52 protein-coding genes, 1 tRNA gene, 1 other RNA gene and 7 pseudogenes (1 of these 61 only partly in view) are annotated in these 57,671 nt (G+C 38.2%); 29 read left to right on the forward strand and 32 right to left on the reverse strand.

Annotated features, from left to right (window positions below):
* The 8 genes from odhB to rnpB all read left to right on the forward strand — a co-directional run.
* Window positions 1–565 carry the 3' portion of a 2-oxoglutarate dehydrogenase complex dihydrolipoyllysine-residue succinyltransferase gene (gene odhB, locus CICURV3402_RS00570; RefSeq protein WP_158379439.1) on the forward strand. The gene continues 722 nt to the left of window position 1, outside the view, so the window shows 565 of its 1,287 coding nt (coding positions 723–1,287); the start codon falls outside the window, past its left edge; its stop codon occupies window positions 563–565.
* Between the two features lie 121 nt (window positions 566–686).
* Window positions 687–1,856 (forward strand): ADP-forming succinate--CoA ligase subunit beta, encoded by a 1,170-nt coding sequence (sucC, locus tag CICURV3402_RS00575; protein ID WP_158379440.1) that lies wholly within the window; start codon window positions 687–689, stop codon window positions 1,854–1,856.
* Window positions 1,856–2,728 carry a succinate--CoA ligase subunit alpha gene (sucD, locus tag CICURV3402_RS00580; protein ID WP_158379441.1) on the forward strand — a complete coding sequence of 291 codons (873 nt, stop codon included), beginning with the start codon at window positions 1,856–1,858 and terminating at the stop codon, window positions 2,726–2,728. The genes sucC and sucD overlap by 1 nt, the downstream gene beginning before the upstream one ends.
* Before the next feature lie 527 nt (window positions 2,729–3,255).
* Window positions 3,256–3,414, forward strand: a complete 159-nt coding sequence (locus CICURV3402_RS00585) for a hypothetical protein (RefSeq protein ID WP_187306875.1) — start codon at window positions 3,256–3,258, stop codon at window positions 3,412–3,414.
* A gap of 887 nt (window positions 3,415–4,301) precedes the next feature.
* Window positions 4,302–4,496: a hypothetical protein gene (locus tag CICURV3402_RS00590; protein WP_158379442.1), complete on the forward strand. Its 195-nt coding sequence runs from the start codon at window positions 4,302–4,304 to the stop codon at window positions 4,494–4,496.
* 875 nt (window positions 4,497–5,371) lie between these two features.
* Window positions 5,372–5,602 carry an autotransporter domain-containing protein gene (locus CICURV3402_RS00595; RefSeq protein WP_158379443.1) on the forward strand — a complete coding sequence of 77 codons (231 nt, stop codon included), beginning with the start codon at window positions 5,372–5,374 and terminating at the stop codon, window positions 5,600–5,602.
* An 85-nt stretch (window positions 5,603–5,687) separates the two neighbouring features.
* Complete coding sequence (locus CICURV3402_RS00600; RefSeq protein ID WP_158379444.1) at window positions 5,688–5,927, forward strand: hypothetical protein; 240 nt, start codon at window positions 5,688–5,690, stop codon at window positions 5,925–5,927.
* Window positions 5,928–6,272: 345 nt separating this feature from the next.
* An RNA gene (gene rnpB / locus CICURV3402_RS00605) (RNase P RNA component class A) lies at window positions 6,273–6,652 on the forward strand.
* Between the two features lie 71 nt (window positions 6,653–6,723).
* Here the strand turns inward: rnpB and pfkA are convergent.
* Window positions 6,724–7,707: a 6-phosphofructokinase gene (pfkA, locus tag CICURV3402_RS00610; protein ID WP_158379445.1), complete on the reverse strand. Its 984-nt coding sequence runs from the start codon at window positions 7,705–7,707 to the stop codon at window positions 6,724–6,726.
* 83 nt (window positions 7,708–7,790) lie between these two features.
* Window positions 7,791–8,357: an elongation factor P gene (gene efp / locus CICURV3402_RS00615; protein ID WP_158379446.1), complete on the reverse strand. Its 567-nt coding sequence runs from the start codon at window positions 8,355–8,357 to the stop codon at window positions 7,791–7,793.
* Between the two features lie 37 nt (window positions 8,358–8,394).
* On the opposite strand from efp, the gene epmB reads away from it, so the two are divergent.
* The gene (gene epmB / locus CICURV3402_RS00620) at window positions 8,395–9,408 is read left to right on the forward strand and encodes an EF-P beta-lysylation protein EpmB (protein ID WP_158379786.1); all 1,014 of its coding nucleotides are present in this window, start codon (window positions 8,395–8,397) and stop codon (window positions 9,406–9,408) included.
* Between the two features lie 77 nt (window positions 9,409–9,485).
* On the opposite strand, the gene folD is transcribed toward epmB, so the two are convergent.
* The 4 genes from folD to thrA are packed head-to-tail and all read right to left on the reverse strand — an operon-like array spanning window position 9,486 to window position 15,080.
* Window positions 9,486–10,337, reverse strand: a complete 852-nt coding sequence (gene folD, locus CICURV3402_RS00625; protein ID WP_158379447.1) for a bifunctional methylenetetrahydrofolate dehydrogenase/methenyltetrahydrofolate cyclohydrolase FolD — start codon at window positions 10,335–10,337, stop codon at window positions 9,486–9,488.
* 41 nt (window positions 10,338–10,378) lie between these two features.
* Window positions 10,379–11,677: a threonine synthase gene (gene thrC / locus CICURV3402_RS00630; protein ID WP_158379448.1), complete on the reverse strand. Its 1,299-nt coding sequence runs from the start codon at window positions 11,675–11,677 to the stop codon at window positions 10,379–10,381.
* A 7-nt stretch (window positions 11,678–11,684) separates the two neighbouring features.
* Entirely contained in the window at window positions 11,685–12,614 is a 930-nt protein-coding gene (gene thrB / locus CICURV3402_RS00635; protein WP_187306876.1) for a homoserine kinase, read from the reverse strand.
* Between the two features lie 3 nt (window positions 12,615–12,617).
* On the reverse strand, window positions 12,618–15,080 hold the full coding sequence (thrA, locus tag CICURV3402_RS00640; protein WP_187306877.1) for a bifunctional aspartate kinase/homoserine dehydrogenase I: 2,463 nt from the start codon (window positions 15,078–15,080) through the stop codon (window positions 12,618–12,620).
* Between the two features lie 550 nt (window positions 15,081–15,630).
* Here thrA and CICURV3402_RS00645 point away from each other — a divergent pair.
* The 3 genes and pseudogenes from CICURV3402_RS00645 to CICURV3402_RS00655 all read left to right on the forward strand — a co-directional run bounded on the left by CICURV3402_RS00645 (window position 15,631) and on the right by CICURV3402_RS00655 (window position 18,386).
* Window positions 15,631–16,341: pseudogene (locus CICURV3402_RS00645) on the forward strand (response regulator).
* 84 nt (window positions 16,342–16,425) lie between these two features.
* On the forward strand, window positions 16,426–17,109 hold the full coding sequence (mutH, locus tag CICURV3402_RS00650) for a DNA mismatch repair endonuclease MutH (RefSeq protein WP_158379449.1): 684 nt from the start codon (window positions 16,426–16,428) through the stop codon (window positions 17,107–17,109).
* 914 nt (window positions 17,110–18,023) lie between these two features.
* On the forward strand, window positions 18,024–18,386 hold the full coding sequence (locus tag CICURV3402_RS00655; protein ID WP_158379450.1) for a hypothetical protein: 363 nt from the start codon (window positions 18,024–18,026) through the stop codon (window positions 18,384–18,386).
* Window positions 18,387–18,489: 103 nt separating this feature from the next.
* Here the strand turns inward: CICURV3402_RS00655 and CICURV3402_RS06280 are convergent.
* The 4 genes and pseudogenes from CICURV3402_RS06280 to CICURV3402_RS00675 form a co-directional block, all read right to left on the reverse strand.
* Window positions 18,490–19,316, reverse strand: a pseudogene (locus tag CICURV3402_RS06280) (EamA family transporter).
* 96 nt (window positions 19,317–19,412) lie between these two features.
* On the reverse strand, window positions 19,413–20,786 hold the full coding sequence (gene gorA / locus CICURV3402_RS00665) for a glutathione-disulfide reductase (protein WP_158379451.1): 1,374 nt from the start codon (window positions 20,784–20,786) through the stop codon (window positions 19,413–19,415).
* Between the two features lie 217 nt (window positions 20,787–21,003).
* On the reverse strand, window positions 21,004–21,711 hold the full coding sequence (hda, locus tag CICURV3402_RS00670) for a DnaA inactivator Hda (RefSeq protein ID WP_158379452.1): 708 nt from the start codon (window positions 21,709–21,711) through the stop codon (window positions 21,004–21,006).
* Window positions 21,712–22,314: 603 nt separating this feature from the next.
* Entirely contained in the window at window positions 22,315–22,608 is a 294-nt protein-coding gene (locus CICURV3402_RS00675) for a hypothetical protein (protein ID WP_158379453.1), read from the reverse strand.
* Window positions 22,609–23,717: 1,109 nt separating this feature from the next.
* Here CICURV3402_RS00675 and radC point away from each other — a divergent pair.
* From radC to CICURV3402_RS00710, 7 genes and pseudogenes are all read left to right on the forward strand, one after another.
* Window positions 23,718–24,371 (forward strand): annotated as a pseudogene (gene radC / locus CICURV3402_RS00680) (RadC family protein).
* A 151-nt stretch (window positions 24,372–24,522) separates the two neighbouring features.
* Complete coding sequence (gene rpmB / locus CICURV3402_RS00685; RefSeq protein ID WP_158366516.1) at window positions 24,523–24,759, forward strand: 50S ribosomal protein L28; 237 nt, start codon at window positions 24,523–24,525, stop codon at window positions 24,757–24,759.
* 11 nt (window positions 24,760–24,770) lie between these two features.
* Window positions 24,771–24,938, forward strand: a complete 168-nt coding sequence (rpmG, locus tag CICURV3402_RS00690; RefSeq protein ID WP_158366518.1) for a 50S ribosomal protein L33 — start codon at window positions 24,771–24,773, stop codon at window positions 24,936–24,938.
* A 249-nt stretch (window positions 24,939–25,187) separates the two neighbouring features.
* Window positions 25,188–26,039: a prolipoprotein diacylglyceryl transferase gene (lgt, locus tag CICURV3402_RS00695; protein ID WP_158379454.1), complete on the forward strand. Its 852-nt coding sequence runs from the start codon at window positions 25,188–25,190 to the stop codon at window positions 26,037–26,039.
* 29 nt (window positions 26,040–26,068) lie between these two features.
* Window positions 26,069–26,863, forward strand: a complete 795-nt coding sequence (thyA, locus tag CICURV3402_RS00700; protein WP_158379455.1) for a thymidylate synthase — start codon at window positions 26,069–26,071, stop codon at window positions 26,861–26,863.
* A gap of 2 nt (window positions 26,864–26,865) precedes the next feature.
* Entirely contained in the window at window positions 26,866–27,210 is a 345-nt protein-coding gene (locus tag CICURV3402_RS00705) for a TusE/DsrC/DsvC family sulfur relay protein (RefSeq protein ID WP_158379456.1), read from the forward strand.
* A 90-nt stretch (window positions 27,211–27,300) separates the two neighbouring features.
* Window positions 27,301–27,375 (forward strand) — tRNA-Arg (locus CICURV3402_RS00710).
* Here the strand turns inward: CICURV3402_RS00710 and sbcB are convergent.
* The 4 genes from sbcB to CICURV3402_RS00730 form a co-directional block, all read right to left on the reverse strand.
* The gene (gene sbcB, locus CICURV3402_RS00715) at window positions 27,335–28,807 is read right to left on the reverse strand and encodes an exodeoxyribonuclease I (protein WP_158379787.1); all 1,473 of its coding nucleotides are present in this window, start codon (window positions 28,805–28,807) and stop codon (window positions 27,335–27,337) included. The genes CICURV3402_RS00710 and sbcB overlap by 41 nt on opposite strands.
* Before the next feature lie 83 nt (window positions 28,808–28,890).
* A complete protein-coding gene (gene hemW / locus CICURV3402_RS00720; RefSeq protein ID WP_158379457.1) occupies window positions 28,891–30,021 on the reverse strand; it encodes a radical SAM family heme chaperone HemW in 1,131 nt (376 codons plus the stop codon).
* Window positions 30,014–30,577, reverse strand: a complete 564-nt coding sequence (gene rdgB, locus CICURV3402_RS00725; protein ID WP_158379458.1) for an RdgB/HAM1 family non-canonical purine NTP pyrophosphatase — start codon at window positions 30,575–30,577, stop codon at window positions 30,014–30,016. The genes hemW and rdgB overlap by 8 nt, the downstream gene beginning before the upstream one ends.
* 24 nt (window positions 30,578–30,601) lie before the next feature.
* Window positions 30,602–31,156: a YggT family protein gene (locus CICURV3402_RS00730; RefSeq protein ID WP_158379459.1), complete on the reverse strand. Its 555-nt coding sequence runs from the start codon at window positions 31,154–31,156 to the stop codon at window positions 30,602–30,604.
* Between the two features lie 254 nt (window positions 31,157–31,410).
* On the opposite strand from CICURV3402_RS00730, the gene guaB reads away from it, so the two are divergent.
* Together guaB and guaA are read left to right on the forward strand one after the other, a co-directional pair.
* Window positions 31,411–32,853: an IMP dehydrogenase gene (guaB, locus tag CICURV3402_RS00735; protein WP_158379460.1), complete on the forward strand. Its 1,443-nt coding sequence runs from the start codon at window positions 31,411–31,413 to the stop codon at window positions 32,851–32,853.
* A gap of 134 nt (window positions 32,854–32,987) precedes the next feature.
* Window positions 32,988–34,565, forward strand: coding sequence for a glutamine-hydrolyzing GMP synthase (guaA, locus tag CICURV3402_RS00740; RefSeq protein ID WP_158379461.1), 1,578 nt, complete (start codon window positions 32,988–32,990; stop codon window positions 34,563–34,565).
* 808 nt (window positions 34,566–35,373) lie between these two features.
* On the opposite strand, the gene CICURV3402_RS00745 is transcribed toward guaA, so the two are convergent.
* The 18 genes from CICURV3402_RS00745 to kdsD all read right to left on the reverse strand — a co-directional run bounded on the left by CICURV3402_RS00745 (window position 35,374) and on the right by kdsD (window position 51,198).
* A complete protein-coding gene (locus CICURV3402_RS00745) occupies window positions 35,374–35,832 on the reverse strand; it encodes a phosphatidylglycerophosphatase A family protein (RefSeq protein ID WP_187306911.1) in 459 nt (152 codons plus the stop codon).
* A gap of 463 nt (window positions 35,833–36,295) precedes the next feature.
* Window positions 36,296–36,508, reverse strand: a complete 213-nt coding sequence (locus CICURV3402_RS06285) for a hypothetical protein (RefSeq protein ID WP_235667568.1) — start codon at window positions 36,506–36,508, stop codon at window positions 36,296–36,298.
* 426 nt (window positions 36,509–36,934) lie between these two features.
* Window positions 36,935–37,381: a transcription antitermination factor NusB gene (gene nusB / locus CICURV3402_RS00755; RefSeq protein ID WP_158379463.1), complete on the reverse strand. Its 447-nt coding sequence runs from the start codon at window positions 37,379–37,381 to the stop codon at window positions 36,935–36,937.
* A gap of 30 nt (window positions 37,382–37,411) precedes the next feature.
* A complete protein-coding gene (gene ribH / locus CICURV3402_RS00760; protein WP_158379788.1) occupies window positions 37,412–37,882 on the reverse strand; it encodes a 6,7-dimethyl-8-ribityllumazine synthase in 471 nt (156 codons plus the stop codon).
* Window positions 37,883–38,413: 531 nt separating this feature from the next.
* Window positions 38,414–38,782, reverse strand: coding sequence for a hypothetical protein (locus CICURV3402_RS00765; RefSeq protein WP_187306879.1), 369 nt, complete (start codon window positions 38,780–38,782; stop codon window positions 38,414–38,416).
* A 265-nt stretch (window positions 38,783–39,047) separates the two neighbouring features.
* On the reverse strand, window positions 39,048–39,575 hold the full coding sequence (locus CICURV3402_RS00770) for a hypothetical protein (protein WP_187306880.1): 528 nt from the start codon (window positions 39,573–39,575) through the stop codon (window positions 39,048–39,050).
* Window positions 39,576–40,116: 541 nt separating this feature from the next.
* Window positions 40,117–40,278 (reverse strand): hypothetical protein, encoded by a 162-nt coding sequence (locus CICURV3402_RS00775; RefSeq protein WP_187306881.1) that lies wholly within the window; start codon window positions 40,276–40,278, stop codon window positions 40,117–40,119.
* A 2,451-nt stretch (window positions 40,279–42,729) separates the two neighbouring features.
* A complete protein-coding gene (locus tag CICURV3402_RS00780) occupies window positions 42,730–43,011 on the reverse strand; it encodes a C80 family cysteine peptidase (protein ID WP_187306883.1) in 282 nt (93 codons plus the stop codon).
* A gap of 575 nt (window positions 43,012–43,586) precedes the next feature.
* The gene (gene ruvB, locus CICURV3402_RS00785; RefSeq protein ID WP_158379464.1) at window positions 43,587–44,621 is read right to left on the reverse strand and encodes a Holliday junction branch migration DNA helicase RuvB; all 1,035 of its coding nucleotides are present in this window, start codon (window positions 44,619–44,621) and stop codon (window positions 43,587–43,589) included.
* A gap of 33 nt (window positions 44,622–44,654) precedes the next feature.
* Window positions 44,655–45,269 (reverse strand): Holliday junction branch migration protein RuvA, encoded by a 615-nt coding sequence (gene ruvA, locus CICURV3402_RS00790; RefSeq protein WP_158379465.1) that lies wholly within the window; start codon window positions 45,267–45,269, stop codon window positions 44,655–44,657.
* Between the two features lie 41 nt (window positions 45,270–45,310).
* Window positions 45,311–46,225: an aspartate carbamoyltransferase gene (gene pyrB, locus CICURV3402_RS00795; protein WP_158379466.1), complete on the reverse strand. Its 915-nt coding sequence runs from the start codon at window positions 46,223–46,225 to the stop codon at window positions 45,311–45,313.
* A 66-nt stretch (window positions 46,226–46,291) separates the two neighbouring features.
* Window positions 46,292–47,146 carry an RNase adapter RapZ gene (rapZ, locus tag CICURV3402_RS00800; RefSeq protein ID WP_158379467.1) on the reverse strand — a complete coding sequence of 285 codons (855 nt, stop codon included), beginning with the start codon at window positions 47,144–47,146 and terminating at the stop codon, window positions 46,292–46,294.
* A gap of 97 nt (window positions 47,147–47,243) precedes the next feature.
* Window positions 47,244–47,714, reverse strand: a complete 471-nt coding sequence (gene ptsN, locus CICURV3402_RS00805) for a PTS IIA-like nitrogen regulatory protein PtsN (RefSeq protein WP_158379468.1) — start codon at window positions 47,712–47,714, stop codon at window positions 47,244–47,246.
* Window positions 47,715–47,794: 80 nt separating this feature from the next.
* Window positions 47,795–48,520 (reverse strand): LPS export ABC transporter ATP-binding protein, encoded by a 726-nt coding sequence (gene lptB, locus CICURV3402_RS00810; protein WP_158379469.1) that lies wholly within the window; start codon window positions 48,518–48,520, stop codon window positions 47,795–47,797.
* Between the two features lie 35 nt (window positions 48,521–48,555).
* Window positions 48,556–49,065 (reverse strand): lipopolysaccharide transport periplasmic protein LptA, encoded by a 510-nt coding sequence (lptA, locus tag CICURV3402_RS00815; RefSeq protein WP_158379470.1) that lies wholly within the window; start codon window positions 49,063–49,065, stop codon window positions 48,556–48,558.
* Window positions 49,040–49,651, reverse strand: a complete 612-nt coding sequence (gene lptC, locus CICURV3402_RS00820) for an LPS export ABC transporter periplasmic protein LptC (RefSeq protein ID WP_158379471.1) — start codon at window positions 49,649–49,651, stop codon at window positions 49,040–49,042. The genes lptA and lptC overlap by 26 nt, the downstream gene beginning before the upstream one ends.
* Window positions 49,648–50,205: a 3-deoxy-manno-octulosonate-8-phosphatase KdsC gene (kdsC, locus tag CICURV3402_RS00825; RefSeq protein ID WP_158379472.1), complete on the reverse strand. Its 558-nt coding sequence runs from the start codon at window positions 50,203–50,205 to the stop codon at window positions 49,648–49,650. The genes lptC and kdsC overlap by 4 nt, the downstream gene beginning before the upstream one ends.
* Window positions 50,206–50,220: 15 nt before the next feature.
* On the reverse strand, window positions 50,221–51,198 hold the full coding sequence (gene kdsD / locus CICURV3402_RS00830) for an arabinose-5-phosphate isomerase KdsD (RefSeq protein ID WP_158379473.1): 978 nt from the start codon (window positions 51,196–51,198) through the stop codon (window positions 50,221–50,223).
* Between the two features lie 282 nt (window positions 51,199–51,480).
* Between kdsD and CICURV3402_RS00835 the strand changes: the two are divergent.
* The 8 genes and pseudogenes from CICURV3402_RS00835 to CICURV3402_RS00870 all read left to right on the forward strand — a co-directional run bounded on the left by CICURV3402_RS00835 (window position 51,481) and on the right by CICURV3402_RS00870 (window position 57,421).
* Window positions 51,481–52,207, forward strand: a pseudogene (locus CICURV3402_RS00835) (ATP-binding cassette domain-containing protein).
* A 27-nt stretch (window positions 52,208–52,234) separates the two neighbouring features.
* Window positions 52,235–52,966 (forward strand): annotated as a pseudogene (locus tag CICURV3402_RS00840) (MlaE family lipid ABC transporter permease subunit).
* Window positions 52,967–53,066: 100 nt separating this feature from the next.
* A pseudogene (locus CICURV3402_RS07430) lies at window positions 53,067–53,427 on the forward strand (MlaD family protein); the annotation flags it as partial.
* A 121-nt stretch (window positions 53,428–53,548) separates the two neighbouring features.
* Window positions 53,549–54,147 (forward strand): annotated as a pseudogene (gene mlaC, locus CICURV3402_RS00850) (phospholipid-binding protein MlaC).
* A 33-nt stretch (window positions 54,148–54,180) separates the two neighbouring features.
* Window positions 54,181–54,429, forward strand: coding sequence for a BolA family protein (locus CICURV3402_RS00855; protein WP_158379474.1), 249 nt, complete (start codon window positions 54,181–54,183; stop codon window positions 54,427–54,429).
* A gap of 34 nt (window positions 54,430–54,463) precedes the next feature.
* The gene (gene murA, locus CICURV3402_RS00860; protein ID WP_158379475.1) at window positions 54,464–55,720 is read left to right on the forward strand and encodes a UDP-N-acetylglucosamine 1-carboxyvinyltransferase; all 1,257 of its coding nucleotides are present in this window, start codon (window positions 54,464–54,466) and stop codon (window positions 55,718–55,720) included.
* 86 nt (window positions 55,721–55,806) lie between these two features.
* Complete coding sequence (can, locus tag CICURV3402_RS00865; RefSeq protein WP_158379476.1) at window positions 55,807–56,487, forward strand: carbonate dehydratase; 681 nt, start codon at window positions 55,807–55,809, stop codon at window positions 56,485–56,487.
* Between the two features lie 607 nt (window positions 56,488–57,094).
* Window positions 57,095–57,421 carry a hypothetical protein gene (locus tag CICURV3402_RS00870; protein ID WP_158379477.1) on the forward strand — a complete coding sequence of 109 codons (327 nt, stop codon included), beginning with the start codon at window positions 57,095–57,097 and terminating at the stop codon, window positions 57,419–57,421.
* Window positions 57,422–57,671 lie beyond the last annotated feature (250 nt).

Consider the following 57,671-nt stretch of genomic DNA (forward strand, 5'->3'; position numbering starts at 1 on the left):
AAAATATGGTGAGGCTTTTGAAAAAAGCCATGGCGTGCGTTTAGGCTTGATGTCTTTTTATGTGAAAGCAGTGACAGAAGCCCTAAAACGATATCCTGAAATTAATGCCTCTATTGATGACGCTGATATTGTGTATCACCATTATTTTGATATAAGTATTGCGGTTTCTACACCACGTGGTCTTGTCACACCTGTTCTGCGTGATGCGGATACCTTAAGCATGGCGGATATTGAAAAACAGGTTAAGTCTTTGGCCCTGAAAGGGCGTGACGGTAAGCTCAAGGTTGAAGAATTAACTGGGGGGAATTTTACTATTACTAATGGAGGGGTTTTTGGTTCACTCATGTCCACCCCCATCATTAATCCTCCTCAAAGTGCCATTTTGGGCATGCATACCATTCAGGAGCGCCCAATGGCGGTTAAAGGTCAGGTTGTGATCCTACCAATGATGTATTTAGCGCTCTCGTATGACCATCGTTTAGTGGATGGTCGCGAATCTATAGGTTATTTAGTAACCATCAAATACATGCTTGAGGATCCCGTACGTTTATTGCTTGATCTATAAAACATAGGGCTGAAACAGCCCCGTTTAGCCTTACTCAATATTTCCTTTAGAATTAAAATCTGAGGAATGGCTATACCTTTAGCACGCCTCATTAATACTGTACTCTACATGAGATAACATAATGAATTTACATGAATATCAAGCAAAAGAATTATTTGCTCGACGTGGCTTACCTGTTCCAAAAGGGTATGTCTGCCGCTCAGCGGATGAAGCAGAAAAAGCGACCATAAAGCTTGGCGGAAATCTTTGGGTCGCAAAATGTCAAGTGCATGCAGGAGGCAGAGGGAAATCTGGGGGGGTCAAATTATGTAACAACCCGCGAGATGTCAGCGATTTTGCCGAGCAGTGGTTAGGTAAAAATCTGGTGACCTACCAAACCAATCTGCAAGGTCAACCTGTTCATCACGTTTTGGTAGAGGCTGCAACAGATATTGGTCAAGAATTATATCTTGGCGCTGTGATAGATCGGAGTTCAAGCCGTGTCGTTTTTATCGCCTCTGCCGAAGGAGGTGTTAAGATTGAAAAAGTCGCAGAAAAAACCCCGCATCTCATTCACAAAGTGACGATTGATCCTTTAACGGGACCACAGCCTTTCCAAGGGCGTGAACTGGCGTTTAAATTGGGATTAACTGGTAAAAAAATCAGCCAATTCAGTCAAATTTTCATGAATTTAGCAAAATTGTTTTTAGAATGTGATTTAGCACTACTAGAAATTAACCCTTTGGTCATCACAAAAACGGCAGAACTTATTTGCTTAGATGCAAAATTGACTGTAGATGGTAACGCCCTATATCGGCAACCTGAATTACGTCAGATGCATGATGTCACGCAAGAAGATGCCCGTGAAGCGCACGCAGCGCAATTTGAATTAAATTATGTGGCGTTAGAGGGCAATATCGGGTGCATGGTTAATGGCGCTGGCCTTGCTATGGGTACAATGGATATGGTGAAACTGTATGGTGGTGCTGAACCTGCTAATTTTTTGGATGTTGGCGGAAGAGCCACCAAGGAACGTATCACAGAGGCTTTTAAAATTATTTTGTCTGACGAAAAAATAAAAGCGATTTTAGTTAATATTTTTGGGGGGATTGTACGCTGCGATTTAATTGCAGATGGCATTATTGCTGCCGTTGCAGAAGTGGGTATGCAAATCCCTGTCGTCGTCCGTCTTGAAGGTAACAATGCTACACTAGGGGCTAAAAAATTGTCTGACAGTGACCTTAATATTATTACCGAAAACAGTTTAATCGATGCAGCAAAGCAAATTGCTGCAGCAGTAAAGGAAAAATAATGTCTATTTTAGTGGATAAAAACACCAAAGTTATTTGCCAAGGTTTTACCGGCAGCCAAGGCACTTTCCATTCAGAACACGCCATCTCTTATGGAACTCAAATGGTTGGGGGCGTCACTCCAGGTAAAGGGGGAACCACCCATTTAGGCTTACCTGTATTTAATACAGTTAAAGAAGCAGTTTTGAAAACTGGGGCGACGGCTTCTGTTATTTATGTGCCAGCGCCTTTTTGCAAAGATTCTATTCTGGAAGCCATCGATGCGGGCATAACTCTAATTGTTTGCATTACGGAAGGCATTCCGACGTTAGACATGCTAATCGTCAAAGAGAAACTCAAGCAAAGCCATGTAAGAATGATAGGCCCGAATTGCCCTGGGATTATTACACCTGGCACCTGTAAAATTGGCATTATGCCTGGTCATATTCATCTTCCAGGCAAGGTTGGCATTGTATCACGCTCAGGCACATTAACTTATGAAGCTGTCAAACAAACCACCGATGTTGGTTTAGGTCAATCGACCTGTGTGGGTATTGGAGGAGACCCTATTTCAGGGTCTCATTTCATTGATATTTTCACGTTGTTTGAACAAGATCCTCAAACAGAAGCAGTTGTCATGATAGGTGAAATTGGTGGAAACGCAGAAGAAGAAACCGCAGATTACATTAAAAATACGTCATTTAAAAAACCGGTTGTGGCTTATATCGCAGGAGTGACAGCGCCAAAAGGAAAGCGTATGGGACACGCGGGTGCAATCATTTCAGGAGGACGAGGGAATGCGGAAGAAAAATTTTTAGCTCTAGAAGCAGCGGGAGTAAAAACGGTCCACAGCCTGACCGATATTGGCAAAGCGGTGATCAACATTTTATCATAATTGATTAAGAAAATACTAATATAACGCGTGAGCAACGCGTTAATTGATCGATTAAAAATGAAATCAATATTAGCCTGAATTCATCCCCGCCTCTTTCTATCAAAAATTTTTTTCGACTCAACCTTATTATAAAAATTCTTTTTTATTTTTAATATAATTTTTTATCAGAGATAAATTAAAAATAAACCGTTTTAACTAAAGCTGCTTATTAATTTTATTTAAAATATTTATAGATTAGAGAGAATCACGCCTCATCCCCAAAAGACATAATTCCCCCTTCAGAACCATTTTATCTTCTGTCTGCTTAAAAATTACATTTCTTTTTCTTCATGTTTTTACTCTTAACGCAACACAACCTCACACTTTAATCAGGTAATGATATTGATTCATCACAATCAGCTACATCACAAACAACTTATAAAAAATAACATGGTGAAAAATTTAACTTTTTGGTATTACCTTCTTTTGTAAAAAGATTGGAAAACTGTCTCTTTTAACTACATTAATCTTCTGTGGAGGAGGTGGAGATGGGTAAGGATGGGATATATGCTCATCCTATTGGCACAAAATCAACATTAAGTGCTCAAATTAATCCTGATACACAACCTGAGATCTGGGAACAAATTTTTGTTGAGGATTACTTAAACCAAACTGAAATCAAAAAAAATGCATCAACAGAGACATAAAGATTAAGGTGTTAATATACTGGTCATCGACGGTGGAGATATATCTGATGTTCTAGAGATGGGCAAAAAAAATCAATGAAATCAATCCATCGACCACTGTAGAAAATCAGAAGTTTAGGCATGGCGCAGCACTAGTGTTGATGACTGTAGGCAATAAAACAGGTGATTTTGCTGGAGAAGTAGCATCTGAAAGTCAGGTTTTTATGTAAATCATAGATCTAAGAATGTAAATAAAAAACAGCATAAATTTTGGGGCGCTGCTGTTAAATAACAACATAAAAATCATTAATCACAGTTATCATGTTAAGAATTCTGAATATGGGAAGCGAATAGTTAAAGACAAAAATAAAGTTTTTTGAAGATCTAAAAATTAGTCACGCCCGCCACATTTTATACATTTGATCCTCTAGAAATAATGACTCTATTAGTCGTCATCCCTACATAGTTAAACTACCTTATTTGTATACAGAGATTAAAAGAGGTTAGATCACGGTAAAGCTGGAGTGGATCTCTTTGGAAACATAGACGTCGGTTCTGTAAAATATAATGACGTAAAATTTTTTGTATTGTGGCTCATATGAAGCTTTTGACGAGAGGTGACATTTATTCCGATACGAGACTTGGCACGCCTACTGTTTCAGGGATAGCCGGATTAGTTTCGGGAAAATACGCTTGGATGACTGTCAATAATCTGCGTCAAACAATCTTAACTAGCAGGCTCTAATTTTGATATAAAACTCAGTAAAGATACAGGTTTGAGAGTACTAAATGCAGCCAAAGCTAGTACTAAATGCAGCCAAAGCTATTCATGGCCAAACTCGATTTGATAAAAGATTAACCGACCTCAATGGAGCATCTGAAGCCGCAAAAACGCTTTTGTGGCAAATATGAACGAAAAACTTAATGGTTGTAATGATAGCAGCGTTTATAAACAATATGATTTACATTCAAACTATACTTTCAGTAATAGCATGCAAGGTGATGCAGGTGTAATACAACCAGGTTCTGGACCATTGTTTTTAACAAGGTCAAATACCTATACAGGAAACACTGATATAAAAAAACGAATTATTTCTTTATGACTTCGCAAGCCTAAATTTACAAGTGACTCGTCATCTAATAACTGTTTAGATCAGCCAAACAGGAAAAATCAATGCTGATATTAATAATACAGGAGACACCTGAGTTGCTTTGAAAAACAAAATGATTCACAACAATATCTATTACAAGTCGCGCACTATAGAAGGTAATGTCGCTTTTAATGATAGTTTTACTTTAATCAATAACATTGGGAGCAGATTACATGTGGTTGACAAGGTATCATTAGACAACACTAAAATTAAGGTGCTGCTTGTTAAAGATGATAAGAAAAACTACATTTGATGAAAATATGATGCATTATATGCGGTGCATGGTATCGATGGAGCATTTTCTTCATCGGTGGACGACATTGATGAAAAAGGCTAAGAACTTAAGTGGTATGAGTTTAAAATTGATAAAGATTATACGATAGATAAATTCATTTATATCACAGTAAAAGCTAAAAACTCAGAAAATACTCTTAAAAGATCAAGACAATCCCTCATAGGTTAAGATAAAACTTACAATAACGTTACACAATCTATAGAAAAGGCATGGGAGATCAATCTACAAATAGGCTAGTGATGGTAAAGCAATCTCTCGAATTACAAAAAATCTAACCATATCAAATACCGAAAAACTCGAGCCATGCTCGATAGCCGTTCATGGTCAGCTCTATTCCTCAGATTTAGCGTTGAGTTTTCAGCAATTAACGATGATTAACCAGGTTTTAGGCAATAGTTTAAATAAAATCACGCAAAATTCATCCGGCTCTATCATGTGGTTTGACTTTTACGGATAAAAATAGAACTACAACAAACGGGCTTTAAGACCGGAAACCCCATTTTTAGGCCGGTCAATGGGGCACACCGCATCAATGATAATTGGGATAGAGGGGTGTACCGTGTTGGCTGAGAATGAGCAAGCCAGTTTTGGTCGTTGGGGTGGGCAGTCTACATCACGTAATATCGGCGTGTCTGTCTATAGTCGATATGGTCAAAGCCAAGCTTGGTATACCGCATGGCGTTTATGTTGGGCCTCTATCAAAAATAAAATTGAACGTAAAATTTCAAACAATGATGAAAAAAATGATCGATGCAAAACATAAAGATAACCTATGGTAGTGTATCTAGAAACGGGCGATGTTATGCATCGAAAGCAAGCTCGCATCATCCCCTTCGTTAGTTTAGCCTATGACCGGACCTCGAGGCGCTTTTACAGAAAAAGGCGTCGAGGCTGCCTTTACTCTAAAAATCAATGCAGCAAGTTACGAACAAAATTCTGGCTTACTAGTTATCCGCTTTGCTTACTTTTTTGACCGAACCGCGGGGCAAGCTGAATCCAGGCCTTACGGGCTTTATCAACAGAACTTAAAAACAGACGATGTAAATTATAAAGAGACATTTATCGGTTTCCCTTCTGTACATCATTGAGTCAAATGGATCGACTTACCCAAACACTCTGGCTGGATAGGGATTAGCTTAAATACTTAATCCACCCCTGTTTCAGCTAGAAAGTAGATTACAACGTACAGATGATGGGAGGTTATGAAAAAATCAATCATCTATTGAATTAAGGTTTTTGTATCAACTTTATCTAATACGCACTAAAACAGAGATGTTCAATTATCTACCAATTAGGTCATTTGATTAAAATATAAAAGATATCAATCTCTTGAAATAAATGAAAACTGCTGACGCCCGCTCTAGAGCGGTTTTCATTTTTTATAACATATATTCAGGATGCTATTTTTTTTTTATATGGCTATAATCCGCTAGTAAGTTAACTAGACAGTCGCTGCTTCTTTTGATGTTTATTAAAAAAACAAAAAATAGAGGGAGAGGAAAGTCCGGGCTCCATAGAGCAAAGTGCCAGGTAATGCCTGGGAGGCGTGAGCCTATGACAAGTGCAGCAGAGAGCAAACCGCCGATGGCCTAAAATATGAGGATCAGGTAAGGGTGAAAGGGTGTGGTAAGAGCACACCGCGCGTTTGGTAACAAGCGTGGCAAGGTAAACTCCACTCGGAGCAAGACCAAATAGGGGTTCACATAGTGCGGCTCGTACTGAACTCGGGTAGGTTGCTTGAGCCATCAAGAGATTGCTGGCCTAGATGAATGACTGTCCACGACAAAACCCGGCTTATCGGTTAACTTACTTTTAAAAAATTATATCTCAGCAAAGTCTAATTGATCACTGCAATTCCTTTTTTAGTAGATGGTTAAAACAATCTTAAAATAATGTATTAGCGACATCTAACCAATCTTCTTTAAATTTTTGGCGTTTATTGTCTATAGAAATACACTCAGAAATAGGAGCATGCCGCATTTTGCTATTCTGAACGCCTACGCAGCAACTCAATATTGCCTTGTGATCAGTTTTGACTAATAATTCCACTGCGTAAGTGCCCATTCTAGAAGCCAGGATGCGATCGTAAGCAACAGGGGCTCCACCTCTTTGTATATGCCCCAATACTGTTGGCCTAGTTTCTCTTTTAGTCTCCTTTTCAATATATTGAGATAATTCATTAATATCACAAATACGCTCTGTGATAGTGATGATTGCGTGTTTTTTACCTTTGGCAATACCTGCTTTAATTTCTGTGATCAATTCTTTACGATCAAAGGGGACTTCTGGTACCACAATAAATTCGCATCCCCCTGCGATAGCCGCGGCTAAAGTCAAATCACCACAATGACGCCCCATGACTTCAACAATAGAAATACGTTGATGTGAAGAGGATGTATCACGTAAGCGGTCAATTGCTTCGACTACTGTCTGCAACGCAGTAAAAAAGCCAATGCTATAATCTGTGCCTGCCACATCATTATCAATAGTTCCAGGTAAACCGATACAATGGATACCACCTTCTTTTGCTAGCAACTGGGCCCCTGCGTACGACCCATCTCCCCCAATTACTACCAACGCATTAATCCCATGTGAGTTTATATTTTTGATGGCCCTTGCTCGATTTTCTTTTTGAGTAAACTCAGGGAAACGGGCAGAACCAAGAATTGTGCCACCTCGATTAATAACATCGGATACGCTATAACGATTGAGTTGTTGTATCTGATTATCATACAAACCTTGATATCCGTCGTAGATACCAAAAACTTCTTTATTTTTAAATAAAGTAGAACGGACAACACCTCGTATTGCGGCGTTCATACCTGGTGCATCCCCCCCACTGGTTAATACTCCTATTCTTTTAAGCATAGTTCTCTCATTCTTTAGATATAATGAATCATTCAATGATACTAAAATATTCAGTTTGAGGAGAAAAAATATATCAATTTAGTTTATTTAACACGAGATACATATTCACCAGAACGCGTATCTACTTTGATAATTTCACCGATTTGTACAAATAAGGGCACTTTAACGACAGCACCTGTGGTTAAAGTCGCTGGTTTCCCCCCTGTACCAGCCGTATCGCCTTTCAAACCTGGATTGGTGTCAACAATTTGAAGCTCCACAAAATTAGGGGGCGTCACAGAAATTGGTTGTCCGTTCCACAATGTCAAAATACATTCGGCCTGTTCGACCAACCATTTCGCACTTTCACCTATTGCTTTCACATCCGCTACCAATTGTTCAAAGGTGTCATTATTCATAAAATGCCAAAAATCACCGTCATTATAGAGATAAATTAAATTTATATCGACGATATCTGCACCTTCAACGCTATCTGTTGATTTAAAGGTTTTTTCGAGTAATTTTCCTGAAATTAATTTTCGAATACGAGTTCGAACAAACGCCTGACCTTTGCCTGGTTTAACAAATTCACTCTCGATGATAGAACAGGGTTCACCGTCTAACATGATTTTAAGACTCGAACGAAATTCGTTGCTAGAATAAGTGCCCATCTATGATCCTTTTGAAACGGATAATTTAAAATTAAAAATGAAAAATATGGTCACTAAAACTCACCCGACCAGAGAAGACTGGTTACAAGAACTTGGCAATGTTATCACTGATTCTCTCGCATTATTGTCTTTTTTAAAGCTGGATAAAAACACAAAATTCAAACAAGGCACCGAAGCTCGTGCTTTATTTCCGTTGCGTGTGCCTGTCGCGTTCGCACAGAGAATGACGCCTGGAGATCCCAAAGATCCCCTCTTATTACAGGTAATGACGTTATCTGATGAATTCGTTCACACCTCTGGTTTTAGTGTCGATCCTTTATACGAACAAAATACGGTTTTGCCTGGCCTACTTCATAAATATCATAATCGCGTATTGATGTTGATTAAAGGAGGTTGTGCAGTTCACTGCCGTTATTGCTTTCGCCGTCATTTTCCTTATCAAAATCACAAGGGCTCTCAAGTCAACAGAGAGCAGGTGTTCAATTATATTAGAAAACACACTGAATTAGATGAAGTGATCTTTTCGGGGGGCGATCCTTTAATGGCCAAAGATCCTGAATTGGCTTCTTTAATCACCGTTTTAGAATCCATTCCACATATTAAGCGGCTCCGTATTCATACCCGATTACCTATCGTGATCCCTTCTCGCATTACAGCAAGACTGTGTGAATCTTTTTCAAATTCTTCTTTGCAAATATTGATGGTGACCCATATTAATCATCCCAATGAAATGGATCAGGCCGTTTATAACAGTATGTACCGCCTAAAATGGGCGGGCGTGACCTTGCTCAATCAAACCGTTTTATTAAAAGACGTGAATAATAACGCCAAAATATTGGCTCAGCTAAGCAATAGATTATTTAACGCAGGAATTTTACCTTATTATCTACATTTGCTAGATAAGGTGCATGGTGCCGCGCATTTTATGGTGGAGGAACACGAAGCGCGACAAATTATGAAGGCACTTTTAGGTCAAGTATCAGGTTATTTGGTGCCGAGACTTACTAGAGAAATCGCTGGTCAGGCTAGTAAAATACCAATTGATTTTTAATCATTATCATATTCTGTGCCGTAAGAGAGCGTGGGTTACGAAAAATCTAACACAGGTGATTTTGGAAAACAAAAAAGTTAAGTGCGCTCCATACAAGCTTTTAACGTATTTTGCAACAAGCTGGCCACCGTCATGGGGCCGACTCCGCCAGGAACAGGCGTAATCCATGCCGCTCTTGTCACAGCAATATCAAATTCTACATCTCCTACCACTTGACCATTTTGCAATCTGTTAATACCGACATCTATCACAATCGCGCCGGGTTTTATCCATGTTCCAGGGATAAAAGAGGGCTTTCCCACTGCTACCACCAGTAAATCCGCATTTTCAACATGTTGCTGGAGATGTTGAGTGAATCTATGTGCAACTGTGGTGGTACAACCGGCCAGCAACAATTCTAAGCTCATCGGCCGCCCAACAATGTTAGAGGCACCCACGACCGAGGCATTTAAGCCACAAGGATCAAGATTATAGCGCGCTAGTAAGGTCATGATGCCTAGAGGTGTGCAGGGCCGTAATTTCGGTATCCTTTGACATAAAGAGCCAATGTTATAAGGATGAAACCCATCGACATCTTTATCGGGGCGTATCTGTTCTAACATGTTCGCGCTATTAAAGCGTTCCGGTAGAGGCAACTGAACCAAGATGCCATCTATCTCAGGATCTTGATTAATCTGCTTTATTAAAGACACTAGTTCTGCTTTAGAGGTTGTTTCTAGCAACGGATAACAATGAGAAACAAACCCAACTTCTTCACAGGCCTTACGTTTATTTGCCACATAAATCTGAGAAGCGCTATTTTCGCCTATTAATATCACTGCCAGACCAGGGGCACGTTTCCCTTGTTTTAGGCGTTTTTGTACGCCATCAGCGACTTCATTTTTAATTTGCTGCGCGATGGCTTTACCATCCATAATTTTGGCTGACATGTCGAGAGACTCAGTATGTTACAACTTGATGATCGGATAAATTAATAAAAATAAAGCGGCAACTTTCGTAAAAAATCGGATAAAGCTCGATAATTCGCCGGTATATTCTTAGATAATAAAGGCAAATTTGCTCTTTGTGCTAACTCAGGCGGTAAGTCCAGTCTCAATTTTAGAATAGACTCTATCTTGTCTTTAAATTTTGCAGGATGAGCTGTCCCAAGGAATATGCCGGATTCTCCTGCTTGAAGCTGATCACGTAACACACGATAAGCTACGGCTGCATGGGGTTCAGAAAGACAGCCTAATTCATTGAGTTCTAATAAGCTCTTTTCAGTCGTTTTGTCGTTCACCACGCCATATCCTAATTCTTTCCATGACTTCTTTTTACAGCGGAATAAGGCTTCAATTCTTGGCCAGTTATTCGGTTCACTGACATCCATTGCGTTCGATAAAGTGGCTTTTGTTTTTCCAGGACGCCATTGTCCCTCTATCAAAAAACGAGGGACGGTATCATTAACATTAGTCGAGGCAATAAATCGTTTGACTGGTAACCCCAAGGATTTTGCTAATAAACCAGCGGTCAAATTTCCAAAATTACCACTTGGCACAGAGATCACCAGCTCGCTACGCTGGTTAGCAGGGATTTGAGCCACGGCTTCAAAATAATAACAAATCTGGGCAAGAAGACGGCTGATATTAATCGAATTTGCAGAGTTGAGCTGAAGGGTTTTTCTTAAAGAAGTTTCTTCAAATGCCTGTTTCACCATGGATTGGCATACATCAAAATCTCCCTCAATCGCGAGGGTATGAATATTTTGTCCTAACGTACAGAATAGCTTTTCTTGAAGCGGGCTTATCTTTCCACGAGGATACAGGATTACCACCTGGATATTTTTCAACCCTAAAAAGGCGTTTGCCACTGCAGCGCCGGTATCTCCCGAGGTGGCTGTTAAAATAGTCATCGGATCGTTTTGACCCACTATCGACAGTATTTGCGCCATCAATCGCGCGCCAAAATCTTTAAAAGCCAAGGTCGGGCCGTGAAATAATTCTAATAGAGCGATTTTGTCATCTATGCGCACAAGTGGCGCAGGGAAAGAAAACGCGGCTTTGATGGCCTGAGCCAAGGTGTTTTGAGAAATTTCATCGCCAATAAAGACGGATAAAATAGGGAGGCTCCGAGTAATAAAATCTTGCTCGAGCAACGTGGCTACTTCTTTTTGGCTGAATTCGGGTAATGCGACCGGAAAAAACAACCCCTGCTGTTTCCCTAAACCTCGCTGTACTGCCTCCGTAAAGGTGACTTGTTCATTCTGATCTTTCAGATTATAAAATTTCATTGTGTTTTTATCCTACTGATCGTGCACCCAGGCTATCTAGGCGACAGATATGTACAAAACCTTTGTCGTTCTCTAAATAATGATGCTGGAGCCAGTCTGAGATGCTCGTGGCGGTTTTTAGGTTGCGACAAACGCTAAACAGAGTGGGGCCGGATCCAGAAATACCAGTTGCTAATGCGCCCATTTCTTTCGCTTTTTGACGAGCAGTTAAAAAAAAAGGTAACATGGGTAACCGATAGGGTTCTGCAATGACATCTTTCATTAATTCTGCCGCTAAATCAGGATGTTGGCTGTAACATGCATGAATAAAACCAGCCAAATAACGCCCGTGATTCACACAATCGCGTTTGGAATAGTAGGCGGGCAACACATTTCTAGCTTTGGCCGTCGAAATTTTAATGCCTGGATAAGCGAGGACCCAAAGCCAATCAGAAAAAAGGGGGACGCTATGGCTAATTCTGCTTTGTGTGTCTAATATGAACTGTAGACCGCCTAAATAACATGGCGACACATTATCATAATGAACACTGCCTGAAATCAGACCTTCCATTTCCCCCATTAAATAAAGCAACGCGTTTTGATCCAAGGGATGCGCACAATATTCATTCATGGCCACCAAGGCCGCAACCACAGAACACGCGCTGGACCCTAATCCTGACCCCACGGGCATATTTTTCTCTAACCGCATTTGCACCGGCACATCTTTTCCTATTTTTTGGCAAAAATTTTTCCAGCACCGAAAAACGATGTTTTTTTTTGGCTCTTTAGGTAATTTACCGGAAAAAGGTCCTTTGATCTCTAGATCAAACTGTTCTGCCGGGGCGATGCTTACACAATCACCGAGTAAGGTGCCGTCAATAGGCGATATCGCCATTCCTAATACATCAAAACCCACACCCAAATTACCAATGGATGCGGGTGCAAAAAATTTCAGCATATTTTAAACGTCCTGCTTCCAAGATAAGGCCCGTAACAGATCCGCAAAAACCCCCGCGGCCGTAACATCATTACCAGCGCCATATCCTCGTAACACCAAAGGCAAGGGTTGATAGTAACGACTATAAAATGCAAGTGCATTTTCTCCATCTTTAATTTTATAGAGAGGATCATGGCTGGAAACCGCTTCTATGCGTACTTTACAGATTTTATTTTCAATTAATCCAACATAGCGTAAAACCTTTTTTTTTGACTTGGCGGATGATGCTTTTTTTTTAAAATCCGCATCTAATGAAGGTAAACGTTTCAAAAAGGTATCAACATCCCCTGAGATATCAAAGTTGTCGGGCAACACCGACTGAACCTCAATATCGCCTAGCTCAAGCTGGTAACCCGCTTCCCGTGCTAAAATTAAAAGCTTACGAGCTACATCCATCCCCGATAAATCTTCTCGAGGATCCGGCTCCGTATAACCTTTATGTTTTGCGTCAAGTGTCGCTTCTGAAAGGGTGATGCCTTCATCGAGCTTCCCAAAAATAAAAGAAAGAGAGCCTGATAAAATACCAGAAAACTGGATCAGCTCATCGCCGGCATTGAGCAAATTTTGCAAATTTTCAATTACAGGTAGCCCCGCGCCGACATTGGTATCATATAAAAATTTGCGACAAGATTGAGCAGCTGCCTTTCTCAATTCATTATAGTAGGCCATAGAATCCGTATTGGCTTTTTTATTGGGTGTGACGACATGAAAACCGTTTGAAAGCAATGTCACGTATTGGTTTGCTATGAGTGTGCTGGAAGTGCAATCTACGATGACAGGATTCAATAAACATTGCTCTTTAACCCAATACATCAGCTGATTGAAGTCAGATGAAGTGTCAGCTTGTGCTAATTGCTCCCGCCAATCGTTCAAATCAATACCATGCAAATGCATTAACATGACTTTTGAATCGATAATCCCATAGACACGTAAATCAATCTTTTTGTGCTTAAGCCAAGATTGCTGACGACGAATCTGTTCTATTAATGCACTACCCACTCCACCGACACCAACAATAAAAACTTCCATGACTTGATCGGTATGAAAAAGCATTTGGTGACACACTCTGGCAGCGGTGGTCGACACCTCGTTTTTGACCACAGCAGAAATAGAACGTTCAGAAAAGCCCTGAGAAATCGTAATAATATTAATATTCGCTCTTGCTAAAGCCGAAAAGAAACGCGCGGAAATGCCTCGCGAGGTTCGCATGCTATCTCTAATGACAGAAATGATAGCCAGATCTTCCATGAGGTCTAAAGCATCGAGAATGCCTTCTTTTAATTCTAAATAGAATTCTTTTTCTAAGGCCAGGCGTGCATGCAATAATTTGTTACCCGCAATACAAAAACTGATGCTGTATTCAGAAGAAGATTGAGTGATCAAAATAACGGAGATCCCCTTACGCGACATCACTGAAAATATTCTGGCGGTAATATCGGTCATGCCTTTCATCCCAGGCCCAGATACGTTAATCATCGCGACATGATGGAGATTGGTAATGCCTTTAACAGGATATTCAGTATCACTGACTTGTTGATGGCTGATTAGGGTACCAGGGGCTTGAGGATTTCGCGTATTTTTAATGAAGCAAGGAATTTTAAATTGAGCAATCGGGGCAATTGTACGTGGATGTAATACATCCGCACCAAAATAAGAGAATTCCATGGCTTCTTGATAGGACATCGATTTCAACAGTTTTGCATTTGGAACTAAACGGGGATCACAAGTATACACCCCATCCACATCCGTCCAAATTTCGCAAAAATCTGCTTTTAAGCATGCGGCTAACACTGCGGCAGAATAATCTGAACCATTGCGACCCAACACAACACATTCTCCCTTCTCATTCCCCGCAGTAAAACCGGCCATAAAAATTAAATGATCTTTCGGTATCGCCATGTGAGAGATGCGTAAAGAGGATTTTGCAATATCAACAGTAGATTCAAGATAATCCCCGTAAGCCAAAATTTTTTCTACAGGATTAATGACAGTAATAGACGCCTCTTTTGTCTGAAAAATCGCGGCCATAATATAAATAGAGAGTTTTTCACCGAGGCAGACAATAGAGGCCTTCACGCTATCAGGACACAATCCAAGCAAAGCGATTCCATCTAATTTTTGTTGAATCAGATTCCATTCAGCTTGTAGCATTTTTTTAAGTAGATCGTAAGGCAATAAAGGATAAGCCGCGTATAGCCCCTGTAAAAGATCAAAAAAAATGCTTTTGGCAGATTTTAAATATTGAGAGACATCTTGACCAGCAAAGGCCATTTCAATCATGGTCAAAAGATGATCAGTGATTTTAGCGGGCGCAGAAAGCACCACCGCCACTTGGCAATGAACACGGTTACATTCGATAATATCCGCCACGCGTAAAAATTGCGCCGCATTTGCTACTGAGGTTCCACCAAATTTTAGAACACGCATCTTTTATCTTCTTATTTATTTTGAAAGAAACGCATGATGCCAGATTTCATGGATTCTTCAAGATGCGACATTTTTCTATAAATGTATATGTGAGATAAAAATACGAATCTCAAAATAAAATTGTCTATTAAAAAGCAAAATGAAATAAAAATTAATTATAAAAATAACGTAATTAAATTAATTAAAAATATAAGTTACTACTTTAAATATTTGATATAAAAAGTTTTGGTTATTTAACATTAAATATGTTAAATCGATTAAAAATACAAAATTATTTTTTTAATATGAATATTTTATATATTTCGATATATATAATGTTATTATAATATGTGTACTTTTAAATAAGTTATTGAATACACAAAAGAGCTTAATCTCATGTATTTTAAAAATCTATTTAAAATTTAGTTTTCATTCATAAATGATAATATTTTTAAATAAAAAATATATTTAATCATTTTAGTAAAAGTAATAAATTTATTTTCTTAGGAAGCAAAGAATGGTTACATTCTTATGGCTATTTTTAGCATGCAAAATTTTAAGTAAAAATGTACTGGAATTGCAAATTTTGATAGTAGAGGATGAACTCGTCACTCGTCATACATTAAAAAGTATTGTTGAAATCAGAAGGCTGTCTTGTTTACGAAGCAAGTGATGAGGAATAAATGCAAGTGGTTTTATAAAAAGAAAATATCAACTTGATTATTATGGATATCAATCTACCCGGTAAAAATGCTCTTCTTCTATCTCGAGAAATTCGTGAACAAAAAAAATGGGGCGTTAATCTTTCTTACGGGGCGTGCTAATGAAGTCGATAAAATTTTAAGCTTGGCAATTGATACGGACGAATACATCACCAAACCTTTCAATGCGAGAGAATTAACTATTCTAGCTCGTAATCTACTTTCGCGCACTATACTCATCATGCACCCAGAAAAAACTCAATAGATTGCAAGGTATCTCTTTAATGGTTTGAAACTAGAGATTAACAGTCGTTCTCTGATTAATCCTCAAGGAAAGATGCATAAATTGCCACGTCATAAATTTAGAGTGCTCCTGTATTTTCACAAAAATACAGGCAAAATGCATTCACGTGAAACCCTACGTAAAAATGACAGGGTGTGAACTGAAATTAAACAATCGCACTGTGGATGTGACGATTCGCCGTATACGTAAGTATTTTGATCTCTCTTTTGATAGAATAGAAATCATCGCTACCATTTATGGTGAAGAATATCATTTTTGCAATTTATCACTTATATAGAGATGATTGCAAACTCTTCTGATAAACGCTTAAACAAAACCTAAAGTAATAAATAATTTATTTTAATATGAAAATATTTTTAATATGAGTATGCATACCCGCCCTCAGCCCCCTGAAAATCAGGAGCAACTTTTGCTTCGAGCTCAGAGGATATCAGGTTCCTCTTTAGGGGAATTAGCCTGCCTGGCTAAATGGCCGGTCCCACCTGATTTAAAAAAGGATAAGGGTTGGGTAGGTTTATTGCTGGAATATTATTTAGGGGCACGAGCAGGCAGTAAAGCTGAGCAGGATTTTGCAGATATAGGGGTTGAGCTCAAAACTATTCCTATTGATTTTAAAGGACAGCCTTTAGAGGCGACTTTTGTATGTTACGCCCGTTTAACTCAAAATACAGGGATTATTTGGGAAAATAGTCATGTACGAAAAAAGTTAGTAAAAGTTTTATGGGTACCTATAGAGGGTGAGCGACAGATCCCGCTCACCCAAAGGCGTGTCGGTACCCCCTTTTTTTGGAGCCCGAATCTTGATGAAGACAAAGCACTACAACAAGATTGGGAAGAGCTAATGGAGCGAATTACTATGGGGCAAATTAATCATATCAGTGCCCACCATGGTGAAGTGTTACAACTACGTCCAAAAGCCGCGAATAGTCGTATTTTAACCGCCGCAACAGGAGAAATCGGACAACCTATAATGACTTTACCAAGAGGGTTTTATTTAAAAAAAACCTTTACTACCGCTATATTAGCGCGATATTTTGTCTTATAAGCAAGTTAGAAATAAAAGATTTCTGATTTTTTGAATATGCATCTAATGTTTTTAACAATAAAGCCACAGTTAACTTGATTAACAAGGTCTCATCAACAGATCTGGCTTTAGAAGATCTAGTCGCGTGCACTATATTTAGTGATTTTTGTGAGTTCTCTAACATAAAGAATGAAAAAAGAATTCATGGATATCTTACAGGCTATAATTGGTGAGAAATATAAAATAGGAAATGCTGAATTAAAAATTATAGAATGCTTTATCAATGAAGACAATAAAAACAAAAAATGATTATTAAATTTTAATTGCATGACAATAAAAAGAATACATCTATTCGAGGATGTGTATTTTTACAAAAATCAGTTAAAGATAAAAATAGTAATTTTATATAATGTAAATTAACCATCCACGATAATAAATTTTTAAATCAACAAAATAGTTTTATAGATTTGTTAAAAATTTATTTAAAAAATTTTGGCGATAAGACAATAATTCACCTTATTAATCAGAAAAGATAATTAGTAGAATAAGAAATCAGCAATTTCTTTAACAATAAAATGCAAGATGATATAGAAAAAAAACGCAAAATCTATCATTACAAAACTAACTGCAGAAAACAACAATCTAAAAAATTAAAGAAAATACATTAGAGAGTGAGAACAAATTTAACACTCTAATAAATGCATTGAAAGGTGAACGAGCTAAATTAGCGAAATATGTAAAATTTTACTAAGAATTTAATAAGGAGGTACTTAAAAATAGGGCAAAAATTCAAGCAGATTCAAACAAAGAATTATCAAAATTAAGTCAAAGAATGGACTTTCTGTTGAAACAATTTAATAACTTTAAAAATCTCCAGAAAAAACAGTTTCTTCTCTCGTACAGAGTCTAATTGAAAATTAACTTCAAATGAAATTTTGAGTGATTTAGAAATGCAAGATAAATTAGATTTTGCATCATCTATTTTCATGAGAATAATAAAAAAAGAATGTAGATATATTTTAAATGAAATTAAAAATATAACGAATCAACTCTTAAAGTTAAACAATCATCAGAAACTAATTGATCAAACCACAAACTTATTAAATTTAAAAGCGTATATAAACATCTTATCTGCTCCGGTTAAAAAACAAGCGGGCAACACAGAAAAACACATTACCCCTCTACTAACAGAAAAAATTCATTTAAATATTAAAAACGCAACATTACTTAAAGATCTTAGTGTTCAAGCATTTAAGATGAGAGATCTTGTAGAATACGTCGATCAGATGCATGTTTGAAAATTTTGCGGAGTTTGAGTTTTAATGAAATCGAAGAAAAAAATAAGGGGCGATTAGAGATCTCTCAAAAATATCGACTGCAATCAATGAAACAATATGGCAATCACCCCCACTCCTGCAATCCCACCTTAGGCTTAACGCTTAAGTTTGTGCCAGTAGAAACACAAATAATAGCGATAGTCCAAACCACTGAACCCCTGTTACATACTCATTTTAAAAATTACACCAGAAAACGCCCCAAATGCCGGCTCGAAAACTTATCAGTGTTCTAAACGTTCTTGCAGACAGGCACGTTAGATCCACCATCTCTAATGAAAAAGGAACGAACTAGAAAGAATCGCAATCGCTATCCCAAAAGGCAACACCTCAAATGAACATCAATCTATTCTATTATCAATGATACCAATGAGACAAAATTAACAAGCGGCTATCAATGAACCCACTGAAACCGCGCCAGGGCCATAATACACGCCCATTTTTCACCAAGAATGATATATAACGCCCAACAAGCGCCGGCCGCTAAAGCACAGGCTGCAGAAAATAAATCCATCCCCAGATTTTTGATTTAATGGCAGCACAAGCCAGAACCCTATAATGACAAAGCCAAGCCACACAAAATCTACAATACGACGAGAAGAAAATATCACAACCGCCAAAGGCCCGGTAAACTCAAGTGCAACCGAAACCCCTAAGGTAATTTTTTAATAAAAAATAAAAGAGAAAATTCATTCCATCCAATGCAAAAGCATATAAAAATAATGCCATGCGATCCCCGGAGGAGAAGCGCATGCGCTCAGGCTTCAAGATGAACAATAAAATGAAAGCGCCTATGCTGCGCCGAAGAGAGGTCGCCCCTGGAGCACAGCCAACAAGAGAGAAAATCCCATGTGCCAAAGAAGCGCCGCTTTGCGGCGAAATGATGGCAATCAATCAAGCGCTAATAGGCAACATAAATTTGAAAACGCGCAATTAAGTGATCCTTTTGATATGATTCAACATCACCTCCACTTCTTTTTTGCAAGAGATTTATCTCATCGTGACGAATTCTTCAGCAACTGTAGGATGTATCGCAATCGTTTGATCAAAATCTTTTTTAGTGGCCCCCATTTTCATCGCCACTGCAAATCCCTGCAATATTTCATCTACAGAAAAGCCGATGCCATGAATGCCCACAATCTTTTCTTCTGATCCTAAACAAACCAGTTTCATGCGACAAGGTTGCCGGTGTCTTCCCATGGCACTGTACATCGGCGTAAAAGATGAAGTGTAGATCTTAATTGCTTTCGCATCATATTTTTCTTTTGCTTGTTCTTCTGTTAGGCCTACCATCGCGATGGGAGGATGACTGAAAACGACCGTGGGCACCTGAGTATAATCCAGGTGTTCATCAGGTTTATGGTTAAAAAGCCGTTCAGATAGTCGCCGACCCGCCGCAACGGCAACAGGCGTTAATGCAGCTGCCCCTGTGTTATCGCCGACCGCGTAAACACCAGGCTGATTGGTATTTTGAAATTTATCGACCGCAATATAGCCTTGATCGTTCATGCGAATACCTGCCGCCGATAAATTGAGTTGATCGATTTGCGGATCACGCCCAATCGCCCAAATGATCTTATCTACTGTCAGCGCATCCCCTGTTTTTAATTGTAAGGTTAAACTGCTATCTGCATTTTTGATCACCTGTGATACTTGAGTTTTAGTGTGCAATTTTAAGGTCGAATTATGTATGATTTCAAGCAATGTACTGACAATTAAAGCATCAAAATGACGCAAAGGGGCCTCATGACGTACCAGTAAATGGGTTTCAACTCCTAAGGCATTGAGGATCCCAGAAATTTCAAGTGCAATATATCCTCCCCCTAACACAGCCACCCGTTTTGGCAGCTCTTTTAAAGCAAAAAAACCATCGGAATCAATCCCGTATGCCGCACCGGGAATATCAGGATGTTTTGGACGTCCCCCTGTGGCAATTAAAATATGATCGGCTGTCACGATTTTTTTAGCTGGATTGTCTTTTTCAGTGGTAATTTCAACAGTGTGAGCATCAATAAAATGCGCCTTCCCTTTAACGACATCCACTTTATTTTTGGCTAAATCCTGTTGATAAAATTGATGGATTCTTTCAATATAAGCAGTTCTATTTTTGATTAAAGTTTGCCAACTAAAATCATTTAAAGTGGTATCAAAACCATAATTCGACCCATATAAATGGATCATCTCGGCAATTTGTGCGGCATGCCACATGATTTTTTTAGGAACACACCCTGCATTCACACAGGTACCCCCAAGCGTTTTGGCTTCCACTAAGAGACATTTTTGACCATATAACGCCGCTCGGTTAACAGAAGCAATGCCCCCACTACCTCCCCCTATCAATAGGTAATCATAATGTGCATTCATCAATATTTTCCTAAAATGTTATAGAGCACCTATTATCTCAAATATGCTCTATCATACGCTAAATCCACCGTTTCTTGCTTGAATAAACAACGAGTTTAGCGATTCCTTTCGAATCGCTTTGTCCGTATTTTAGGAAAAATGAAACATCGTGCTGACACACCTGACATAGCATCAGTTAAATGATTTTTAAATTCATGCCTTCCCAACAAACATTAGATTACAGTCTCAAAATTTCTTTCACAAAAGGGATGGTGAGTTTGCGTTGTGCACGAATAGATGCCTTATCAAGCCTATCTAGCGCCATAAATAACGATGGCATTTCTCTATCAAGGCGTTTTAACATAAAGCGTCCCACCTCTTCTGGTAACTCAAAACCTCGTAATTTTGCACGAAGTTGCAAAGAAAGCACTTTATCATCATCTGATAAAGGCTGTAATTTGTAAATTTGCCCCCAATCCAAGCGAGAAGCTAAATCAGGTAAATGAAGATGTAACTGACGGGGAGGGCGGTCACCGGTCATCAGAAGGCAGGTGTGGTCTTTTTCCACAATACGATTGTAAAGATGAAATATCCCCATTTCCCATTCAATATCACCGACAATATGTTCAATATTATCGATGCAAATCAAAGCAAGCTGCTCCATTCCTTCAAGAACTTCTACGGTGAAATAGGCGAGTTTGTCTAATGGCACATAACCCACCGCTTTTCCTTGTTTTGAGAGCGTAGAGCAAGCGGCATGTAGTAAATGGCTACGTCCTGAACCTTGTTTAGACCAAAAATAAATATAGCGACCATGAGAATCACAAAGGGCGGATTCAATCTCGGCCAATAACGCGGAATTGTCACCAGGATAAAACCCCGAAAAGGTGGCATCATCTGGCAGGAAAAGGGGAAGTGGGAGCTGTGTAGGGTTATTCAAAAACACCTCACGAAAGCAGGCCGTTGCAAAACCACACAAAGAGCGGGGATTTCACCGCTCTCTCTACAGCTTTGAAATAAATGACATCAACAAAAAGATATGAATTGATGATAAAAATCACAGGGATTTACTTTTATGGCCTACTAATCGTAGCTAGTGCCTATAGCCCTAAATTTTTGGAGCAAGTGAACGAACTTATCATGATCAGTGAAGCTGTACGGAATCAAAACAAAATTCTTGTTAAGAAGGTCTATGCTGCATGCGGTTAATTTATCTCCCTGTGTTAGTTGTTCTATTGGTCTTACTGATGAATATGAATTAATCCTCCAAAATTCTCTATATTTACGCTTACAAATTAAATTGTGATGTCCAAGAGCATGATCTTGGAATTGCTCCTCTCTCAAAAAAAGATTTTATAATTTAATTCTATTGGCGTCTGGAATTGTTTTCACTGATCTTTGAAAGTGCTCTCTGTAACATCAGTATTCTCGATTTTATTCTGGGCAGAAAAGAAAATAAACCTAGCATCTACCTGTGTAAGTCGATTTCTATTGTCATCGCTCTTAATGTTCATTTCTCCTCTAGGTACCATCTCTTCACCGTAGAGTATTACATGAGCATCTCGGAGGGCATACTTACAACAAGAATTACTTTTATCTCCCAATAATCCTTCTTATGTGATTTAAAGGTATTTACTTTTTCTTTAATACTACTAAAGAATTTTGTTTTTTCTTTAATTTTCTCTACATCTGACGTGTTCTTAATGAAATATAGATCTTGTATACTTATCTTTTCATTCTGATTGCAACTTATTATTGCAGCCTGGCTAGCTGCCTTAGCTGAGTCTTCAAATTGCATGCATAGTGAATTTAATTCTTTTTTACGTTCTCCTGTAATATTCAAATTATATTCTAAAGAAATATATCAGAGAGTTTGAGTTTGGGCTCAAAACGAGCTTCAATTCTATCTTGTCTAGATGATAGTAACTCCATGTCTTTAGGTGTTAATTCCTTTCCATTTGCCTTCTATTGGCAGTATTAATACAACCTATCAAATGGGTCTTCCATTTAATGTGTTTTTAAAGTACCACTGTGAAAAAGATGCACCATAGTCATCTATATAAACCCGTTTTTTAGACTTCTGAGAATATTATGAAGTTGTAGATACACTTGAAGAAAAATAGATTGGCTTTCAGAATTAACAGAAAGTGAGGCTCGAGAATTCCCACCTTCATCATCCTAATGATCTACTATTAGTTGAGACTTTTCTTATTCTGAAATTAGTGGTGTGCTTGAAGAAGCAGCAGTATCACTAAACAGATTTTTCAGCGGCTCCAAAAATTCTGTTTTACCGCCATCAGAAAATGATGTAGTTAAATTTTTGTTTAGAGATACTCTCTAATCACGCAGTGGATTTTTGTCAACGGATTTTTTTGATTAAATTGAAACTATCTTGACAGAATTATTGTTTTCTTCTCTAAATTGAAGCTAAAATATATTGTGAATGAGACGATTCGACTAGTTTTCCATTGTGATTAAATTTGATTCACGCATATTCACCAGATGCGTTTCTAGGCACAAGGATTTCATCCCTGTTAAGCTGTATCATAAGATGATGATATCGCTTTTGATATATGGAAAAATTTTTCTTAAAACATAAAAATTATATCTATAAAGTGGCCTACGACTTCTGTGTTGCTAATTTTTTATCATCTCTTTTTCTATCAATCAGTGCACGCGGGTTTTTCATTTATTTTGCATCTAATAATTCAGACTAGTCATGAATTTACTTATCTTGGAAGATTATTAGATACATTAGATATATTTTTATATAAAAACAGAAAATATTTACATTCATTTATGATGAAAGATCTTTACTCTTAAAAAAATGAAAAAATCAAGATTTCTGCTACATCTTTTAGATGCAAGATCTGAAAACATGGTTATTAAAATGTATGTCATGATAAGAGGAAATAAAATTGAGATGTGATTAAAAAATAGGCAAGAACAAGGATGATAATATGGCCATGTCAATTGCCACCCAGAGAAAAATTATTGAAATTCGGTGCAAGTGTACTAACAGAATCAGAATTGCTTTCTATTTTCTGAGGATAGGAACACCAGATCTGTATGTCAGTGAAATGGCAGAAAAACTAATTTTAGAATTTTGTTTGCTCTACCATCTCATGTCGGCTAACTATGAAACTCTCTCTGCACAGAAAGGAATAGGTAAATCTAAATTTTCACAAATTCAAGTCATATTAGAGTTAATAAATCTTTATTTTTATTCTAATTTATTATATGACAATATGATGCTCAATTCACAAATCCCCAAAATTTTTGCGCAAGCTGCTTTCTTATCGGGATAGAGAAATTTTTTATTTTTTTTAAACAACAACCACAGAGTGGTTTGTTATGAGGAACTTTTCAGTGCACGATTGATACTGTTGAAGGCAGCCAAGAGAAGTATTACGAAAGGCATTAACGGTGAATGCTGCCACCATCATTTTATCCAACAATCATCCATCAGGAGCAACAGAACTTAGTCAGGCTGATCGTTTGATCACCACTTAAATCAGAGTGTCCTCTGTATTATTAGATATTCGGGTTTTAGACCATGTCCTGATTGCTCATAGAAAATGTGTTTCTTTTTCAGAACGAGGGTAAATATAAAAATATTTTTACTATTTCGCATGATTACTTTTGGGTATTGAGACTATCATCTGCAGCGCGTATAATACCAATTATTGATCATTTTAACAAAAGCACAAGTCAGTTTATTAAGAAACTGAAGCTGGTTTATTTTTTGGAGATAAATATGTCCCGAGTTTGTCAGGTGACGAAAAAACGCCCAGTAACCGGTAATAAGCGTTCACATGCTATGAATGCAATCAAACGCCGTTTTTTACCAAACTTGCATCGTCACCGTTTTTGGATTGAAAGTGAAAAACGTTTTATCACCTTACGTTTATCTGCTAAAGGTATTCGTATTATTGATAAAAAAGGTATCGAGGCTGTTTTAGAAGAAATCAAAGCCCGTGGCGAAAAGTATTAAGGAGCTAAGATATGGCTAAAAGTGTTCGTGAAAAAATAAAATTGCTTTCCTCTGCTGGTACTGGTCATTTTTATACCACCAGCAAAAATAAACGTACTCAAACCACAAAATTAGAGTTTAAAAAATATGATCCCGTTGTTCGTCATCATGTGATCTATAAAGAAGCAAAAATTAAGTAACTGTTTGAATTGAAGCGTACGCCCACTGAGTCAAATTAGGCTTCCATTTGAATATAATACAATCCCCGCATTGTAAAAAAAATACCAAAGATACTATCCTGTTGTTTCTGCAGCAGGATTTTTTTATTCAGGTGTCTAACAATCAAAAACTCATATTCTATTAATATTCTATGCAGCTTACTGTAAAACCCTAGAAAAGACAGAGCTTATTGTCACTTGTCTCTCATTTTGCCAAATATAGGCTCACACATGAATTATACTTATTTCACCTTTCCTAAGTTCGATCCCATTATTTTTTCTATATACTCAATTGCTCTGCATTGGTATGGGTTGATGTATGTACTTGGTTTTATTTTTGCACTTTGGTTGGCAACAAAACGTGCTAATAAACCTCATAGTCATTGGAATAGAATCGAAGTTGAAAATTTATTATATGCATGTTTTATGGGTGTTTTTATTGGTGGCCGCTTAGGTTATGTCTTGTTTTACAATTTTTCCGCTTTTTGGGATAACCCTCTGTATTTATTTAAAGTCTGGGAAGGTGGGATGTCATTTCATGGGGGATTAATAGGCGTCATCTGTGTGATGCTTTGCTTCGCCCGTCGCACTCATCGGAATTTTTTTCAAGTTGCTGATTTTGTTGCACCCTTAATCCCATTTGGTCTATCGGCAGGTCGTTTAGGTAATTTTATTAATGGAGAGTTATGGGGGCGTGTCGCAATAAATACATCTTGGGCCGTATTATTCCCTGGTTCACGTGGTGAGGACATCTCTCTTGCTGCCGGTGATCCTACATTACAGAATTTATTGAATCAGTATGGTGTGTTGCCTCGTCATCCTTCCCAAATTTATGAAATGTTCCTTGAAGGCCTCGTGCTATTTATGATTCTCAACCTTTTTATTCGCCGATCCCGTCCCATTGGGAGTGTTTCTGCATTATTCCTGATAGGCTATGGTATTTTTCGGGTGATCGTTGAATTTTTCAGGCAACCAGATCAACAACTTGGTTTATTCGATGGTGTTATTACCATGGGGCAAATTCTTTCTATTCCTATGATTTTATTTGGCTTTATAATTCTAATTTGGGCATATCGCCGTTAGTATATTTAAAATAATTTTTATGAGGCAGTATGAAACAATATCTCCATTTGATGAAAAAGGTTTTAAACGAAGGTAGTGAAAAAGAAGATCGAACGGGAACAGGAACCGTATCGATATTTGGTCATCAAATGAGGTTTAATTTACAAGAAGGATTTCCTCTGGTCACCACTAAAAAGTGTCATCTGCGATCTATTATTCATGAACTATTATGGTTTCTCAAAGGTGACACCAACATCGCGTATTTACGTGAAAATCAAGTTTCTATTTGGGACGAATGGGCTGATAAAACAGGCGATCTGGGACCCATATATGGCAAGCAATGGAGAGCCTGGGGCACGCCAGATGGCGACCAAGTGGATCAGTTATCTCAAACTCTGGAACTATTAAAAAATAACCCTAATTCAAGACGTATGATTGTGTCTGCTTGGAATGTAGGCGAATTAGATAAAATGGCCTTGGCACCCTGCCATGCTTTTTTTCAATTTTATGTGCTAAAAAAAACTTTATCCTGTCAATTGTATCAGCGTTCATGTGATATTTTTTTAGGTTTGCCTTTCAATATTGCAAGCTATTCGTTATTAATGCATATGATTGCACAGCAATGTGATTTTTTTTTAGGTGATTTTGTTTGGACAGGCGGCGATATCCATTTATATTCTAACCACCTTAGTCAGGCGCATCTTCAACTGACGAGAGAACCAAAATCATTACCTCATTTATTAATCAAAAGAAAACCAGACTCCCTCTTTGAGTATCATTTTGATGATTTTTTATTAGAAAAATACGACCCTTATCCGGCCATTAAAGCGCCTGTGGCAATTTAAAAATGCGAAATAATCATGTATTCATTTTTGAAAATCATTATATTGAGACAGATGCACAAGGTTATCTCAAAAATAGTGATCATTGGTCTGAGGCTTTAGCTCTATTTTTAGCAGAGCAAGAAGGTATTGTATTAACGCCAGAACACTGGGAAATGTTGTATGTTATTCGTCATTTTTATAAAAAATTTAATACATCACCTGCAATTCGTCTTTTAGTCAAAGTGCTGCATGCAAAATATGGTCCAGACAAAGGAAATAGCCGTTATCTTTACCAATTATTTCCAAAAGGCCCTGCGACACAAGCCAGTAAAATCGGGGGGTTACCTAAGCCTGTAAAATGTATTTGATGAATATATAGATATCATTGATGTTTTTACTAAAACTGATAAAATCACCGGCCGCATCTGAGATAGATATAAAAATATCACTTCTAATTAGTCCCGGTAGTTAAACGGATATAACAAGCCCCTCCTAAGGGCTAGTTACTGGTTCGATCCCAGTCTGGGACACCACGTGTTTATCGTATCTTTCTTTCTCATTTACGTACTCAATCAATAAATGAATTAAGGTTTGTTTTTCTGGATTATCTTCATATTCTAAAAGCATCTCTTTTAATTTGAGAAGATACTCTGAGATGACTCCAGGGCTGAGCACCGTGCTGAGATGCGCTTTCCAGCGTCGTTGATCTTGTTCACTCAAAGTTTCAGGATAATTTCTGGCACGAAATCGAAAAAATAGGGTTTCCAACCGAGGATCTTGAAATACTATTTTTAAGGTCGGCAAATTCTCTGGTAACGTTTTTTGAATGGTGCTTATCGCGGCCCGATCAAAATCATTAAAAAAACCGTCGTATAATCGTGCGTCTACATTATTCACTTTTGGAAAAGGTTTGTAACCGTCAAAAATAGCTACTATCTTTTCTCTTATGTCTGGATACCGCCGCAGTAGTTCTAGATTGTTTAAACAATGTTGCTGATCAATACCTAATCTCTGTGCATTTTTCCTTGACAGGGTTTTGGCTGGCGCCAATATGGGGCATTTATTGATATGGACCAATTTTAAAGGGACTGGAGCACATTCACTGCTTAATTGATCTCTAGGTGTATACAATCGTTCCCGAAGCACATCCGCCTTTAATGATAATAAAGGCGTGATATCCCCCGCTAAATCACAGACAATCAAAGCATTTTGATTTTCTGGATGCCAAGAAATAGGCAATATCCAACTCGTATAGCCTTTTTCTGGACTAAACATTCCTGAAACATGCACCAAAGGGGCAATATCCCCAATATGAATCAATGTGCTGATTTTATACTTGCTACGATGTACATAAAAATAATGAAATAAACGCGGTTGAGCTGATTTTAATAATTTTGCTAATGCCATGGTCGCATAAACATCAGAAAGTGCATCATGAGCTTGAGTATGTTTTATCGAGTTTGCCTTCGTTAAATGCTCCAATTTAAAGGAAGGAAAGCCTTGTTTATTTTTAGGCCAAATGATGCCCTCTGGACGCAAAGCATAACAAGCTCTCGTCAGATCAAGCAAATCCCAACGCGAATTACCGTTTTTCCAACTGTACGCATAGGGATCATAAAAATTACGATAAAAAATATGTCTGCTAAATTCTTCATCAAAACGAATGTTGTTATAACCAAGAATACAAGTATTTGGTTGACTCAAAACCCGATGAATCTGATGCGCAAACAGTGATTCATTGACTCCTTCTGATAAAGCTTTTTTCGGTGTAATCCCTGTTATTATGACGGCTTGAGGATCAGGGAGATAATCTTGAGCCGGTGAGCAATACAGTACTAAAGGATCTTCGACCGGATGAAACTCTAAATCAGTACGAATACCGGCAAATTGAGCAGGACGATCTAATCCAGGGTGTTGACCGAAAGTTTCATAATCATAAATATAGAAAGTCAGGTTTTGAGACATTTTTAACGCCTTACAAAATGGATGTAAACAATATGATTCTGAGTTAATCATTCTCCTAACAGAGTGCAGCCACTAAAAAGAAATTATAAAAAAAGTTCAATCAAAGAACTAAAAAACCACTTCCCTTTCTCAGTCACCTGCCAATATTTAGTATCCTCTTTTAAATAGCCTAAATTTAATGCTTGATCTAAGGCTAAACGAATATGGCTTTCTTTCACCCCTGTTAAATTTAAAAAATCCGCTCTGGGGGTAGGTTCTAATAGACGAAAACGATTCATAAAAAATTCAAAAGAACGATCTGCCAAGTCGACATCATATTGTTGATATTGATATTGACCCTGCATAAAACCACGAGGGTGCTTTGTCTTCACCGTTCGTATCATCCGCCCATCATCAAAAGTTAATTTACCATGAGCCCCGCACCCAATCCCCAGATAATCGCCAAATCGCCAATAATTTAAATTATGCTGGCATTGATGTTCTTTTTTTGCATACGCCGATATTTCATATTGTTCATATCCCGCTTTTTGAAGATATTGATGACCTTTTTGCACAATATCCCAACTACTGTCTTCATCTGGTAAAGGCGGCTGACGCGAGCTGAATACCGTGTGAGGCTCAATCGTGAGTTGATACCAGGACAGATGAGGCGGAGATAATATAATCGCTTGCTCTAAGTCTTTCAGTGCGTCTTCTAATGTTTGATCGGGCAGGCTATGCATCAAATCTAAATTAAAACTGTTCAAAGAAAGCATTTGTGCCAAATGAGCGGCTTTTTTACCTTGCTCAGCATCGTGTATTCTGCCCAGTGCTAAGAGTTTTTTATTATCAAAACTCTGTATGCCTATGGAAATACGGTTGATACCCGCTTGCTGATAGTCAACAAAACGTTTCGCTTCAATGGCACCAGGATTGGCTTCCATTGTGATTTCAGTGGCTTTTCTAATATCAATACGCGCCTTAACACCATCAAGCAGTTGTTGCATTGACTTCGCGCTGAGCAGACTGGGGGTTCCACCTCCAATAAAAATAGTCTCAATAGCTCTACCGCTTGTCAGAGGAATATCTGCTTCTAGATCGGCCAATAAATGCGCCACATATTCTTCATGAGGCAACTCGCCTTTCAAGGCATGCGAATTAAAATCGCAATAGGGACATTTTTTGATACACCAAGGGATATGAATGTAGAGGCTTAACGGAGCGAGTTTAGACATTTCTCATCACATCTAAGAATTCTCTTAATGCCTCTCCGAGATGAAATATCACTGATTTTTCTTCAATACTCAATTCAGCTGCTGTTCGTTTTAATGCTGGAAGATAAAAAATAGGATCATAACTAAATCCTTCGGCTTTTTTGGGCTCTTGATAAGAAAAAGTGATTATGCTTAACCATTTGCCATGAAATATTGCTGGTATGGCGTCAGCAGAGTGTTTTAAACAGACCAACACACAATAAAACTGTGCGCTACATTCCGCATCGGGGACCTCTTTCATTTCGTGCAATAATTTTTTTATATTCTCGCTATCACTGGCGTTTAATGCGGCATAACGTGCAGAATAAATGCCGGGCGCGCCATTTAAGGTATCGACCGTTAATCCTGAATCGTCTGCAATGGCAGATAATCCTGTTATCTGTGCGGCATAACGCGTTTTTAAAAGCGCATGTTCGATAACAGTCAATCCTGTTGATTCTATAGAGGCAAGGTCATATTCTATTTTAGGAATAATCTTTAAGCCAGATCTATTGAACAAATCTTTAAACTCAAGCACCTTTTATATCCTGAATAAAAGTATTTATAATATCAGCCAAAGATCGCCTAGCAGATCCATTCCCAAATAATTCATCAAATACAAAATCAAAATCAACAGCATCCCTGAAAAATCAATGCTCCCCATGGCAGGAAGGAAACGCCTAATCGGTGACATCAAAGGCTCAGTCAATTCATCAAGCAAATCATCCATAGGGCTGCTGCCCTGACTTATCCAACTTGTGATGGCTCTGATAATAATGATCCAAAAAACAAGATATCCGATGACTTTCAACAAAGAAACTACACCAAATAGCAAATTATACTGATTTAACACGATGACTCCCCCTTGAATAAAGAGCAAAAGGGGATATTTGAGTGCCATTAAGAAAAAAGAGATGAAGAATGCGGCAGCTTCAATTTTTTTTGCAGAAGGAAGAATACTTTGTATCGGATTGACAATTGGGTGTGTCATTTTAACTATAAATTGTGAAAATGGATTATAAAAATCACATTTTACCCAGCGCATCCAAATACGTAATAACAGTATCATGACATAAATATCAATGAGGGTTGTAGCAAAAAAAGTCAGTGTTAGCATGAGTTACTTTATCCTTAATTATTTTCAAACACTTTTTATGATTATTTTACAAGAATAAGTGTATTATTTACATTCTCTATTTAAAGAGGTTGACTGAAAAATCATACTCTTAGGTAATATATTGAGCAACAGCAAACCGCCTAGCACGGTCTTTTGATCAAATAGCTCATCATAAAGTACTAGAGAGAAATACCCAGACTCTGTATAATTCCACGCACAATTTTTAGTTATTTTTTTATCTCGGTACACGTCTCATGCAACGTCTTAAAAAAGAAGCCCTAACATATGATGATGTCCTTCTTGTTCCGGCACACTCCACTGTTTTGCCTCATACTACAAATTTAAGCACAAGGTTGACTTCCACTATTGCTCTCAGTATCCCTTTATTATCCTCTGCGATGGATACAGTGACTGAACACGCCTTAGCCATTGCATTAGCCCAAGAAGGAGGAATGGCATTCATTCATAAAAACATGTCGATCGAAAAACAGGCCAACGAAGTACAGAAGGTCAAAAAGTATGAAAGCGGCGTAGTGAATGAGCCTCATACCATTAGACCAACGACCACTTTGCGTGAAGTAAAAGAACTGACTCTTCGTAATGGTTTTGCAGGTTATCCAGTGGTCAGTGACTATTATGAATTACTCGGTATTGTAACCGGACGTGATGTACGTTTTGTGATTGATCTCGATCAGCCCGTTACTGCAGTGATGACGCCTAAAGAACGTCTAGTGACCGTCAAGGAAGGCGAAGTTCGTGAAATTGTTCTTCAAAAAATGCATGAAAAACGGGTAGAAAAAGTCTTGGTCGTGGACGACACCTTTCATCTCCGTGGCATGATCACGGTTAAAGACTTTCAAAAAGCCCAAAGTAAACCTAATGCTTGCAAAGATTCACTGGGTCGTCTTCGGGTTGGTGCCGCTGTTGGAGCGGCGCCTGATAACAAAAACCGGATTGATGCTTTGGTGAAGGCAGGTATTGATGTGTTACTGATCGATTCTTCTCATGGTCATGCTGAAGGCGTGTTACAGCGCATTCGTGACACACGCAAAAAATATCCTGAACTTCAGATTGTTGGGGGGAATGTGGCGACAGCAGAGGGCGCGCTTGCTCTAGTTGCCGCAGGTGTCAATGCAGTTAAAGTCGGGATTGGTCCAGGATCCATTTGCACCACTCGTATTGTAACAGGAGTGGGAGTGCCACAGATTACCGCTATTTTAGATGCGGTGACAGCCCTTGAAGGCACTAGCATTCCTGTCATTGCAGATGGGGGGATTCGGTTTTCCGGCGATATCGCTAAAGCGATTGCCGCAGGGGCTTCTTGTGTCATGGTGGGCTCAATGTTTGCGGGTACTGAAGAATCACCGGGAGAGATTGAACTCTATCAAGGCCGTTCCTTTAAATCTTACCGTGGGATGGGATCACTCGGAGCCATGTCTAAAGGCTCATCTGATCGCTATTTTCAATTAGATAATGCCGCTGATAAATTAGTACCTGAAGGTGTCGAAGGACGGGTTCCCTATAAAGGTTTATTGAAAGACGTTGTGTATCGTGAAATGGGGGGGTTACGCTCCTGTATGGGATTAACTGGTTGTGAAAGCATTGATGAACTTCGCACTAAACCTGAATTTGTGCGTATTACCAGTGCAGGCATGCGAGAAAGTCATGTTCATGATGTGACCATTACAAAAGAATAATAGGCCTATTTAAAACTAACTTGACTGTATCTTTTTTCTTACACCTCTTAGTGCTTCAATTGCCTCTATTTGAGACGACTTTTAACAGGTTTTATTCATGCCAACTCTCACTTGTTTTTTGGAACACATCGCCCATGATAAAAAATATTGATCGTCATCGTATTTTAATTTTAGATTTTGGCTCGCAATATACTCAACTACTGGCTCGGCGCATCCGTGAAATGGGTGTTTATTCTGAATTATGGCCTTGGGATGTAGCAGCTGAGAGCGTTCAAGCATTTCATCCTCAAGGCATTATCCTCTCTGGAGGACCAGAAAGCGCTACTGAAAATAATACTCCTCGAGCGCCAAACATCATCTTTACTTTAGGGGTGCCTATTTTAGGGATCTGTTATGGTATGCAAACTATGGCGATTCAATTAGGCGGAGCTATTTCGAATACACATCAAGGCGAATTTGGTTATGCTCAGCTAGCTCTGAAAAACAAGAATGCCTTAATAGATAATCTTGAAGATTTTGTGAACGCCAACAATGAACCCTGTTTAAAAGTCTGGATGAGCCATGCAGATAAAGTCACAAAGCTTCCAGAACATTTCACCTGTATCGCCAGCACAGAAACTTGCCCGATTGCGATAATGGCACATCTCAAAAAACATTTTTATGGTGTTCAGTTTCACCCAGAAGTGACCCATACCATTCAAGGACAATCTCTATTAAAACGTTTTGTGCTACAAATTTGCCAATGCGAACCACTATGGACGCCTCGGAATATTATCGATCAAACGCTTTCAGAATTAAAAGATCAAATCGGTGACGATCAAGTGATTCTTGGTTTATCTGGCGGGGTGGATTCTGCTGTCACGGCAATACTTTTGCATCGTGCGATTGGAAAAAATTTAACCTGTGTTTTTGTAGATAATGATTTATTACGTTTAAATGAATCACAGCAGGTATTAAATATCTTTCAAGATCAATTTGGCCTTAATATCATTCATGTGTCGGCGGCTAATCGTTTTATGAATGCATTAAAGGGTATCCAAGATCCTGAAAAAAAACGTAAAGTCATTGGCCGTGTTTTTATAGATATTTTTGATGAACAAGCCGCAAAACAAGATGGGGTAAAATGGTTGGCTCAGGGCACGATTTATACCGATTTGGTTGAATCTGCGGCCTCTGGTACTGCGAAATCACACTTGATTAAATCTCATCATAACGTAGCGGGTTTACCCAAAGAAATGAAACTCGGTTTAATCGAACCACTAAAAGACCTATTTAAAGACGAAGTACGTCAATTGGGGTTAGAACTGGGGCTGCCCCATGCAATGTTACACCGACATCCTTTTCCTGGGCCTGGTTTGGGTGTTCGTGTTTTAGGCGAAGTGAAACAGGAATACTGTGATTTATTACGTCAGGCGGATGCGATTTTTATTCAAGAGCTTCAAAAAGCGGAGCTATATCAAAAAGTCAGCCAAGCTTTTGCAGTTTTTTTACCGATACGCTCTGTTGGCGTCATGGGGGATGGTCGTAAATATGAATGGGTGATTGCGTTACGAGCGATAGAAACTGTAGATTTTATGACAGCACATTGGGCTGAACTTCCTTATGATTTGTTAGGGCGTGTCTCAAACCGAATTATTAATGAGGTTAAAGGCATTTCTCGGGTGGTATATGACATCAGTGGTAAACCCCCTGCCACCATCGAGTGGGAGTAAAAATTCTCACGAATACCCGCCTTAACTCAACAATGGTTTCGTAATGATCAGTTTTGAAGCATCAACTATTCAAAAAGAATGATCAAGATATAAGGTTTCAGTCAATTCTCGTGTTATAAAGCCAGTAAAGTGGAACCAAAAAATATCACTAATCTATAGATTTTTCAGTCTAAAATACGATTGCAATAGTTACGCTCGTGTAACTTTTTCTGCTTTTCACCTATGCCTGCAGTCTGTGTAGATTCAAATATGGTTATTGCAAATGAAGCAGAAAAAGAATCTAGTTTGTTTGATATTGAATATTACTTACTAGATTCAGTATCTTTGATACAAGTCACCTTTCCCGTTATTCGAAAATAGTATGTGGTGCAAGTGAGTCGAATTATCATTAATAAAACTGGCATGGTGCATATTATTCATCAGTGAAAATCCCCAAAGAAGCCAAACTTTCCAAGGATTTTTCCATAACCATACCGGTCTGAATGAGGTCTCTCTGTATTGTATAATCTCAGTCATGGGTGAATGTCGTTCTGAATCTCTTCCATGAAGAACACATCTGATGCCAAACGTCACCACCTTCATGTTTTATCGTCTTATGAAATCACTAACCTCAACACATTCATTACCAAAGTTTGATCTGATAAGACAAAGCTTCCCCCCTGTTTTCAGGATCATGAGGGTATTTGACGAGACAAAATAGGGTGGATAATTTTTATGTCCTGGGAAAAATTACAGATATCTAAATGGATCGTACAGAACCTATGGCAAATTTGGCTTTATCAAGGTTTATGATGCCTCGGCCTCACTTTTACAAAATTCGATGGAATAAAAAAAGCATCATAGCGGCAAAAAATCCAGCAATGACGTCATCAAGCATAATGCCAACGCCGCCTCTTATATGACGATCAATCACACAAATAGGAAACGGTTTCCAAATATCAAAAAGCCGGAAGAGAAGAAAACCCACCGTGATCCATAACGGAGTCTGCGCCTCTTTCGGTAAGAGGCTGAGTGTGATCCATAAACCCACGAATTCATCCCAAACGATACAACTAGGGTCATCAACGCCTATCTCTTGAGCGGTTCGGCCACACAGATAAATCCCAAAACCACAGCTGAGGATGAGACATATGATATAAAAAGGGTTGGGTAGAGCTATCAAGACAAACCAAAATGGGATAGCCGCCAGCGATCCCATGGTTCCTGGCGACAAAGAAGAAAGGCCGCTTCCAAAGCCGGTTGCGAGTAAATGGATAGGATTGCTCATCCGCAAAATTTTTTCTTTCAACACGGTTATTCTCTATGGTAGGTATCAAAATGATCGTAATCTGTGATATTGGAGACCTTCATTGAAACCGGCGATCCATCACGAAAAATGTAATTTTTTATCAAAGTCCGATACAACTGCACCCACCTTTTTATAAAACACTTTAGGCCCTCTGCATCGCTAAAATAAGTTTTCTACAATATGTGAGTATTGAGGTAAGAGAGTAAAACAAAACTTATAATCCTCGCTCACACTCAAACCCCAAGACAGGATCTGTTCATGATTTGAATATGTTTTTAAAGCAGGCGAATAAGGTAATTGAGATAATTCAATATAAGCCTCGTATTGACTGATATTTAAAATATGTTATAAATTAGAGACAAATGCATTTGAGATGTCAATTGCTGAATGGGATAAGTCGTTCGTTCAACGACTTTCCTCGCAATATCCTCGCTTGTGGGCGTCAATAGCGCCTAATCAAAAACGCTTGTCTAATAGTGACGGCATTTTTAAGATGACTAAACCGGCGGCCATGGCACCTAAAGTGCCTATGACATAAATTCCATCGCCTTTTTTCTCCGCTGCGGGTTAATCCTCCCTTTTCAATCAATAGGCCTTGAATGATTAAAATAAGGCTTAAAAACCCACAGGTAGTGTCTCCGCTAATTAACTGCATGCGATACGCTTCAAGTTATTCAAACAGCATACCCCTAAATGTTTGTAACCAGGGTTCGTCGATACACGGCAAAGTGAACGCAAAAGAAAACCAGGCAGGCTCAGCCCCCATTGTCACCAAATCACTTAATTGATCAAAAAGGCTTTATAATTTACATCAGCGAGATCAATATCTGGTAAAAAACACACACCGGAAACCAATGTGTCCGTACTGACCGATATTCGCCTTTTCAATAGAAAGTAAAGCGCAATCATCTTCTTTCTATGCAGAGCTCGACATCCTCATGAATAAAACTTTTTCGATTAAAATAGCGAGAAATCAGGACAAATTCACTGCAGCGAGAAATCAGGACAAATTCACTGCGAAGCATCTGCACTCCAAAAATTTTAAAAAGATCATCTCTCTTTAAACACAACCTCAACAAACTTATTGATAAGGTCCATTTTGTGATCTAATTTGCATTCTTTTTCGAATAATAGGCACCGCTTTATCCAGGACACCATTAATAAATTTATGACTGTCGTCAGCACCAAAAGTTTTCCCCAATTCAATCGCTTCATTAATAGTGACTTTATAGGGCACATCATCACGCTTACTTAATTCAAACATCGCCAAGCGCAAAATGGCTTTTTCTATTTGACCTAATTCCTGAAATTGACGTGAAAGATAAGGGGTCATCAAGATGTCCAGAGATTCCACATCAGAGGCAACACCCAATAATACATGACGAAAATAAGCGATATCTACTCCTTGCGTTTCTTGATCGGCCAAGAAGGATAATTCAACTTCTGCTATATCATTTTTAGTTACTTGCCAAGCATAGAGGGCTTGTACGACACATTCGCGTGCACGGCGCCGAGAAGAAGGGTTCACAACATTCTCCTTTAAATGTTTGTTTAATGATTAAGATTGAATAGTTTGAATGAGATTGATCATTTCTAGGGCGGCTATAGCGGCATTGGCGCCTTTATTACCAGCTTTAGCGCCGGCACGTTCAATGGCTTGCTCAATATTCTCTGTTGTCAGCACACCAAAAGCCACAGGGGTATCGGTACTGATTGCAATCTGAGATAAACCAGCGCTGCATTCACCCGCCACATAATTAAAATGAGTGGTACTACCACGGATCACGGTGCCTAATGCCACGACAGCTTGGTAATTTTTTGTTTGTATTAATGTTTTTACTATGAGAGGCAACTCATAAGCGCCAGGAACCCAAACGACGGTGATATTTTCTTCGGGAATCTGCCCGATATATTGCAAAGCATCGAGTGCTCCGCTGAGGAGGCTATCATTAATAAAACGATTAAAACGCGCGATAGCGATGGCGATTTTGGCATTTGGAGCCACTAAAGTGCCTTTGATGATTTTGATTTTATTCATGAAAATAGACCTTTTTATTTTAATAGGCACATTATACCTGTGTTTTATATATATGCACATAATTCATAGAGCCTCTGATAAATTAATGATGGCTAAAGGATTTAAATTGAGTAAAAATTTAAATGAGTTTACTATAAGTTACTCACTTAATTTTTTTTGAAAAAATTCTCCGTGTTCGAGAGAAAGAAAAACTGATTCACAGAAAGACTGACAAGTAGTTTGAAATAGGGTTAGATACTCTGGCCTGTTAGTCGTGGAAACAAGGGATGAGGCGTTAAAATAACATTACCGGTATCACTGTCTGTAAAACCGGTATCACTGTCTGTAAAATGTGCTCTCTATCAACATGGTATACTTGCTCTGCCTCTAAAAATTCAGGCGTGATTTGCATCAATTGGCTTAAAATATGATCCCCATTTTTATGCTCATATGAGAAAATAAGTGATCTAAAACGAGGTCTGGTTCATGTTTATGATTGACGATCACTGTGTGCACACGCCTTCTCTTATTTATGATAGAAAGCTATCTATAGCTTTCCTCTATCATAAAATTCATCAGACGTAGATTGAGATGTTCTGCATGGGCATAGAAATAACTTAAAATCACATCGTTATCATCTTGTGTTAACCGAAGATCCTTCAGTAAAAAAGGCAATAGTATAATATCTTTCTCCGGAGAACTTGTTTTAGGCGCATCATAATTATGAATGCGCACTTCTTCCGTGGGTCTGTCTTTGATGATGTACATATCTCTGCCTCCTTTGCCTTCCAGAATATCTTCTCCCGTTTTACCGTGTAAGACGTTGCTGAGCTCATTTCCATGTAAAGCATCATCAAACCCAGTTTCTCGATCGACCAATCTCAAAAAAATCTGGAAATATTTTTTTGCCACTCATATCAATCATCCCTGTTTGTTTCTGCTCAGAGATTTTTAAAATAATGAAAGGGTTTTTAGACTGTCGGTTTTAGGCAGAGATAATTTTTGATCAAAGTGTGGTGCATATATTGCTATTAAAATGAGAGTATCAGGTTCATCTTTATTGGGATAAAATGCAATTTCAGCAGGTAAGACCGGGAAGCTCACACCATCTTTGCGATAAAAATATATTGGCTGGTTAACCTTCGTTGTTTGGCTTAAACGCGGAATAAAGATGAAATCACTTTAAAGTGGTAATACTTTGATTGTCATGGTTTAGTTCAATGAATAGATGCTGCTTAATTCTCTTTATACTGATGATTGAAATCACGAAATAATCCAAAAACATATGACTCAATGTGTCTGGATCGTCATCTGCTTCAATGATTAATACCGACGCCTCGCCGTCGGTATTTTGTAAAACACGATAAGAATCTGTGTCTTTTCCTCTATATAATTTTCCAGCCTGCGCCACTAAAATATCATTCCTATCTAGCCCCATCAATTTATCTTTCCACCCCTTCCCATTCAGGATACTGGATGGAGCGTTACCCAAAATTACATCGTCTTTTTCTGCGCAGGTCTCTATATGATCGATATTTTTTAATACAGCTATTTTTTGAGGTTCATGGGTAAAATAAAAAGCGTTTTCCTGCAGATTGACATAGTATCCGCCTTGAGATGAATTTTTGTACGCTATCAGAGCATTAGTCCCTTTTACTCCATCGAATACGCTTGGTTGAGAAAGGGGCAGAGTGCCAATCAACATATCTGATTGATGTCCTCCCTTAAAATTTTCGCCCCTATCACCGACGTCAAAGACGTTACTTTTTTTCTAGATAGACTGTCCTACCACCCCATCGTTTCCGGCTCCTAAAAAATAAATTTTAGCGAGATTTTTAAAATCAGCGGTATCGGATTTTAGAATAGAAGAAGAGAACGATAACGAACTAGAAGATTCGACCAGTCTTTTAAAAGATAAAATTCTCTCTAAATGTGCATCAGTGTCAAGGGATATCTAATCATCGGTCAGTCAAAGTCCTTCGATATCGTAAAATGTTGACTCACTGTCTTCTAAACGCAGATTAGCATAGAGAGCTTGATGCCCCAATTTTTGGGTTTGATAATCTGATAATATGGTTTAAGTTTGTGAGGGGAGTATTTTATCTTTAATGCTGTCGATCAATAAATATTGATTCAGGAGTATGGATGGGCTACTCAACATAGTCCGTTTTTCCCGTTAATTTTTGATAGGAATATTCATTTAACATGATTTCTCCTATGCTATAATATACCGTCTATATTTACTTCTATGAATTTAATAATGCTTGAATTTTTTTTGAATAAGTCATGAACATTTTTTTAGCTTGTTGCTTTACTTGTCCTTTCGTGAGCTGATTAGTGACCTCAACGTCAATATCTGCGCCACCAAAACTCAACCAACCCATCCGTAATTTTTGTAACCCAGTCAAATTAGTGTAGCTGCTTGATTTGTTAAATTTAACGAACTGAGAGATACATTTCTCTGACGACAACCGTCAAAACGCCTAAGACGATACCGATCTCGCCACTCACTAACACCATTTTTCTAGCTAAGGCGAGTACTGCCAGACCAATGGCGATACTGATCGAAGCACTTCAAGAAGACACGGAGATACTGATCTGTAAATCTTGTCGAACATCCGGATCAGTGACTGTTTTCAAGTCAGTGCTTGCTTTGTGTGATTGATAAATATCGAAATTGGCACCCAGCATATTTAAGCAGATACCTCCATGTCGAACGAGATTCATTCCAGCTGCATACTAAAAACGCTGCATTCTAGATGCAAGCACTTAAAAAGACTGAGAAGAGAATTTTTTAATCAGGTAATGCCCCAGCTTTTTCGAACTTAATTCTAAACATGTACTTTCCACATCATAAACAAGGCTCGCTATAGCTAGTTGAGATTCCAACTCCAATGCGTGTTTTTGAGAGAAATTGAGTTGTTCAGAAGAACGACGACTCCAGTAATGAGACAAAAGTATTAAAGATCGGATCCAGGAGATCCATTTATTTACTTATCCCAACATACCGACTGTACGAAACAGCTTTGAAAACTCAAGGCTATTCTGATTTGTCTACGTTTTAACTAGTTTAAGGGTCGATAAAAACAGTGACTCTCTATCCTGTCTTCTGATAAATTGCTTTAATTTTTTAACAGAAGGAGATGTCAAAATTTGATCAAAATTTAACTGATAAACATCCAATAAAAAAGCACCATTTCTTGCAGAACGGCTCCTTAAGCACGCAAAATAGTTATTTAACATCGATTAAAGAATGTGACTTATGTTTTGAGAATGATCATCAGTGAAAATAATTTCGCCAAAATTCGTATCATAGAGATACCAATAGTTTTTTTGATCTGTGCCCTGACGTTTGGTTATCGTTAAAATATGTTCTTCCATGCGAAACTGATAATACCCTGTCGTTTCATTAGCCAGTGTGTTAAAAAATTCAGGGAGTTTCTGCAACCCTTTTTTAATAAAAAACCCACTTTCTTCCAGCTTATGAACCAGGCGCCCAGCAGTATTGATATCTTTATCAGTAATCTCAAAAAATATTTTTTAGGCGTGGATTTGATCATGAATTTGAAATGCCTTCAGTAATTTTACGCATCAATCTTTATCATCTAGTCTGAGCATGCTCAAATCAGCTAAACTCACTTTTTTCGCTTTTTGTTATGCGACATCACTGCCGTCACCCATATAAATCACTTGCATAACCGGATAAAATGAGTGTTACTCAATTCCATTAAGCGTTGAATTTGATGGATAAACTAAGAATAAAACAGTGGGCGCGAGACTGTTGTATTTAATCTTTTCCAGTCAAGTATTCTTGCGGAAAGGTTAAAAAATCCGTTAATAGTTTAAGATCATGAGAACCATATTAGGTGTAATTATTAGAAGCAATACCATTGAGCAAGATCCAAATTCTTTGTAGTTTTTTAGTTAAAAAATCAGAAAAACTAATATTTTTTTGATTAGATATCATCCTACAAGATTTATCGGTCTATTTTGATTGATTTTTTGGTGATATTACTTTTAGCATCTTTATCTGAATCCGCTTCTAGACGTATTTTGAGGATCTTGAATTCAATACCTCATTCTTGAGTCATCTCTCGAGCAGCTTAACGTAATAATGTTACACTCTTAGACACCTTTTTATTTTTAGGGTCATCAAAATCTATCAAAAATAAGCCGGTAATTTTAATGTTTTTTATCATAGGATCATAGGGATAAATATTGATATCTGGTCGTCCAGTGACAAGCACTGGTATTTCGCGTGATGGTTTGATGAATAATATCGTCAGGCGTAGTGACTCGTTATGGATAGGAAAATAATTGATTCGATAGTAAAGCATGACGGACTAATGCAGAGAAGGGACCTGTTCTTTATATACGATCATCGGTCTTCAATAACATTAATAATCTGATTTGTTTTTTGTAGCCCCTTTTTTGATGAAACGCATTCGTGTGCCTGATGCTTGAAACATATCTTCTAAATTTGACTTAAAAATGCTTTCATGGGGCCGCGGCAAAAATGTTTTGTTCTAGGACCTCTAATATCACGCCTAACTTATGATCTCTGAGGGTCTCATTTGACGGAATACTGACTGAAATGCAATCAGATTGGCTGAGTTTTTCTTTAATATCTTTTGAAAAACGCCTTTTCGATTTATAAAATCTCTGATTGAAGAAAGATACATGAGATCCTTAAACTGCTTATTTTGTATTTTATGATCGGTAAAATCCCGTAAATGCCCAAGCATCTACTACGGGAGATAAGAACCAAAAACACTGATGTGTTTTTTATGTATTAGTACGCCAGGTTTTTTCCAGCCTAGCAGGAAGGTGTTTCCTACCGTCTCAGCCCTATTAACTGATTACGTTTCACGAGTAAATTTTTCACCAAAACCGTCATGAGGAACAGACACTAATCTTTTTCTAGCCGATATGTCTGCCAGAATGCGCCCACTTTTCATCGTATAAGCAAATTCGGCAGCAAAAATTTTGCCGTTGTGATCGATCAGCCGATATCCGATTAAACTGATTCGGTTTGGAGTACTATTGTATAGTATATTTTTACTAAAATGTTGATTAAACTTTGTTAAAAGTGTGGCTAAACCATCCTGGTTGATGCTAGAAATAGTCTGAATAGAATTCAATTTTCTATCTGCATCAACTTTACTTACGTACCTTACAACTTGTCAACGCAATTTTCCTTGAAGCGTTTTTGGAGAGCCTGATAACACGCGATAATGATTTTGTTGCTTGACTTAAACAAAGACTGAGCCTGGTTGTTTTCCCGCGAGTGCTCAAGGCTGCATTGAGCACAGTCGGATTGTTTTCTAGCTAAATAATAAGTTGCCACACATATCGAGTCTAACTGCCATCAGAACTGGTGATGATAGATTGAAGCTCCCATTGATCAACAGGTGCAAAAACCGTTGGCGTTCGTTTAATACGGTGAGTATGAGCATTAGATCAAAGTTCATAAATCAAAAAATAAGGGGATTGTTCTTAGGTTATGGTGATTTTTCATCCTTAAAAAATAGAAAAGTCCTGAGTGGGTCACTTTTGTATTATATTGAGATCAATATAATATTCAGAAAAAGATTTAAAACTGATTTTATAAAATTTTTCAAACTCTTCACGACGAATTTTGTTATCATGATTTTTATCAGATTTTTCAAAAATGTCATTTACCGTATCAATTAGCTAATTTTTATCTACATATTGACTACAGTCCTCCTTCTAATATTTTTGTGAATTCTTTACCACCACATATAAAATGCTGATAAGCGTGCTGTGTCGCTATTCTGCCGCGAGGTGTGCGCTGAATAAACCCTTTCTGGATTAAATAAGGCTCCAAGACATCTTCAATGGTCTCGCGTTCTTCACCAATAGCCGCAGCTAAATTATCTAATCCGACCGGTCCTCCGTGAAATTTTTCAATAATCGCTAACAGTAATTTACTGTCCATATAATCTAATCCTTCTTTGTCAACATTCAACATCTCTAAGGCTTTAATCGCAATCTCAGTGTTAATTTTGCCTTCTCCTTTCACTTCAGCAAAATCCCGCACCCGTCTTAAAAGGCGATTAATAATTCGAGGAGTTCCCCTTGAACGTAGTGCCAATTGATGAGCTCCATTTTTAGTAATGGGTAATTGTAAACAGCGTGCACCCCGAGAGACGATATGTTCTAAATCTGCGATAGAATAAAATTCCAGACGTTGTATAATGCCAAATCGATCTCGCAAAGGAGAGGTCAAAGATCCCGCGCGTGTGGTAGCCCCAATTAATGTGAAGGGGGGTAAATCCAATTTAATTGAACGCGCGCCGGGGCCTTCTCCTATCATAATGTCAAGTTGGTAATCTTCCATCGCGGGGTACAAAATTTCTTCTACTACAGGAGATAAACGATGAATTTCATCGATAAAGAGCGCATCTCTAGGTTCAAGATGCGTTAATAACGCCGCCAAATCTCCCGCTTTTTCTAAAACAGGCCCAGAGGTGGTACGTAAATTCACTCCCATTTCATGGGCCACAATATTGGCCAGTGTTGTTTTACCCAACCCTGGAGGACCAAAGATGAGTAAGTGATCTAATGCATCTCCGCGTTGTTTTGCTGCCTGAATGAATATTTGCATTTGATCACGAACATGGGATTGACCTATGTATTCATCAAGCCGTTTTGGGCGAATAGCGTGATCTACCAAAGCTTCATTTCCATTGAAAACATCGGGTGAAACCAATCTGTCTATTTTAATCATGTGGCACCTTTTTTGCCTTTAAGCAAGAAAATATTATAAGATAGAGCGTAACGCATGCTTTATTAAAGCTTGAGAATCTAAATCTGGTTGAGCGATATTTTTGATCAATTGAGCCGCTTCTTGCGGTTTGTAACCGAGTGAGATCAACGCCGATATGGCTTCTGCTTCGGACGATTTCGTTGAAAGATTAGTAGAAACTAATGACAACATGTGATCGGCTGTGCTTTTAAATAAATTTTTATTTAAATTTTTAATCCGATCTTTCATTTCCACGAGCAATCGCTCTGCCGTTTTTTTTCCAACTCCAGGTAATTTGATTAAATTTGAAATATCTTCTTTTTCTAGCGCACAGATAAACTCTGCTGAAGACATACCTGATAAAATCGCCAACCCAAGTTTTGGCCCAACACCATTCACTTTAATTAGTTCACTGAACATCGCCCGCTCTTTAGGATGATGAAACCCATATAATAATTGCGTATCCTCTCGCACCACAAAATGTGTAAAAATAATCGCTTCTTGCCCTAATTCTGGAAGTCGATAAAAACAGGTTATAGGAAGTTGAATGTCATATCCCATTCCTTGAATATCTAACAATATCCAGGGCGGCTGTTTTTCTAAAATAATGCCTTTCATTCTACTTATCACTGCTTGAGACTCCCTCGTTTTTTATGCTGAAGGTCTTACGGCTAAGGTGCATGAGGATTGAGCAATAATGCAAGTAAAGCCTCTCGAATAAACATCCCATTCGCCGCCTGTTGAAAATAATAGGCATACGGTGTTGTGTCTACCTCGCGTGCTATTTCATCGATCCTTGGTAAAGGATGTAAAATTTTTAAATTCGTTTTTACCTGACCAGGAAGCAGATGATCATCATCTAAAATGAAAGCGGTTTTAAGATGACGATGCTCTGGTTGCAAGCGTTCTTGTTGAATACGGGTCATGTAAAGAATGTCAAGCTGAGGTAGCGCTTCTTCAATTGTGTGATGTACGCTATAATTGAGGTCCTTCACAAGGGGACAAGGCATTGACAGCTCGGGGGGCGAAATTAAAAAAAATTTATTATTTGGAAATGTTGATAGTGCTTTTGTGAGCGAATGAACCGTTCGGCCATATTTTAAATCTCCGGCGAGACCGATTTTGAGATGGTTTAAGCGCCCCTGTGTTTCCTGAATGCTGAATAAATCTAGCAAGGTTTGTGTTGGGTGTTCATTCGCACCATCACCCGCATTGATGATAGGGACTGGGCAAAAACCGGCAGCATATTGAGGAACCCCTTCTTGGGGGTGCCGAATGATAATCGCATCTACATAGCTGCTGATCACACGTAAGGTGTCAGAGAGGCTTTCACCCTTACTGACGGATGTAAACAGATCGTCTGAAAATCCTACCACAGAAGCTCCAAGACGATGAATAGCTGCTTCAAAAGATAATCGAGTGCGGGTAGAGGCTTCAAAAAAACAACTGGCGATAACGCTATTTTTTAAAATATTCACAGGCGGTGTGTTTTTAAAATACACTGCCGTATCTATAATATGTTTTAACTCCAGCTGACTCAGATCAGAAATTGAAATAATATTTTTACGATATAAAGAGTGGGTCAATGAAGCCTCCTGATGAAAATAAAACATTTAAGTCACACATTTCAATTATCACTATTGATTTTGTCGTCATTCTTTTCTTTTTTCCAATGTACGGTGACATAATTGAACATTTTTCCCACGGGAACGAAAATAATCGGCTAATTGCTCAGCAATATAGACCGAACGGTGTTTGCCTCCTGTGCAGCCAATCGCAATGGTGAGATAGCTCCTATCATTATTTTCTAGCATGGGAAGCCACTGATTTAAATAATGAAGGGTTTGATAAATAAAATGATCCACTTCAGAGTACCGTTTTAAAAAATCCACAACAGGTTTATCCAAACCTGTCATGGATCTTAATTTGGGATCCCAATGAGGATTGGGTAAAAAACGAACATCAAAAACGTAGTCTGCATAAATAGGCAGGCCATATTTAAATCCAAAAGATTTAAATACCATACTTAATTTTCGTTCTTTTGTTCCCAATAATCGAACACGGAGTATTTCAGACAGCTCATGCACTGACATTGCGGAGGTGTTGATAACCAAATCAGCGCGAGAGCGTAATGGTTCTAACAAGATATTTTCTTCTTCGATGGCTTTTTCTAATGACGGGTGATTAGCAGAAAGTGGGTGTAGGCGTCGTGTCTCACTGTAACGCTGGAGCAATGTATTGTGGTTAGTATCTAGAAAAATAAATCGCGTTGAAAATTTTTCATTTAATTTTGTGAGTACCTTTTCAAATATTTCAGAAGATTCTGGCATGTTTCGGACATCTATGCTGATGGCCGCAGGTGTGTTTCTAGGAATCAGGCTACTGGCCAGATTCGGTAATAAAATAATGGGTAAATTATCAACACAATAAAACCCCATATCTTCAAGAGCCCGTAAGGCTACAGATTTTCCAGAACCAGAACGGCCACTGACAATCATCAGAACCATAAAGTGTCTTGCTTGTTAATATAAAAGGCTATATCGATCTCCTCACTAATTCAACAGGATATAACAGTTGTACAATATATCGTTCAAGTGTTAATAATCAAACTATCGTTGACTCAGTGATAATTTCATAAAGCGCTTGATCATTTTCTGCTGCACGTAAACGACGACAAATGGCTTTATCTGCTAATTTGTCTGCCATTAAAGATAAAATCTTTAAATGCATTTTATCCTGGTCCAAAGGGGCCAACAAAGCAAATATCAGATCGACAGGTTGATGATCAACCGCGTCAAGCGCAATCGGTTGAACCAGGCGAATCAACACCCCCACTACGTGGGTGTCTTTTTCTAATTTACCGTGAGGTATCGCAATCCCATTGCCAATACATGTGCTACCCAAACGTTCTCGTGTTAAGAGCGCATCAAAAATAATCTGTGAGGAAATATGAAGCTGTTGAGCTGCTAACTCACTGATAATTTCTAAAACCCTTTTTTTACTGGTGCAATTAACAATTTTTGTGCAATCCATACTTAATATTGGAGTAAGTGGTATTGAATCATCATTGGACATTTTATTTTCACTGTTTTATCTTTACTTTTGTCAGATTACCGATAGCTTTAGCTGTCATTTGATGGCTTTCTTTATGTTTATCAAAGGCGAAACTCCTCCCCTAAATAAACCTTTTTAACCTGTTGATTGTCTAAAATATCATTTGGTGCACCATGTGCAATTAAATTGCCCTGATTCATAATATAAGCCCGTTCGCAAACATCGAGCGTTTCCCGAACATTGTGATCCGTAATCAGTACGCCTAACCCTCTGTCTCGTAAATGTTTGATGATTTTTTTTATTTCAATAACAGAGATAGGATCCACCCCAGAAAAAGGCTCATCGAGCAAAATAAATTTAGGATCTGCTGCCAGTGCGCGTGCAATTTCGACTCTTCGAGATTCTCCTCCTGAAAGAGAGCGGCCTAAATTCGATTTCAAATGACTAACGTGAAACTCTTCCATCAATTCAGTTGCCCGTATTTTACGGCGTTCAAAAGAAAGGCTTTTGTTTATTTCTAGAATAGACATCAAATTATCGTAAACGTTAAGACCACGAAAAATAGACTTTTCTTGTGGTAAGTAGCCAATACCCCGTCGCGCACGCTCATGTAAAGACAATAAACTGATGTCTTGGTCATCAACGATGATGCTACCGCCATCTAAAGAAATGATACCGACCACCATATAAAAAGTCGTGGTTTTGCCTGCTCCATTAGGGCCTAATAAACCCACTATTTCACCTGAGTTAACCTGAAAACTAACATCTTTAACGACCTTACGACCTTGATATGTTTTCGCTAAATTTTTTGCGATTAATGTGGACATTATGGTGAGTCTTTTTGAGTAGAATGATTAGGCGATTAATTTTTTAATTGAGAATGTAAAAGCACAGAATACACCGGTTTTCCTTTAGCACTAAAGGCGTGCATTTTTTTTTGTGGAATAAGATAAGTAATACGATCTGCTTCCATGTGGCTGTCTAACTGATCTAAATAAGCATTACTCGTTAATACCAACAATTTATCAGAGAAGGTATAACGTAATTTGTCACTGTGACCTTTGAGGGATTTTCCGTTATCTTGCATTTGATAGAAGGTGATTGGATCACCAAAACCATCCACCACAGTTTTTTGAGGATCTCCATTAGGGCGAATCACCACTACTTTACTTGCAGTGATCTTGATAGAGCCCTGTTGAATCATCACGTTGTCTATATAAGTATTCGTATGATTGATAATATCTAAAGATTGCTTATCAGATGTAATAATGACAGGCTGATCGGTATCATCGGTTAACCCAAACGCAGGGAATTTTAAAGTAAGCAATATACCTATCAAAAATAGCTTATGGATTTTCTTTTTGTATTTCATAGTGTGTTTTTACCTTTGCAACCAAATCCGCTTTTTTGCTTCGTAAATTTCCTTGCATTTTCATACCGCTAGAAAAAAAATCAACACCATAAAGGTTGACTGAGTCATTCGAAGAAATATCCTGGGTAATCAAGTTAATTTTTGCATTTTCTGTGGTGATTTTTTTTAAATCTGTACTCTGTACTAAGTTGGTTAATTCAACATGACCATATAAATAAAGCATGTCATTATCAGTCAATTTTGCTCTATCCGCTTTCAGAGACCAATAAGGCTGAAAAATTTCATCAAATAAAACCATAACAGGATTTGTAAACCAAGTGGTATTTTCAGGATCATTAGAATTGCCTGTTTGTTTTTTATGAAAATAACGTACGGCATTTTGAGCAGTGATGGTATAGCTGATAAAACCTTCGAGGTTATAAATATCAGTACGTATTTCTTGAGCTTGATAGAGAGGAGCATTCTGGCTAAGACTGATTGTACTGTCTTTTAAATTTAGATCAAAATAATTAAATAAATTCCAACTTAACAAAATGATAACAATCACTGATAAAAGAAAAGCCGCTCCTTTCATTTTTTCATTCATATAAATGACACTTTAGCTCTATTGAGCTTTTTTTGAGCCAACAAAATTAAATCACAGAGTTCACGGATCGCACCATAGCCACCCGAGGTATAGGTGACGTAATGTGCGTTTTTTAAAAGCCAAGGATAGGCATTTGAAACAGCTACAGATAACCCCACTTTTTGCATCACAGGCCAGTCGATTAAATCATCCCCAATGTAGGCCACTTGTTGATCGTTGAGAGACAGGAGAGATAGGAGCTCCCGATAGGGTATCAGTTTTTCTATGACGCCTTGATAAAGGTAATCAATACCCAATGTAAGTGCCCTATCTTTGACAATTTGAGAGGAACGACCTGTGATCAATGCGACTTCAATCCCGGCATTTTTTAAACATCGAATACCGTAACCATCATGTATATGAAAGGATTTGAGTTCCTCGCCCTGGTTCCCCATATAAATTCGCCCGTCGGAAAGAACGCCATCGACGTCACAAATTAAAAGCCTAATCTGTGTCGCGCGCTGAACCACTTCTTTTTTAACGATTCCGTAATGCGTTTCTAGCATATGATTCATCGACTATCTCATGCATTAGATGACTCCAGATCTCAACATGTCATGCATATGCACCACCCCCACCAAATGGCTTTTTTTAGCCACCAACAAAGCGGTAATATGATGTAATTGCATTAAGTTAAGCGCCTCTACAGCCAATAAACTAGGTTGAACCTGTACCGGATTAGCAGTCATCAGGTGATGAATGTGCGCGTTGTTTAAATCTATTTTTTGATCAAACACTCGGCGTAAATCTCCATCAGTAAAAATCCCTTCAATTTTCATATTTTGATCACAAATCGCAGTTAAACCCAACTTTTTTTGGGTCATTTCCAACAAAGTATAACGCAAAGAAGCATTTGAATAAACGAAGGGAATGTCGCTTCCAGTGTGCATAATATCACTAACCCGAAGCAGCAACTTACGGCCTAACCTTCCCCCAGGATGAGAGCGAGCGAAGTCTTTTGCAGTAAATCCTCGAGCTTGCAAAATGGCCACCGCAAGCGCATCCCCCATCACTAAAGTAGCCGTCGTGCTGCTGGTGGGCGCTAATCCTAACGGGCAAGCTTCTTGAGGAACTTTAATACACAGGTGAATATCTGCTGCTTCCCCCATCGTACTGTTGGGATCTGCTGTCATACAAATCAAAAAAATATGTTGGCGCTTTAACAAAGGGATCAAAGACAAAATTTCATTCGCTTCACCGGAATTTGAAATTGCTAACACAATGTCACCCTGACTTATCATGCCAAGATCGCCATGATTTGCTTCACTCGGATGAATAAAAAAAGCTGGTGTTCCGGTGCTGGCAAAGGTAGCGGCTATTTTACAACCTATATGCCCAGATTTTCCCATTCCCATGATCACTAACTTTCCATGACAAGAAAAAATGCGAACGCAAGCCTTTTCAAAATCTTCATTGATGTACTGCTCTAATTGCGCTAAACCGGCACATTCAATTTTTAATACTGCTTTGGCAATTTGTTGATAATTTACTTGATTGACTAATATCATACTTATCACTTATTAAAATACTCATGGCATACATTTGATAGTCAGGTAAAAATTTTATACTAAACTGTTTAAGAAGCCTACCATGTAAAATGAATTAACCGTATCAGCACACCAGGTTCTAAGTTTCTCAAGGATTTTAAAAGAATTTCAATAATTAAAGAGCGCAACATAAAAAATAAAAGCAGCAAAATCAATTAAATGGTTTATAAATCTCATTAAATATAAACTGAAGGCATGTATTTTACAGACGACGAATGAGTGATAAATCTTCATTTAATTGAAATGAAAGGTGTACATTTCACACGTGCCAATAAGGCGATATTTTCTGATATTAATATCATTTTCCCTCGTGGATAAATGACTGCCATTACGGGCCATTCTGGCACAGGTAAAACCACTTTACTACGTTTGATAGGCGGCAGCTTTTGCCTGATAAAGGAGATATTTTATTCGATGAAGAAAATATCCCTCACTTATCTCGCAAAAATCTCTATCGTGTTCGTAAAAAAATGCGCATGTTATTTCAATTTCGTGCGTTATTTACTGATCTGAATATATTCAAAAATATGACATTTGCTTTACGTGAACATAGAGGTTTATCCGAAGAATTGCTGAGAAGCACAATGATGCTAAAGTTAGAGGCGGTGGATCTCAAGGAAGCTGCTTATTTAATGCCCGCAGAGCTGTCTGGTGCCTGACTAGACGGGCGGCATTAGCGCGTGCTATCGCGCTAGATCCCCACCACATCATGTTTGATGAACTTTTTTGGACCAGATCCCATGAATTTAAGCATATTGGTGAAAGTAATCAGAGAACTCAAACATACATTAGACATGACCTATATCAGGGTTTCACATAATGTGACAGAAGTTTTTAGTATTGTTGATTACGCTTATATCATGCAACTCAGCACGTTATTGCAGAGAGTTCAACAGAACAACTGAAAAACCATCAGAATCCCCATATTCGAGCATTTTTGTATGGTATTTCAGAGACTTGTATACCTTGAAATACCCTTAAACTTGATAGAATATTCATGTTAATCATAGAAAGTGTATCATCTTTATGGCCTAAAGGGATTGACGCCTGCTCTACCCTGAGACGAGCAGGATGCATGTTGTTGAATATCGTTTTCGGTAAGCCGGAACCTCGTAAAAATCTTCCTATTTTAATTAAACAACTATATCGTATTGGCGTATAATCTATTTTAATTATTTTCATTTCGGGTTTATTCATCGGTATAATTTTAGGTTTGCAAGTATCTTTAACCTTAACGATATACGGTGCAGAAGGCAGCTTAGGTATGTTGGTTCTTTTATCGTTGTTCCGTGAACTTGAACTGGGCCAAGTAGTTTCGGCTTTATTGTTCGTAGGGCAACCAGGATCCTCGCTGACGGCTGCAATTGGCTTAATGAAGGCCACGAAGCAACTTTCCAGTTTAGAAATAATGGCAATTGATCCCTTAAGACGGGTTATCACTCCGCGCTTTTAGTCTAACGTCATCAGTTTACCATTACTAACCGCTCTCTTTATCAGCGTCCGTATATTTGGGAGTAGCATTATATCTATTGACTGGAAGAGTATTAATACGGTGTTTTTCTGGTCAGCAATGCACGATTCCGTGGTGCCTTCTGATATCATTAATTGTTTTTTAAAAAATGTTTCATTTACACTGATCATCACTTGGACCTCGATATATAATAGCTATGATGCCACACCTCCCTCTGAAGGGATTAGCCTAGCAACGACTAAGACCGTCGTAAATTAATCATTGGCTGTACTGGCTGTTGATTTCTTGCTCACTGTATTGATATTTTGAAACTCATGATAATGCATACAAAAAATATGAAGTCTGAGTTGGTTTATTTATGTTATCAGGAATCAGGGCGATCCTATTTCTTTGCTTGAAGATCGCGAATATTCACTTAATAACACCACAATCTACCTATGAAACATATGCTAATTTTGACAATATTGGCGACCTGAAAATTCATTCTCCTGTTAAAATTGTTGGTATGGTCATAGAAAAAGTCTCTAACCTTTCGTTCAAGGGGCCAAATTATACGCCTCGTGTTACCATCAATATTGACTCACAGTACTATCACATTCCAGACAGCATCACTAGCTATGCGTACTTCTGGTTTATTAGGGAAACAATTTTTGGCATTGCACCTGGGTTTTAAAGATGCAGAAATGGGAACGCATATATTAAAAGTAGGGGATACCATTTAAAACACCACCTGCGCGTTGGTGCTTGAAGATTTGATCGGTTAACTTTTATATAAAAGTGCTGAAAAGCAGCATATATAAAACTTCCAATATGTCACATCATTAAAATAGAGAATCCATGATGTTAAAAAATATTTTTATCGTTTTATTGATACTGGTGCCTTCATTAGTTCAGGCATTAGATACAACAAATCCATATACACTGATGGAAGATGCAGCGCAAAAACTTTCGCGCGACTCAAAAACGAGCAATCCAGAATTCAAGCTGACCCCAATTATTTACGGACTATCGTTCAAGAGGAGTTATTACCTTTTATACAAATTAAATATGCAGGAGCTTTGGTATGAGACACCTATTACAAAGGCATAAAACCTGAACAACTTAAAAACTATTATGCAGCTTTTAGTCAATATTTAGAACAAGCTTACGGTCAAGCTTTAACCATGTATTATGGCCAAACGTATCATATTGCTCTTCCTCAGGAGATGGGATCGGCCACCATCATCCCTATTAGAGTGACAATCATTAATCTTAATGGCCGACTTCCCGTCAGATTAGAGTTTCAATGGAGAAAAAACATTCAAACCAATCATTGGTAAGCATTTAATATGCAGGTTGAAGGGGTTAGCATTATTACTACGAAACAAAATGAATGGGCTAACATCTTGCGTGAAACAAGAATAGATAGGTTAACAAAACATTTAACTCTGCTTACTTAGCAGCCGATTACTTTAAAAGAACTGATCATCACTATGCAAAAAAAAATCAAAAACAGCTTGCTCGCTGCTTTGTCTCTTGAAGCGCTTTTTATCACTAAGCATGGCAACCATTTTGAGGTTATTGCTGTGGGTGATTTATTTTCAGGAATGAGCAGCCTCAAAAGACAACAGACTATTTATGCCCCCCTAATGAAATACATCACTAATAAAAGTATTCATGCGGTCAGCATCAAAACTTATACAGTGCAAGAATGGAAAGAGTTTAAAAAAACCTCTGTTTAATCGAAAAATTTTAAATGTAAAGAGAATCAGCATAATGAAAAAATTTCGCATTCAGGGGCCTTGCTATCTCTCGGGAGAGGTGATGATTTCTGGATCAAAAAATGCCGCACTGCCTATATTGTTTTCCACTCTATTGTCAGAAGAACCCATTGAGTTAAAAAATATCCCACAACTCAAAGATATCGATACCACGCTAAATTTACTGAAACAGCTGGGGGTCAAAGCAAAATATCAACCCACTGATTCTATTATGATTGATGCGAAATCGGTTAATCATTTTTGTGCGCCCTATGAATTGGTCAAAACCATGCGCGCCTCTATTTGGGCATTGGGGCCTTTGGTTGCCAGGTTTGGTCGAGGGCAGGTCTCTTTACCTGGGGGATGTGCTATAGGCGCAAGACCAGTGGATTTACATATTCTTGGATTAAAACAGCTCGGTGCAAAAATACAAATAGAAGAAGGCTATATTAAGGCGTCTGTTGAAGGTCGTTTAAAAGGGGCTCATATTGTCATGGATAAGGTCAGTGTTGGGGCCACACTCACCGTCATGAGTGCCGCTACATTGGCTGAAGGCACCAGCATTATTGAAAATGTTGCCCGAGAACCTGAGATTGTTGATACAGCCAATTTCCTCAATATTTTAGGGGCCAACATTCAAGGTGCTGGAAGTGATAAGATCGTCGTGGAAGGAGTCAAGCGATTAAGAGGAGGTGATTACAGTATTATGCCTGATCGGATTGAAACAGGGACCTTTCTTGTCGCATGCGCAGTTTCAAGAGGTAAAGTTATTTGTCGTCACACTCAGCCCGCTACCTTAGAGGCCGTATTGGCTAAATTGCACGAATCTGGTGCACAAATCGAAGTCGGCAAGGACTGGATTAGTCTGGATATGAAAGGGAAGCGTCCAAAGGCGGTGAATGTGCGTACAACGCCTTACCCCGGTTTCCCAACCGACATGCAGGCCCAATTCACTTTGCTCAATATCGTTGCAATAGGCACAGGTGTTATTACTGAAACCATTTTTGAAAATCGTTTCATGCATGTCCCTGAATTAATCCGTATGGGTGCCCAGGTAAAAATTGAAAGCAACACCGTTATTTGCCATGGTGTGGAGCGCCTTTCTGGGGCAGGAGTCATGGCGACTGATTTACGTGCTTCAGTCAGTTTAGTTCTAGCCGGTTGTATCGCTCAAGGAATCACGACAGTAGACCGCATTTATCATATCGATCGCGGTTATGAGCGAATCGAAGATAAACTCAGAAAGTTGGGCGCTCATATTGAGCGAATCTAGGGAATTCTAGCGCCAAAAATATAACCCACTTTGGCTCCTCATAGTAAGGAGCACCTTTTATAAATAAAAGGTAATCAGACAATTAAATGAAAGACATAAAAAAACTGATTGAAAATAATAAAATTTGGTCAGATTCGATGAGTCAAAAAGATCCTGATTTTTTTCAACGTTTATCTCAGGTGCAAAAACCGAATTTTCTTTGGATTGGTTGCTCAGATAGCCGTGTCCCCGCCGAACAATTAACCAGTTTAGAACCAGGTGAACTTTTTGTACATCGTAATGTGGCTAACCTGATTATTCATACTGATCTCAATTGTCTGTCTGTAGTACAATACGCTGTAGAAGTATTAAAAGTAGCGCATATCATTATTTGTGGTCATTACGGTTGTGGAGGCGTCCAGGCAGCAATAAAAGATAAAGAATTAGGCTTAATAGATAACTGGTTATTACATATTCGTGATCTCTGGTATAAGCATCGCTTGATATTAGGGGAATTACCACTTAAAGATCGGAGTAATCTACTCTGTGAGCTCAACGTGGTGGAGCAGGTTTACAACCTTGGACATTCTACTATTGTGCAATCTGCATGGAGACGTGGTCAAAAAGTCATGTTACACGGTTGGCTTTATGGTATGCACGAAGGGCGTGTGAGAGATTTAGGCGTATCTGCCAATAGCAGAGAAAGTGTCGAAATGGCTTATAGCAATGCCATGTCCGTTAATAAATCTCGAGATGTCTACATTGAAAAGAAAAATGCCCATTTGTGATGGAATCAAATGATTCCATCATCCACCTAAAATAAGCTTTATCTGATATTACTATCAAGTCAAAAAACATTGATTTATATACTAGAATCAAATGTAAGAAAAATAATTTGATTAATAGGATAACTGAACAACATAACACTCAATTCTAATGATACCCCTTATCTATATTCTGATGATCACAATAGATTTTTATCAAAGGAAAAAGTGATGACGACGCAAAAATATTTGTGTAACATAATTCTGTGGTTAATTTATCTGCATTAACGAATAAAAATAAGGTGAAAGTGTTGATATCAGGGCCCTATCTGACATTAACCCTCAGACTAAGGCAGTGTCACGATTGTCAATGGCGCGCTGTATTCCAGCTTAAAAGATAGCCAACTGTCTGTAACCTTTAAAGATATCAACTATCAAAGGGAAAACCTTAGTCAGTCAGATCAACCTTGAGAATATTAACTTTAAAAACGTCGATACTTTTTAAGTGAATCAAAAAGACCATAAAGTGATTGAACAACAGAAATCTGAGGCAGAAGAGCTGAAATACACAATGCGGCAACCGGAGAAAGAAAAAGCCTAAGCACAAAAAGTGGCCTGAGAAGCAAAGGAGGTGAAAAAATCCTCTCAACAAATCGAAGACACCATCGATGATTTTTTAACTCAAGTGAACACCCAGGCTGTCTTGGCTCAAATCATTCAGGCTGACAAAGAGATATCTTTGGATTCCTCGTTATCTTTACATAAAGAATTGAGAAGTATTTTAGAAGTCGGTCGTATGAATAAAAACGCGAACAGAAAAGGCAGGGTAAACAACCTGCCTTTAATATCAAACGAGCTTGATAGTAAAACCGGAACTGATGCACACTCAATCAACAATCAAATGCAACTAAAACCGATACTTAAAGGGTATCGCGGAAAACTGATTAGATTCCGATAATCCTGAGCTTCCTAAAATCTAGTAAGAGTAAAGGAAATACCAAAACAAAACATTTTAATTTTGGTCAGCAAACGATACTATCAAGAATTCAAGTGCGCTGACGGTTAAGTTTTATGGAACGGTATCACGCCCTAAAATTTAGTTAATATATAAGCTTAATGAAACCCTTGATTAAATGCAAGTCAGACACCGATATTTATAATTAAGAATGTCGATCTGCATGCTAGCAAAATTCAGATCATCGCCATCC

This window comes from Candidatus Williamhamiltonella defendens (assembly GCF_900699045.1).
Classification (GTDB): Bacteria; Pseudomonadota; Gammaproteobacteria; order Enterobacterales; family Enterobacteriaceae; genus Hamiltonella; species Hamiltonella defensa_A.

Bases quoted from the DNA above. Each gene is read 5' to 3' on its own strand.
- CICURV3402_RS06285 (WP_235667568.1), bottom strand. From the start codon at position 36,508: ATGCAGTTAATTAGCGGAGACACTACCTGTGGGTTTTTAAGCCTTATT.
- gorA (WP_158379451.1), bottom strand. From the start codon at position 20,786: ATGAATGCACATTATGATTACCTATTGATAGGGGGAGGTAGTGGGGGC.
- lptC (WP_158379471.1), bottom strand. From the start codon at position 49,651: ATGAATGAAAAAATGAAAGGAGCGGCTTTTCTTTTATCAGTGATTGTT.
- CICURV3402_RS00705 (WP_158379456.1), top strand. From the start codon at position 26,866: ATGCGAAATAATCATGTATTCATTTTTGAAAATCATTATATTGAGACA.
- CICURV3402_RS00595 (WP_158379443.1), top strand. From the start codon at position 5,372: ATGATAATTGGGATAGAGGGGTGTACCGTGTTGGCTGAGAATGAGCAA.
- sbcB (WP_158379787.1), bottom strand. From the start codon at position 28,807: ATGTCTCAAAACCTGACTTTCTATATTTATGATTATGAAACTTTCGGT.
- kdsC (WP_158379472.1), bottom strand. From the start codon at position 50,205: ATGAATCATATGCTAGAAACGCATTACGGAATCGTTAAAAAAGAAGTG.
- rapZ (WP_158379467.1), bottom strand. From the start codon at position 47,146: ATGGTTCTGATGATTGTCAGTGGCCGTTCTGGTTCTGGAAAATCTGTA.
- sucD (WP_158379441.1), top strand. From the start codon at position 1,856: ATGTCTATTTTAGTGGATAAAAACACCAAAGTTATTTGCCAAGGTTTT.
- guaB (WP_158379460.1), top strand. From the start codon at position 31,411: ATGCAACGTCTTAAAAAAGAAGCCCTAACATATGATGATGTCCTTCTT.
- epmB (WP_158379786.1), top strand. From the start codon at position 8,395: ATGAAAAATATGGTCACTAAAACTCACCCGACCAGAGAAGACTGGTTA.
- lptB (WP_158379469.1), bottom strand. From the start codon at position 48,520: ATGTCCACATTAATCGCAAAAAATTTAGCGAAAACATATCAAGGTCGT.
- CICURV3402_RS00600 (WP_158379444.1), top strand. From the start codon at position 5,688: ATGACCGGACCTCGAGGCGCTTTTACAGAAAAAGGCGTCGAGGCTGCC.
- mutH (WP_158379449.1), top strand. From the start codon at position 16,426: ATGAGTATGCATACCCGCCCTCAGCCCCCTGAAAATCAGGAGCAACTT.
- thyA (WP_158379455.1), top strand. From the start codon at position 26,069: ATGAAACAATATCTCCATTTGATGAAAAAGGTTTTAAACGAAGGTAGT.
- CICURV3402_RS00585 (WP_187306875.1), top strand. From the start codon at position 3,256: ATGGGTAAGGATGGGATATATGCTCATCCTATTGGCACAAAATCAACA.
- CICURV3402_RS00590 (WP_158379442.1), top strand. From the start codon at position 4,302: ATGAACGAAAAACTTAATGGTTGTAATGATAGCAGCGTTTATAAACAA.
- CICURV3402_RS00855 (WP_158379474.1), top strand. From the start codon at position 54,181: ATGCAAAAAAAAATCAAAAACAGCTTGCTCGCTGCTTTGTCTCTTGAA.
- hemW (WP_158379457.1), bottom strand. From the start codon at position 30,021: ATGTCTAAACTCGCTCCGTTAAGCCTCTACATTCATATCCCTTGGTGT.
- lptA (WP_158379470.1), bottom strand. From the start codon at position 49,065: ATGAAATACAAAAAGAAAATCCATAAGCTATTTTTGATAGGTATATTG.
- rpmB (WP_158366516.1), top strand. From the start codon at position 24,523: ATGTCCCGAGTTTGTCAGGTGACGAAAAAACGCCCAGTAACCGGTAAT.
- murA (WP_158379475.1), top strand. From the start codon at position 54,464: ATGAAAAAATTTCGCATTCAGGGGCCTTGCTATCTCTCGGGAGAGGTG.
- lgt (WP_158379454.1), top strand. From the start codon at position 25,188: ATGAATTATACTTATTTCACCTTTCCTAAGTTCGATCCCATTATTTTT.
- CICURV3402_RS00770 (WP_187306880.1), bottom strand. From the start codon at position 39,575: ATGTTGATTGGCACTCTGCCCCTTTCTCAACCAAGCGTATTCGATGGA.
- kdsD (WP_158379473.1), bottom strand. From the start codon at position 51,198: ATGATATTAGTCAATCAAGTAAATTATCAACAAATTGCCAAAGCAGTA.
- guaA (WP_158379461.1), top strand. From the start codon at position 32,988: ATGATAAAAAATATTGATCGTCATCGTATTTTAATTTTAGATTTTGGC.
- pfkA (WP_158379445.1), bottom strand. From the start codon at position 7,707: ATGCTTAAAAGAATAGGAGTATTAACCAGTGGGGGGGATGCACCAGGT.
- efp (WP_158379446.1), bottom strand. From the start codon at position 8,357: ATGGGCACTTATTCTAGCAACGAATTTCGTTCGAGTCTTAAAATCATG.
- thrB (WP_187306876.1), bottom strand. From the start codon at position 12,614: ATGCTGAAATTTTTTGCACCCGCATCCATTGGTAATTTGGGTGTGGGT.
- CICURV3402_RS00745 (WP_187306911.1), bottom strand. From the start codon at position 35,832: ATGAGCAATCCTATCCATTTACTCGCAACCGGCTTTGGAAGCGGCCTT.
- can (WP_158379476.1), top strand. From the start codon at position 55,807: ATGAAAGACATAAAAAAACTGATTGAAAATAATAAAATTTGGTCAGAT.
- sucC (WP_158379440.1), top strand. From the start codon at position 687: ATGAATTTACATGAATATCAAGCAAAAGAATTATTTGCTCGACGTGGC.
- thrA (WP_187306877.1), bottom strand. From the start codon at position 15,080: ATGCGTGTTCTAAAATTTGGTGGAACCTCAGTAGCAAATGCGGCGCAA.
- folD (WP_158379447.1), bottom strand. From the start codon at position 10,337: ATGTCAGCCAAAATTATGGATGGTAAAGCCATCGCGCAGCAAATTAAA.
- CICURV3402_RS00730 (WP_158379459.1), bottom strand. From the start codon at position 31,156: ATGCTAACACTGACTTTTTTTGCTACAACCCTCATTGATATTTATGTC.
- ptsN (WP_158379468.1), bottom strand. From the start codon at position 47,714: ATGTCCAATGATGATTCAATACCACTTACTCCAATATTAAGTATGGAT.
- thrC (WP_158379448.1), bottom strand. From the start codon at position 11,677: ATGAAATTTTATAATCTGAAAGATCAGAATGAACAAGTCACCTTTACG.
- rpmG (WP_158366518.1), top strand. From the start codon at position 24,771: ATGGCTAAAAGTGTTCGTGAAAAAATAAAATTGCTTTCCTCTGCTGGT.
- ruvB (WP_158379464.1), bottom strand. From the start codon at position 44,621: ATGATTAAAATAGACAGATTGGTTTCACCCGATGTTTTCAATGGAAAT.